Annotated in this window: 42 protein-coding genes and 2 pseudogenes; 20 read left to right on the forward strand and 24 right to left on the reverse strand. The window is 67.7% G+C overall.

Translation table 11 applies throughout. From position 1 onward, the window contains the following. Nucleotides 1-266: 266 nt before the first annotated feature. The gene (locus tag B9H04_RS08615) at nt 267-2,927 is read left to right on the forward strand and encodes a PAS domain S-box protein (protein WP_085682616.1); all 2,661 of its coding nucleotides are present in this window, start codon (nt 267-269) and stop codon (nt 2,925-2,927) included. Nucleotides 2,928-2,984: 57 nt separating this feature from the next. Here the strand turns inward: B9H04_RS08615 and B9H04_RS08620 are convergent, their stop codons facing one another. The 7 genes from B9H04_RS08620 to B9H04_RS08650 all read right to left on the reverse strand — a co-directional run bounded on the left by B9H04_RS08620 (nt 2,985) and on the right by B9H04_RS08650 (nt 8,806). After that, nucleotides 2,985-3,410 (reverse strand): universal stress protein, encoded by a 426-nt coding sequence (locus tag B9H04_RS08620; RefSeq protein WP_049931046.1) that lies wholly within the window; start codon nt 3,408-3,410, stop codon nt 2,985-2,987. Between the two features lie 93 nt (nt 3,411-3,503). Beyond that, a complete protein-coding gene (locus B9H04_RS08625; protein ID WP_049931060.1) occupies nt 3,504-3,950 on the reverse strand; it encodes an FKBP-type peptidyl-prolyl cis-trans isomerase in 447 nt (148 codons plus the stop codon). A gap of 143 nt (nt 3,951-4,093) precedes the next feature. Beyond that, complete coding sequence (locus B9H04_RS08630) at nt 4,094-5,770, reverse strand: hypothetical protein (RefSeq protein WP_049931044.1); 1,677 nt, start codon at nt 5,768-5,770, stop codon at nt 4,094-4,096. A 116-nt stretch (nt 5,771-5,886) separates the two neighbouring features. Then, nucleotides 5,887-6,705, reverse strand: coding sequence for a hypothetical protein (locus B9H04_RS08635; RefSeq protein WP_049931043.1), 819 nt, complete (start codon nt 6,703-6,705; stop codon nt 5,887-5,889). A gap of 6 nt (nt 6,706-6,711) precedes the next feature. Next, nucleotides 6,712-6,894, reverse strand: coding sequence for a hypothetical protein (locus B9H04_RS08640; RefSeq protein ID WP_049931041.1), 183 nt, complete (start codon nt 6,892-6,894; stop codon nt 6,712-6,714). A 120-nt stretch (nt 6,895-7,014) separates the two neighbouring features. Continuing rightward, a complete protein-coding gene (locus B9H04_RS08645) occupies nt 7,015-7,839 on the reverse strand; it encodes an IS5 family transposase (RefSeq protein ID WP_049931039.1) in 825 nt (274 codons plus the stop codon). Between the two features lie 64 nt (nt 7,840-7,903). Continuing rightward, entirely contained in the window at nt 7,904-8,806 is a 903-nt protein-coding gene (locus tag B9H04_RS08650; RefSeq protein ID WP_139835072.1) for a protein kinase family protein, read from the reverse strand. Nucleotides 8,807-9,106: 300 nt separating this feature from the next. On the opposite strand from B9H04_RS08650, the gene B9H04_RS08655 reads away from it, so the two are divergent. After that, complete coding sequence (locus B9H04_RS08655) at nt 9,107-9,964, forward strand: metallophosphoesterase (protein WP_049931036.1); 858 nt, start codon at nt 9,107-9,109, stop codon at nt 9,962-9,964. 188 nt (nt 9,965-10,152) lie between these two features. Here the strand turns inward: B9H04_RS08655 and B9H04_RS08660 are convergent, their stop codons facing one another. Then, a complete protein-coding gene (locus B9H04_RS08660) occupies nt 10,153-11,631 on the reverse strand; it encodes an MATE family efflux transporter (protein WP_049931034.1) in 1,479 nt (492 codons plus the stop codon). Further along, nucleotides 11,628-12,218 (reverse strand): TetR/AcrR family transcriptional regulator, encoded by a 591-nt coding sequence (locus B9H04_RS08665; protein WP_049931032.1) that lies wholly within the window; start codon nt 12,216-12,218, stop codon nt 11,628-11,630. The genes B9H04_RS08660 and B9H04_RS08665 overlap by 4 nt, the downstream gene beginning before the upstream one ends. An 836-nt stretch (nt 12,219-13,054) precedes the next feature. On the opposite strand from B9H04_RS08665, the gene B9H04_RS19730 reads away from it, so the two are divergent. Further along, nucleotides 13,055-13,207 (forward strand): DUF7837 family putative zinc-binding protein, encoded by a 153-nt coding sequence (locus tag B9H04_RS19730; RefSeq protein WP_176450708.1) that lies wholly within the window; start codon nt 13,055-13,057, stop codon nt 13,205-13,207. Between the two features lie 442 nt (nt 13,208-13,649). On the opposite strand, the gene B9H04_RS08670 is transcribed toward B9H04_RS19730, so the two are convergent. Both B9H04_RS08670 and B9H04_RS08675 read right to left on the reverse strand, forming a co-directional pair. After that, nucleotides 13,650-14,891: a chemotaxis protein CheC gene (locus B9H04_RS08670; RefSeq protein WP_049931030.1), complete on the reverse strand. Its 1,242-nt coding sequence runs from the start codon at nt 14,889-14,891 to the stop codon at nt 13,650-13,652. 233 nt (nt 14,892-15,124) lie between these two features. Continuing rightward, nucleotides 15,125-15,337: a hypothetical protein gene (locus tag B9H04_RS08675; protein WP_049931028.1), complete on the reverse strand. Its 213-nt coding sequence runs from the start codon at nt 15,335-15,337 to the stop codon at nt 15,125-15,127. A 203-nt stretch (nt 15,338-15,540) separates the two neighbouring features. Here B9H04_RS08675 and B9H04_RS08680 point away from each other — a divergent pair, with 203 nt between their 5' ends. Then, the gene (locus tag B9H04_RS08680; RefSeq protein WP_049931026.1) at nt 15,541-16,449 is read left to right on the forward strand and encodes an ADP-ribosylglycohydrolase family protein; all 909 of its coding nucleotides are present in this window, start codon (nt 15,541-15,543) and stop codon (nt 16,447-16,449) included. A gap of 187 nt (nt 16,450-16,636) precedes the next feature. Continuing rightward, nucleotides 16,637-18,517: a cation:proton antiporter domain-containing protein gene (locus B9H04_RS08685; RefSeq protein ID WP_085682617.1), complete on the forward strand. Its 1,881-nt coding sequence runs from the start codon at nt 16,637-16,639 to the stop codon at nt 18,515-18,517. Nucleotides 18,518-18,557: 40 nt separating this feature from the next. Here the strand turns inward: B9H04_RS08685 and B9H04_RS08690 are convergent, their stop codons facing one another. The 3 genes from B9H04_RS08690 to B9H04_RS08700 all read right to left on the reverse strand — a co-directional run bounded on the left by B9H04_RS08690 (nt 18,558) and on the right by B9H04_RS08700 (nt 20,418). Then, complete coding sequence (locus tag B9H04_RS08690; RefSeq protein ID WP_049931023.1) at nt 18,558-19,292, reverse strand: CBS domain-containing protein; 735 nt, start codon at nt 19,290-19,292, stop codon at nt 18,558-18,560. 62 nt (nt 19,293-19,354) lie between these two features. Continuing rightward, nucleotides 19,355-19,963, reverse strand: coding sequence for a TetR/AcrR family transcriptional regulator (locus tag B9H04_RS08695; RefSeq protein ID WP_049931021.1), 609 nt, complete (start codon nt 19,961-19,963; stop codon nt 19,355-19,357). A gap of 2 nt (nt 19,964-19,965) precedes the next feature. Next, entirely contained in the window at nt 19,966-20,418 is a 453-nt protein-coding gene (locus B9H04_RS08700) for a zinc ribbon domain-containing protein (RefSeq protein WP_049931018.1), read from the reverse strand. Between the two features lie 240 nt (nt 20,419-20,658). Between B9H04_RS08700 and B9H04_RS08705 the strand changes: the two genes are divergently transcribed. Next, complete coding sequence (locus B9H04_RS08705) at nt 20,659-20,982, forward strand: HalOD1 output domain-containing protein (protein ID WP_049931016.1); 324 nt, start codon at nt 20,659-20,661, stop codon at nt 20,980-20,982. A gap of 173 nt (nt 20,983-21,155) precedes the next feature. After that, nucleotides 21,156-21,275, forward strand: a pseudogene (locus tag B9H04_RS19170) (short chain dehydrogenase); the annotation flags it as partial. An 82-nt stretch (nt 21,276-21,357) separates the two neighbouring features. Here the strand turns inward: B9H04_RS19170 and B9H04_RS08710 are convergent. Beyond that, nucleotides 21,358-22,098, reverse strand: coding sequence for a competence/damage-inducible protein A (locus tag B9H04_RS08710; protein ID WP_049931015.1), 741 nt, complete (start codon nt 22,096-22,098; stop codon nt 21,358-21,360). A 115-nt stretch (nt 22,099-22,213) separates the two neighbouring features. Here B9H04_RS08710 and B9H04_RS08715 point away from each other — a divergent pair, with 115 nt between their 5' ends. Next, nucleotides 22,214-23,197: a DUF7544 domain-containing protein gene (locus B9H04_RS08715; RefSeq protein ID WP_049931013.1), complete on the forward strand. Its 984-nt coding sequence runs from the start codon at nt 22,214-22,216 to the stop codon at nt 23,195-23,197. A 210-nt stretch (nt 23,198-23,407) separates the two neighbouring features. Here B9H04_RS08715 and B9H04_RS08720 read toward each other — a convergent pair whose 3' ends face one another. The 4 genes from B9H04_RS08720 to B9H04_RS08735 all read right to left on the reverse strand — a co-directional run bounded on the left by B9H04_RS08720 (nt 23,408) and on the right by B9H04_RS08735 (nt 25,999). Further along, nucleotides 23,408-24,580, reverse strand: coding sequence for a tubulin/FtsZ family protein (locus B9H04_RS08720; protein WP_080508569.1), 1,173 nt, complete (start codon nt 24,578-24,580; stop codon nt 23,408-23,410). A 121-nt stretch (nt 24,581-24,701) separates the two neighbouring features. Then, nucleotides 24,702-25,052: a hypothetical protein gene (locus B9H04_RS08725; protein WP_049931010.1), complete on the reverse strand. Its 351-nt coding sequence runs from the start codon at nt 25,050-25,052 to the stop codon at nt 24,702-24,704. A 2-nt stretch (nt 25,053-25,054) separates the two neighbouring features. Then, complete coding sequence (locus B9H04_RS08730) at nt 25,055-25,819, reverse strand: Rho termination factor N-terminal domain-containing protein (protein WP_085682618.1); 765 nt, start codon at nt 25,817-25,819, stop codon at nt 25,055-25,057. 3 nt (nt 25,820-25,822) lie between these two features. Further along, nucleotides 25,823-25,999: a zf-TFIIB domain-containing protein gene (locus tag B9H04_RS08735; RefSeq protein WP_080508566.1), complete on the reverse strand. Its 177-nt coding sequence runs from the start codon at nt 25,997-25,999 to the stop codon at nt 25,823-25,825. An 87-nt stretch (nt 26,000-26,086) separates the two neighbouring features. Between B9H04_RS08735 and B9H04_RS08740 the strand changes: the two genes are divergently transcribed. The 4 genes from B9H04_RS08740 to B9H04_RS08755 all read left to right on the forward strand — a co-directional run bounded on the left by B9H04_RS08740 (nt 26,087) and on the right by B9H04_RS08755 (nt 31,037). Continuing rightward, the gene (locus B9H04_RS08740) at nt 26,087-26,977 is read left to right on the forward strand and encodes a DUF7139 domain-containing protein (protein ID WP_049931007.1); all 891 of its coding nucleotides are present in this window, start codon (nt 26,087-26,089) and stop codon (nt 26,975-26,977) included. 51 nt (nt 26,978-27,028) lie between these two features. Continuing rightward, nucleotides 27,029-28,054, forward strand: a complete 1,026-nt coding sequence (locus B9H04_RS08745; RefSeq protein WP_049931005.1) for a cell division protein FtsA — start codon at nt 27,029-27,031, stop codon at nt 28,052-28,054. Nucleotides 28,055-28,212: 158 nt separating this feature from the next. Beyond that, entirely contained in the window at nt 28,213-30,666 is a 2,454-nt protein-coding gene (locus B9H04_RS08750) for a penicillin acylase family protein (protein ID WP_049931003.1), read from the forward strand. Next, nucleotides 30,663-31,037: a hypothetical protein gene (locus tag B9H04_RS08755; protein WP_049931000.1), complete on the forward strand. Its 375-nt coding sequence runs from the start codon at nt 30,663-30,665 to the stop codon at nt 31,035-31,037. Before B9H04_RS08750 ends, B9H04_RS08755 begins: the two co-directional genes overlap by 4 nt. A 1-nt stretch (nt 31,038) precedes the next feature. Here the strand turns inward: B9H04_RS08755 and B9H04_RS08760 are convergent, their stop codons facing one another. Beyond that, a complete protein-coding gene (locus tag B9H04_RS08760; RefSeq protein ID WP_049930998.1) occupies nt 31,039-31,404 on the reverse strand; it encodes a cupin domain-containing protein in 366 nt (121 codons plus the stop codon). A 131-nt stretch (nt 31,405-31,535) separates the two neighbouring features. On the opposite strand from B9H04_RS08760, the gene B9H04_RS08765 reads away from it, so the two are divergent. The 6 genes from B9H04_RS08765 (at nt 31,536) to B9H04_RS08790 (ending at nt 36,750) form a co-directional block, all read left to right on the forward strand. Then, on the forward strand, nt 31,536-32,396 hold the full coding sequence (locus tag B9H04_RS08765) for a DUF7260 family protein (protein WP_049930997.1): 861 nt from the start codon (nt 31,536-31,538) through the stop codon (nt 32,394-32,396). Nucleotides 32,397-32,484: 88 nt separating this feature from the next. Then, nucleotides 32,485-33,513: a VOC family protein gene (locus B9H04_RS08770; protein WP_049930996.1), complete on the forward strand. Its 1,029-nt coding sequence runs from the start codon at nt 32,485-32,487 to the stop codon at nt 33,511-33,513. Between the two features lie 92 nt (nt 33,514-33,605). After that, nucleotides 33,606-34,463: a TatD family hydrolase gene (locus B9H04_RS08775; protein ID WP_085682619.1), complete on the forward strand. Its 858-nt coding sequence runs from the start codon at nt 33,606-33,608 to the stop codon at nt 34,461-34,463. Between the two features lie 85 nt (nt 34,464-34,548). Further along, complete coding sequence (locus tag B9H04_RS08780; RefSeq protein WP_049930992.1) at nt 34,549-35,130, forward strand: DUF2150 family protein; 582 nt, start codon at nt 34,549-34,551, stop codon at nt 35,128-35,130. Between the two features lie 366 nt (nt 35,131-35,496). Further along, nucleotides 35,497-36,207: a class I SAM-dependent methyltransferase gene (locus B9H04_RS08785; RefSeq protein WP_049930991.1), complete on the forward strand. Its 711-nt coding sequence runs from the start codon at nt 35,497-35,499 to the stop codon at nt 36,205-36,207. A 60-nt stretch (nt 36,208-36,267) separates the two neighbouring features. Continuing rightward, entirely contained in the window at nt 36,268-36,750 is a 483-nt protein-coding gene (locus B9H04_RS08790; RefSeq protein ID WP_049930989.1) for a DUF456 domain-containing protein, read from the forward strand. A gap of 24 nt (nt 36,751-36,774) precedes the next feature. Here the strand turns inward: B9H04_RS08790 and B9H04_RS08795 are convergent, their stop codons facing one another. The 3 genes from B9H04_RS08795 to B9H04_RS08805 all read right to left on the reverse strand — a co-directional run bounded on the left by B9H04_RS08795 (nt 36,775) and on the right by B9H04_RS08805 (nt 38,853). Beyond that, nucleotides 36,775-37,584: a DUF63 family protein gene (locus B9H04_RS08795; protein WP_049930986.1), complete on the reverse strand. Its 810-nt coding sequence runs from the start codon at nt 37,582-37,584 to the stop codon at nt 36,775-36,777. Next, nucleotides 37,584-38,033 carry a universal stress protein gene (locus B9H04_RS08800; RefSeq protein WP_049930984.1) on the reverse strand — a complete coding sequence of 150 codons (450 nt, stop codon included), beginning with the start codon at nt 38,031-38,033 and terminating at the stop codon, nt 37,584-37,586. The genes B9H04_RS08795 and B9H04_RS08800 overlap by 1 nt, the downstream gene beginning before the upstream one ends. A 70-nt stretch (nt 38,034-38,103) precedes the next feature. Next, nucleotides 38,104-38,853, reverse strand: coding sequence for a DUF547 domain-containing protein (locus B9H04_RS08805; RefSeq protein ID WP_049930982.1), 750 nt, complete (start codon nt 38,851-38,853; stop codon nt 38,104-38,106). Between the two features lie 101 nt (nt 38,854-38,954). Here B9H04_RS08805 and B9H04_RS08810 point away from each other — a divergent pair, with 101 nt between their 5' ends. Continuing rightward, nucleotides 38,955-39,473: a peroxiredoxin family protein gene (locus B9H04_RS08810; RefSeq protein WP_049930981.1), complete on the forward strand. Its 519-nt coding sequence runs from the start codon at nt 38,955-38,957 to the stop codon at nt 39,471-39,473. Nucleotides 39,474-39,476: 3 nt separating this feature from the next. After that, on the forward strand, nt 39,477-40,412 hold the full coding sequence (locus B9H04_RS08815; RefSeq protein WP_049930979.1) for a prenyltransferase: 936 nt from the start codon (nt 39,477-39,479) through the stop codon (nt 40,410-40,412). A gap of 57 nt (nt 40,413-40,469) precedes the next feature. Here the strand turns inward: B9H04_RS08815 and B9H04_RS08820 are convergent. Beyond that, a pseudogene (locus tag B9H04_RS08820) lies at nt 40,470-41,006 on the reverse strand (DNA adenine methylase); the annotation flags it as partial. Between the last annotated feature and the right edge of the window lie 39 nt (nt 41,007-41,045).

Genomic DNA, 41,045 nt, shown 5'->3' on the forward strand with positions numbered 1-41,045 from the left:
AGTCCACCACATCGACGCTGTGGGACTACCCGTGCCCGAAAGGTGTGGTAGTCCGGTGATCGGACTGGAAACCTGAAACTCCCACCGCTCGGGATTCCTCCGCGTTTACGCGGAGGAGGATGTCAATACCACGGTCGAGACCGGAGGCGCGAGGCCGACATTCGCTCATAAACACTACCCGAGTGCTGCGTCTTGGTTCACGTTCAGTTACATTTCTATAGGGGACTTATTACTGCGTAATTATATATCTAACAGTAAGGCGTCACATGAGCGAGAAAGTGAACTCAATCCGCATTTTACATGTCGACGATGATCCCGACCTTGCGGAATTGGTCAGTACCTATCTTCGAAGAGAGGACAGTCATTTCGAGGTCGTATCCGCGGGGAGCGCGAGTGACGGACTCGACACACTCGCTGAAACGGACATCGACTGCGTTGTTTCCGACTACGACATGCCGGAGCGGAACGGGATCGAACTTCTCGAAGCCGTTCGCGAGCGGGACGCCGATCTTCCATTTATACTGTTCACGGCGAAAGGAAGCGAGGACATCGCGAGCGATGCGATTTCGGCGGGCGTTACGGATTATTTACAGAAGGGAGTCGGCACCGATCAGTACGCCGTTCTGGCCAATCGGATCCGAAACGTCGTCGACAAGTGGCGAGCCGAGCGGGAGGCCGAACGGACCAAGCGGCGCCTCGCTGCGATCGCCGAAAACTCAAGCGACGCCATCCTCACCGTCGACTCCACGAACACGATCCAGTTCGTAAACCAAGCGACCGAAGACCTGTTCGGGTACGACCCGGAGACCCTCAGAGGCGACTCGCTGTTCACCTTGATACCGGAGCGGTATCGAGACGGCCACCGGCAGGGAATGGAGCGGTTCCTGGAGACGAACGACCGGTCGCTGGACTGGACGGCGATCGAATTCTCCGCCCAGCATCGAGAGGGACACGAGGTGCCGGTCTCGATATCGTTCAGCACGTTCAAGGAGGGCGGCGAACGCAAGTTCGTCGGCGTTCTCCGAGACATCTCGGAGCGTGTTCGGATGGAAGACGAACTCCGAGAGCGAGAACGGCGGTTCCGGCAGATGACCGAGAACATCCAGGAAATGGTCTGGATGACCGACCCGACGAAGGGTGAAGTACTCTACGTCAACCCCGCGTACGAGGAGATTTGGGGCCGGTCGCCCGACGCGCTGTACGAGGACCCGCAGTCATTTGCGGACGCCATCCATCCGGAGGACCGAGACCGAGTCGAAGAGATCCTCGATCCGCAGTCGACTGGCTCCTACGAGGAGGAGTACCGCATCGTCCGGCCGAACGGAGAGACGCGATGGGTGTACGACCGGGCCGTTCCGGTGAAAAACGAGGCCGGAGAAGTGTATCGGACCGTCGGTATCGCCTCGGATATAACTGAGCGGCGAGAACGCGAGCGTGAGTTTGATCGCGTCGTCGAACTCCTCGATCACACGGAACGGGTCGCCGATGTCGGCGGCTGGGAGGTCGACCCGAAGACGGGGGACGCGTTCTGGTCCGACCACCTGTTCGAGCTCATCGGCTGGGAGGGCGACCGAGCGCCCTCACTGGAGGACGTCGTCGACATCTACGTCGAGGAAGACCGGCCGAGGGTTGAAGCCGCGGTCGAAAACGCACTTACTCACGGGGAATCGTTCGCGATAGAGGCCCGCCTCCAGCGGTCTAACGGCGAGGATCGGTGGATGGAGATCCGCGGCGACCCTCACGTCGAAAACGGTGAAGTCACGACGCTCCGAGGGGCCGTTCACGACATTACTGAGCGGAAGCAACGAGAGCGGGCGCTTCACGAACTGTACGACGTCACTTCGGACCCGGATCTGTCGTTCGACGAGAAGGTACAAGCGCTTCTGCGGCTCGGTCGGAGGGAGTTAGGAACCGAGTACGGGACCCTCTCGAGCATTCACGACGACGAATACGTCTTCGAGTTCGTCGACACGGACCGTGAGACGATCCAGCCCGGCGACGTAGTTCCGGTCTCGGCGACGAACTGTGAACTAGTAGCAAGCACCAGACAGACGGTCGTGATCGGCGACGTCGAACGGGATGCGCCCGAGGAGACCGGCCGGGCGGGATTCACCGAGTGGGGGATTTCGTCGTACATCGGAGCCCCGGTGTTCGACACCGGTGACGTGTACGGGACGTTCTGTTTCTACGACACTGCGGCCCGGGCCGATCGGTTCACGGACTGGGAGGAGACGCTGGTTGACCTGATGAGCAACTGGGTGACGGTGGAACTCCAGCGAAAGCGGACGACGGAACAGCTCCGAGATCAGAACGAGCAGTTGAACCAGTTCGCGTCGATAGTTTCGCACGACCTACGGAACCCCCTGAACGTCGCGAAGGGCCGACTGGAGTTGGTACGAGAGGAGTACGACGGTGAGCATATCGACGCGGTGCGCCGGTCTCACGAGCGGATGCAGGACTTGATCGACGATCTGCTTGCGCTCGCTCGCGTCGGAGAACAGATGGGCGAGTTAGAGCGAGTGAACCCGGCGGATGTAGCCAGCGATTGCTGGCGGACGGTCGCTACCACTGAGGCGACGCTCAAAACGGCTATCAGCCGGAGTGTTCGTGCCGATGAAAGTCGGTTTCGCCAGTTGTTCGAAAATCTCATCAGTAACGCGATCGAGCACGGCGGCGAGGACGTGACGGTTACCGTCGGGGAACTGGACGACGGGTTCTACGTCGAAGACACCGGTGTGGGGATTCCGGAAGAGAACCGTGACAGCGTGTTCGAACCGGGCTACTCCACCACGCGAAACGGGACCGGCTTCGGACTACACATCGTGAATCAGGTGGTGAAAGCACACGGATGGGACATCCGGGTGACTACCGGAGCTCGGGACGGCGCCCGGTTCGAAGTCACGGGCGTCGAGTTCAGTTCGGAGTGACCTGTCGCGGGTTCAGCTCCCGAGGCGTCGCCCCGCGACGCGGAGCGGCACGGCCTCTCAGGACTGCTGGTTGGGGAAGACCATCACCGGCACGGCCGCCTCCCGGATGAGTCGGTTCCCGGGGTCGCCCGCCAGCGTCTGCTTCCACGTGTCCATGTCGCGCGGCGTGAAGGCGACCACCGTCGCCGCGGTCATCTCGACCGCGTCGACGAGCGCCTCCGTGACCTCGCGCGCTTCGAGCGTCACCCACTCGAACTCGAGGTCGCGGCGATAGAGGATGTCCGAGAACGTTTCGTAGGTCGCCCCGGCGAACTGGTCTCGACCGGTCTTGATCGTCGTCTCGGCGTCGGTCCCCCGCGTGACGTGTGTCACGATGAGCGTGGTCCCCGCGTCGAGATGCGGCCGGATCGCACGCGCCGTCGCCTCCGCGTCTTCGGGACTCGCAATCGGGACGAGAATGCGTTCGAAGAGCTCGTCGTTCACAACGGAACTGTCTCCCAGACGAACATAACTCGTGGGGGACGTTCCCGAGGTGCGGCTCTCCGTGTGCGGCGGCCACCGACACCCCAGTCGGACTCAGTTGACCTCGATGATCTCCACGTCGAACGTCAGCGTTTCGCCGGCGAGGCGGGGGTTGAAGTCCACCCGAACGATCTCCTCGTCGACGTGAACGACCTCTCCCTGACTCCCGTTCTGAGCCTCGAGATACGAGCCCTCCTCCGGCGTCTGTCCGCCGAGCATCTCTCTGAGCTCCGCGGTCTCGAACTCCTGGACGTGTTCCTCGCTGGGTTCGCCGTAGGCCTTCTCCGGCGGGATCGTCAGCGTCTCCGTGTCTCCCGCCTCTAAGCCGATCAGTCCCTCCTCCATCCCCTCGATGACCTGCTCGGCCCCGATTTCGACCGTCAACGGCGTGTACTCTCTGTCGGGTTGCGCTTCGGCGAGCCCCGCCTCCTCGGCGACGGACTGCCGGGTGGTGTCGAACACTGTTTCGTCGTCGAGTCGGCCCGTATACTCGATCGTCACGGAATCGCCGGTATCGATCGTCATACGCGTTCGAACAGCGCCGCACGGAAAGTCTGTGGCATTGCGCGACAGGAGCCGGTGCGGCACAGTGCGGCGTCGCCGTGTCGGCGGTCAGGGCGGGCGCCGACGGGTGGCTCGCTTCGTCACTGCGATCCGACCGACCGCCGGAGCGCGCGCTGTGCGCGGTACAGCGTGTACGCAACGGAGACCCCGACGAAGACTACCGCCGCACCGACGGCAGCGAGCACCGGACCGGACGCCGGCTCCTTCAGGTCGTCGCCCGTGCCGCAGTTTCCGCAGCCGTCGTCGCCGCAGTTCCCACACCCCGGCGCGTCCGTCGAGTCGTCGTCCGCCGAGTCGCCCGTCGATCCGCCCCGGTCGGCCGCGGTGGCCTCGTCTGCGTCGGGGGTGGCACTCGTCTCGTCCGGTTCGCGAGAGGCGCCGTCCGGCCGCGTCTCGCTCGGCGTTTCGTCCGGGCCGTCGTCCGTGGCGACCGGCCCGGCGGTCACTTCGACCGAGTCCGTGGCCTCGCCACCCGAGTCGTCGGGCTCGTCGAACAGGTGCGGCGCGTGCGAGCGGAGCGCCTCCAGCCCAGCCTCGATCTCTTCGCGGTCCTGGTGGCCCACCGCGAACTCGGACAGCTCGTCGACCATCTCGCGGGCGCGCTCGGATCGGTCGTTCTCGACGTAACTCCGGGCGGCGTCGAACATTGCCCGGCCGAGCCAGTGTGCGAACACCGGGTTCTCGTACCGGTCTTCGAGCGCTTCGAGGCGTTCGAGCTTCGTCTCGCCCGCGTCGATGTCGCCGTCGAAGAACGACGCCCGCGCGGAGAAGAACGCCGCCACCGCCGCCCACGTCGCACTCGACGGCGTCGAGAGTCGCTCGTGGTGCGCGGCCGTCTCGCTCGCCCAGTGTTCGACCCGACTGATGTCGGCCGCCTCGAAGCCGGCGCGCGCGGCGTTCGCCGTCGCGACCGGGAGCCAGCGGGTGATCGACTCCTCCCGGGCCGGGTACCGGTCGGCGAGCGCTTCGATCCGACCGATCCGGGCCTCGATCGCTTCGACGTCCGTCCGCTTGGCGTCGGCGTTCGTTCGGCCGGCGAGGACGCCGGCCAGGCCGGCGGCGACGTCGCCGTCCGGGTGGGTTCGAAACAGCTCCTCCGCGCGGGCGACGCGGTCACCTTCGACCGCCGAATCGGGATGGTCGTCGCCCGTGTCGGCGCCGGCGTTGCGGCCCAGCGGCACGTCAGCGGTCTCCTCGCTCTCGGGTTCCTCGCCGAGGTACAGTTCCGCGTGAGCGTACGCCCGCAACAGCGCGGCCGCGACGTCCGGCTCGGGATGCGCGTCGTACAGCGTTTCGAGACGGTCAACCAGGGGTTCGATCCGATCGCGGCGATCCCCCTTCCCGTTCGCGTGGATCGTCTCGGCGGTCGCCCGAGCCAGCGGCGCCGCGATCGCCGGCTCGGGGCGGCGGTCGTACAGCGTTTGGATTCGGTCTCGGTACGCCTCGATGCGGCCGGGGTCGATCGCGGTCTCGTAGAGGTCGTCACGGTCACGCACGCTCGTCGCGTTCGCGAGGGCGTTCGCGAGGTGGACCGCCGTGTCGTTGGCTCCGCCGTGGCCGCGGAGCCGGTCCAGCCGCGCGATCGTCTCGGCCTCAGCGTCGAACGCTCCGCGTTCGCCGTAGGCGTCGGCGAGCGCGACGAGGGCGTCGGTCAATCGCGCGTGATCGTCCGGGCTCCTCTCGGCCGGTTCCGTCGCGGCGATCGCCTCGACGCGTCGCTCTAGCTCGTCGACAGACCGTGTGTCGCTGGCTACCATATGTGTTGACTTACCCTTGGCGTCTTCCGACGTAAACGCTCGCCTTCGAGCGTGGCGTCACCTGCTGTCGTTTTCCCCGCGCGTCCCGCTCCGTGCTGCCGAGCAGTTTCCGGTCGTCAGGCACTAGCGCTGGCTGCGTCGGCGCTCCGCTTGAGCCTGATAATGAGACTAATCAGGAAGGTCCCTATCATCACCAAGAGCACGTTGACGGCCCCTCGGATTGCCGGCGCCGGGAGCGAAGTGGCGGTGGCGCCCTGTATAACGCTCACCGTCCCCACACAGATCAGCACGGCGATCACGTAGGTGACGGTGGCATCGAGGACGGTCCCGTGCGTCAGCCGACGCGCCCGAATCGCCTGTCCGAACGAGACCCCGTAAACGGTGAACGCACCGGACGCGGTCGCGACGATCACCTCCGCGACCACCGTCGGCCCGAGCCAGACAACGAGCGGGAACTGGATTAAGGCGAGCAGCATGAATCCAGTCTCGATCCGTCGGGCCGTCGACAGCGAGATCCGGGTTCCCTCGGTCGATGTCGCGGGCTGAGCGTAGTACAGTTCTCGGAGTGACAAGGCGAGGAAGACGGCAAAGAACAACTGTGAAAGGAGTCTGAACGCGACGAGAACCGTTCCAACTGCCGGGCGAGTCGTCTCGGCCAGCAACAGCGCCGAGAACACCCCTCCGACGGCCGTCGACAACGCGACGTACCGCCACACGAGCGTGTCATGCGGTTCGTGTCGCGCTGTTACCAGCGCGTACCGCGCCGTTCCGAGGCACGCGGCCAGCACGAGGACGAGGGCGACGAACCGAGTGACGCCGACCCCGAGTACCGGTGACGAGGTACTAACGACCGCTGGTCCCGGCTCTAACGCGCTCGACCCGAGAGTCGCCGTCATCAGTTCGTTCCCGCCACGTTCGACGACGCGGTCACGCATTGCTGGTCACGATAACAAGTCTCGTTTGAACGCTGCCACAGAGGCGTATCGCTCCATCTTCGCTGTTCTCAGCGACTTCAGCAGGACTGTGGACAGTCCTTCGGGGATACCGGTCACGACGTCTCGCGTGTGAACGGTCCCGTCGTCGCGGGTCGGCGCGGCGCCCGTCAGTAGCTCGTGCCCGATCATACCGAGCCCGTAGATGTCGGTCGCAGTGTCGACCCCGCCGAATCGGTCGGGAGCGACGTGTTCCGGTGCCGCGTACGAGTCGGGTATCTCGTGCTGTGTTGAATAGATGCTGAGTCACGGTTAAAGCGGCTCACACAGTGGTTCTATGTTGGTGATGGCGAACATCAAGACGATTTCACGGAACTGCCGATACCAGCCCAGCGCTCGCACGGCGTCGCCGAGCGAGCGCTTCGTTGTCGAATACGATGTTTCGGCCATCCACCGCTGAGAGTAGCCCTTCGCTCGGTTGAGTGCGTTATTCGCAGCTGCGTTCGCTGACGAGCCGCGGTAATGAACGAGGTACTTAACGTCATATGCGGCGATTTCGTACTCGGTATGCCAGTCTTGGAAGCCGTTGTCGGCGGCGACGGACTGCAGGTCGTCCGCGTTTCGGCGGACGACCTGCGGTCCAGTCTTCGTATCATGCTTCCACCGAGCTGCGATGTGAAGATCAAGAACAGCCAGCGATTCCACATCTGTCAATGTCGTCACTTTCAGCGTCTGTATCGTTCGTCCTGCCCGCTGGCGAAAGTACGATGACGCACGTCGGCGATCGAAGAACGTGCTGTCGAGAGCGGCGTGGCCAGACTGCGGGTGCTGCTGCGCGGAAACGCGCAGCAGCGCCCGCCATACCCACATTTTCAGCCGATCAAACGACTTGTAGATCGTCGTGTGATCAGGGAGGTCGTCCCGAGCTAAGTCGAGAGCGTCACGAACTTCGTCCATGTACTTCAGCCCATTCGGTGTTTCACGGTAGCTGTGGGTCTCTTCGACCCGAAAACAGTGGAGAACGACATGAACCCAGCGGGCGAACCCGCCGCTGGCGGGCTCGCCCGCATGCTTCCCCAACGCTTGTTTAGCTAGGTGACGACACTGCTCGATGAAGTCGAGGATATCGATCTCCATGTCAGGTTCGATTTCCTCGGCTTCACCCTTCTAAACCCGTGATATCGGCTGATAAGATCGCTCTTCAACAGAGCAGTATCTCGGAGAACGTAGTCTCCGGCCCGAACACTTCCCGCAGTCCCCAGTCGCTGACCCGCGGAAAGGCCCACGCGTCAGGGTCTTCGACGGCGTTGACCGCAGTAATCACGCCCGGCCACATCGCACCGTGAAGCACGCCCGCAGCGTGTGCGTACTGAACCGCGTCGGCGATCTGTAACAGAATCCACCTGGCTTCAGCCGGTGAGACCGGCGTCTCTCTCTCGGTGAGGAGCCCCAGTGCGCCCCGCTCAGAGACGAGCCACGGTACGGGGCGCGTTCCGGCGTCGACGACGCGTGCGACAGCGTCATGATCGTCGATCCGACGCCACCGCTCGATCGCGTCCCGAAAGGCGTCGTCATGCATACCGCTGGCGATCACACCCCGGCGGCACGTCGCTGTGAATTCGCGCCCGCTCGTCGCGAATTGGATGCGCTCGGCGTCTGAATCGCCGGCTGCTTCAGCAGCCTCTCTTGACCTGTGTTCGGTCAGCGATCGGTCGAGTCGGGGTGGCTTCGCAGGGGGCTCGTTTGGGGGATGTCCGGGCGTCGGCGACGCGTCCTCGCCGTCCGCGGAGCCGGTCGACTCCTCCCGGCCCGCCGCGACGGCGGGTTCGGTCGGTGAGATCGCTTCGTCCCCTTCGTCCGCGATCACTGACCCGCCGGATTCGAACTCGGGGGGTTGATAGCCGGCGACAGTCCGGATGGCAAGTGACTCGTCAATCAACCCGGCTTCGACCGCCCCGTCGATGATCTCGGCGACCGCCTCCTGGTTGTGGTCATCGAGCACCGCGAGAGTTCGAAGCGCGACCGACCGGGCCGCTGGATCGCGAAGCGCTCGTCGGAACCGTCCGGCACAGGCGTTGACGAGTTCGGGCGTCTCCGCGGACACGAATCGAAGTGCCCACGACGCGGCTCGTTGAACTTCCTCGTCGTCGTGCTCGAGCTGCGCCACGACCCGCGCGGTCCGCGCGGCGTCGAACGATTCGGGATCTGTGAGCGCCGCCTCGAGCAGCTCGTTCGGGTCCGGCGTCAAGTCCGTTCGGTCCATGATGATACTCTACCCAACAGCACGTCGTCACGTGGTCTGCTCAACCTGAGAGAGTCACGCTAATAAATCACGCTACATCACCCACGGTCCGCTCGATCTCCACCAAACGACTTCGGGGGTCGAAGACCAAGGTGTACCGAGATGAGTGTTCCGCCCGCTACTGTCGAACGAACCTCCGGCGACCCGTTGATCGTACACGTCAGTGATATCCACGGCTACCTCACGGACGCTCGAAGCGCGCTGCTCGCCGTCGGTGACTCCGGGCAGTATCCGGACCTCGTACGGGCCGATGAGTCTGACCGGCTCCACTGGGCGGACAACGATTACGTACTCGTGGTCAACGGCGACGTGATCGACCGGGGGCCGGCGAACGAGGAGTGTCTCGAGATGGTCTGGCGACTCCAAGAGGAAGCCCCGCCCGGGCGGGTCCGATACCAGTTAGGGAATCACGAGTTGGCTATTCTGCTCCCGTCGTTCGTCCGGTGGCCGGGTGCGTATTCCACCGGCCTCGACGCGGCGGACCGGCGCGAGTTTCTCCGGCGAGCCAGCGAGGGGGCTGTCACGGCCGCCTTCGAGGGATATCAGTATCGCTACAGTCACGCCGGACAGAACGAGCCGTTCGACGTGACGAGGGTAAACGACGTAGTCCGGAACGCCGCGAGCGAGCTGTTGGCCGTCGACGGCGACGACAGAACGGTACAGAAGCGGCTCGAACGACGACACGGCCGCGTGTTCGCCCTCGGCAGCGACGGCGGCCGCGGCCCCGATGCCGGGCTCTGCTGGCTGGACTTCACGCACCTGGACCCGTCGGCCCCAGCACAGATCGTCGGCCACACGAAGCGAGTTGACCCCGTTCGGAACGGCAACGTGGTCTGCGGGAACATCATCCGGATGAACCACCGCTCGGCAGGGGGCGAGGGCGTCCTGATCGAGAGCGCTGATTCGCTGGAGGTCGTCCGCCGAAAACCCGACGGGTCCGTCTCCGTCTCATCGGTCTGACCGGCGCGCGCCGCGCTGTAGCGAGCGATCGGCGCAGGTGGACCCGCTCCGCGTCTGTGCGTGACAACGCCCGCTGCGGCGACTGCCCAGTTCTACCGGTGTACGGGGCGAGCGCCGCGACGCGCGGCCCCGAGACCGTCCACGGGGCCGAAAGCGTCGACGGTGCGTTTCGGATACGGCTGAAGTGATCAGTCGTCCCCGATGGTGGCCTCAGCGTCGTCCGGTTCAGGTCCCGGTTCGGAGCCGCTGGGGTCCGGCGTCCCGCGAACGTCGCCCGCACGCCACGTCCCGCGTCGGAACCACAGCCACGCGATGACCGCCCCGGCGACGTTCGAGGCGAAGAACGCGATCCAGATGCCCCGGACGTCGGGCTGGCCGAGGAACCACAGGTCGGTCGGGAGTATGCCCTGCGAGGCCACGTAGGAAACGGGCAGCCGGATGACGGCGAGCGCCGTGATAGAGATGGCGGCGGCGATCAGGGTCTTCCCGGCGCCGCGGAAGCCGCCCGTGAACGCCCGCTGGATCCCGATGAACCCGAACGAGAGCGCGACGTACCGGAGGAACTGCGCACCGACATCGAGCACGGCCGGGTCGTCGGTGAACACCGAGACGATTGGTGTCGGGACGAAGAAGATGGCGACGCCGACGACGCCGAGGATCCCGAACAGTCCCTTCGCGGCCATGTAGTTGGCCTCCTGTGCGCGGTCGTACTTGCCGGCCCCGACGTTCTGCCCGGTCATCGTCTCGACGCCGCGCGCGACGGCGATCGCGGGGAGGAAGATGACGGAGAACACCCGCGTTCCGATACCGAACGCGGCGACGACCGAGGTCGAGAACAGCCCCACGACAATCAGCAGGGCGTTGATCGAGAGCGCCCGACCGGTCCCCTCGATCGACGCCGGGACGCCGATTCGGAGGATCTTCCGGAGATACTGGAGGTCGGGCTTCATATCGGCGACGTTGATCTGAATCCCCCGCGTTCCCGACAGCATGATGTAGAGGCCGACGAGCATCGCCAGCGCCCGCGAGAAGATTGTGGCGATAGCGGCGCCCTGAATTCCGAGTTCCGGGAACGCGATCGGGCCAACCGCCCAACCGTTGATCAGGAACGGGTCGAGGATCACGTTGATGACGACCGTCCCGAACATGACGAGCATCGGCGTGATCGTGTCGCCCGCGCCGCGCATCAGCGAGATGAACACGAAGAATCCGAACATGAACGGCAAGCCCAGCGCGACCACCTGCATGTACGCCGTCGCGCCGGGGAGGACTTCGGGCGAGGCGCCGAGGAACGCGAGGAACTCCTCGACGAACGGATACCCGATCGCTCCGAAGATGACCGAGGCGATGAACGCGAACGAGACCGTCTGCGAGGCCGCATACTCGGCTTTTTCCGTCTCCTCGGCGCCAGTGTGCTGGGCGACGAGGACGCTCCCGGCGACCGAGAGCCCCATCCCGAGCGAGATGAGCAGGAACACCATCGGGAACGCGAAGGAGATGGCCGCCAGCGCCTCCGTCGAGTACTGGCCGAGCCAGAACGTGTCCGCCAGGTTGTAGGCGGTCTGCATCAGGTTCGTAATGACGATGGGAAGCGAGAGGAAAAACAGCGGTTTGACGATGCCGCCCTCCGTCAGGTTGAGCTCCTCTTGGCCTTTGAAGAAGCTCACGCGACCACCTCCGATCGGGGCTGCCAGCCGAGGTGGAGTTCCAGCGTGTTTTCGAGCATCCGACGCGTGTCGTCAAGCGGCTCACCGAGCGCCACGTGTCGGGCGTGTGCGCCGTTGATCGTCGTCGTGACGAGCCTGGCGACTTCGTCCGGGTCAGTCTCGGCGAAGTGTCCGCCGTCGATACCGTCGGCGACGATCTCCCTGACGACCTCGCACACGATGTCGTCGAGTTCGAGGAACCGTTCCCGGTACAGTTCCTGGAAGGGTGCTTGGGCTTTCAGCTCCATCATCGCCACGGGGAAGCCGTCGGCGGCGGGATCCGACGGTGTGAAGGCGTGGTCGAGGAACGCTGTGAGCCGGTCGCGCGGGTCGGTCGCCTCGAACGTGAGTTTCGTCTTGAACCGCTCGATCAGGTCGTCGAGGAACGCGTTCAGCAACTCCGCTTTCGTGTCGAAGTGGTAGTGGATCGCGGCGGTGGTCATCGACGCCTCGTCGGCGATTTTCTGTACCGTGAGGCCGGCGTACCCGTGCTCACACAGCACCGAATTCGTCGCGTCGATGATCTCGGATTTTGTCTCCGATCCCATTTCGTTCTGTCTCAACTTACTAACTGATTAGTTAAGGGCCTTCTGATGCGACGGCGGAGCCGAGGAGTCGGTCGCTGCGACTGCGAGAGTCGAGTGGATCGGTGTCGTGTGCGGTATCACATCGCCGAGGCCGACCTTCGGTGTGATCCAGGACCCGGCGCCGACCGGCGGAGTGGCTAGAAGCGTGTCCGGTACGCTGTCGCCGTTGAACTCCGACGGCGCTCGACAGACCGGACCGCGTCGTACGCGTTTCCCGTCGATCGCGTTCCGCGCGTCACCCAGGCCACTCACCGGCGGCGTGACAGAAACCGTGTCAAACTTCACGTCGTGTCGCCGCAATCGTTCGCTCGACATGAATCCGGAGCTGATGGGGGTGGGGGTCGCACTGAGTCTCGTCGGCGTCGCGCCGGTGGGGACCTGAGCCTCTCCGGGCCGAGGCCCCCGACCACCCCGCTGGGGCCGGTGGGACGGGCGCTCCTCTTGGCCGGCCTCGCCGGGATACGACTCAGTCTCGGCCCCGATCGGTGAGTCCCGCCGGTCGTCTCTGGACCGGCGTGAGACGGGCCGCCCGGTCGTCGGGAGGTATGTGTCGAGAGCGGACGGACTACGCACCCGGCGAACGCCCCTAATGGCGAAGTGACTCACTGTTCAGCGGGGACCCACCGGTGAAGTCTCGGCCGACGGTCGCGTGGGCCCTCGGAGTTGTCGGGCAATAGATCGAAGCGAGAACCGAACGAGTGCTTGTGTGTCTACAACACATTTCTGCCGAATGTTTAATCCAGCTAACCGCGAATGGGTGGACGGAAAGAGAGTCGCACGCTCCCTTTCCCCCCCTAATGACCGACAGCTCGGCGCCGCTCGGACAGTGCCCGAGCTGCGACCGCGAGATCCCCGCGGCGTGGAAGATCATTGAGTACGACCACGGGGACGGGAATACGGGTGTCTTCGCGGAGTGTCCGGACTGCGATGCGGTCGTGAAACCACGGTAGGCCGGTCCGCTCCCTCGACGTAGTCGGGGAGTTCCGGTCTCGGAGACGGCTTGGTCTCAGATCGCGACCTCACAGACGCGTCTCAGAGAAATGGAGTGGCCCCCTCGCCCGTGTGTGCGTGAACGATGAAAATCGGCACGTCGTTCATAACTGGTCCCGTTAGCTTATGTACAATTCGCACAATACAGTCTCGACGCCGGCGAGACGACCGGCAGAGATGACCTCACCGTGCGACGATCGACGCCGCGGGACCTCGCCGTGACGGAGACGAATCTCGCCAACGACGAGAAGAGCCGCCGGCGCACGGGATGAACGGGCCTGTTCAAGCCGGTGGTTCCAGTCGCCCTCCGTTCCAGCGCACCGGCGGATTCGTGACTTCCGGGTCGACCGTTAGCCGCTGGGCGACGCGATGACTTCGGACGACATCACCGCACCCAAAGCGCTACTCGACGTGCTCTTGGAACAGGGACTCGGGGTCGGCCTCCATTTCTGCCTCGACGTCAGCGGACAGTTCGCCGACCGAGAGTTCGTCGAGCGCCTCCTTGAGCTCCTCGGCCCGTGGGAGGGCGAGTATTTTGCAACTCACGGCGTCCCCAGCCGTTTTAATGAGGGTGTCGAACCCGAACACGTACTCCTGTGTCGTCGCGAGATCCAGCATTATCGGATCGACGATAGCCGACGCGAAGTCGTGGACGAACTCCGGAGGGGTATGCTGGTTCGACGTGCCGAGCACGTTCGCCCACCCGTCGACGAATCCGCTGATCATGATATTGCTGATCTCTTCGATCGCGCTCTCGTGAATTCCGTCGAATCCGTCGGTGACCGCTCCGGTACCCATCGCCTCTGCGATTGTTTCGGCGGAGGGCTCGTCGAACAGGACAAGGACGTAGCCGGTGGGGAGGCCGGTTAGCTTCGCAACGACGCCCACCTGCTGCTCGTCACCGAGTCGCGGTCCGATCTGTTCGACCTGAAGGAAGCTCATGCGGCTGACCGTGACCGACGTGTCGATCCCGGTCATCATCGTTATGCTGTCGCCTGCGGTGTCGCCGCCCTTCGCGGCCATTCGGCTGAACACCTGGAGCTTGTCCAGCGGTATCGGCGTCGACTCGCTGGTGAGCCGGGTATCGAGAATATGCCTGAACGACGCCTCCTCGAGGAATACGTACGCCGTCGTTTCGACGACTGCGCTCGACGTTTCGAACGTAGTGTTCACCGTCAGCACCTGATTCGACGCCTGATCGATCGGCGTCGCGTCCGGGATGATGTCCGTCCCGCCTCCCGTCAGGTACGTCGGTGGGCGCTGATCGATAGCCTGGTTCAGATAGTCCGCCCACCCGTCGATGAACCCGCTAAGCATGATGTTTCCGAGTTCCGTGAGCCGCGATTCGAGACCGATCGCCTCGGCGCCGTCACCGGGAAGGCTCTTCGCGAGCGTCCTCGCGCCCGCCTCGTTGAAGACGAGCAGTGCTGTCCCAGCGATACCCCCGGAGAATTCGCTCGAAATGCCGATGAGATCCTGATTGTGAAGGTCAGCGATGATATCTCGACGCCGGAGGAGATCGATGCTCGTCGCTTCGACCGTCGGCCGGACACCGGTCAACTGTCCGAGTGAGTTCGCGGCCTGTTTCGACCCGTCATGAGCGAGGCGATTAAACTCTCCGAGGGCGTTAACCTCAATCTTCATATATGGTATGTTAATTGACAAGGCAGCATTTTAACACTTACCCCGGCGTTCCGCACCGCGGAAGCGAACCCTGAGAGCTCCTCGAACGGTGACGCGTTATACGGGCGCCGAGTGAAGGCAGCATCGGCAACCGCAGCATCGATGAACGCGAAGCGGCCACCCTCGGCAGTTCGTTCGGAGTGACGCGTCGTCCGCTGCGGAGATTCACTGTGCGTCGGAGAATCCGTAGGCTTTCACTCTCTGAACTCCACCGTGTAGCCGTTGTCGCGGAGCGCCTCGACGAGTTCGTCTCCGCGCTCGATCGTGAACTCGTGGAACGAGTTGTCCGGGCTGTCCGCCGAGTACAGCTCCGAGTCGATGTTGTCCGGGACCTCGTTCTGATGGGTGTCCTCCTGGACGACGACCGGCTGACTGGGAACCCGGGTAGAACTGCTTTCCTCTGTCATTTGAACATATCTTGTTACAGGTGTTCGGATATTTGAATTTCGATCCGGGTTCGGATCGGGACCGGCGTCCCCACGAACGAATACGGCCGGGTCGGTGCCGACGGCGGACGGGTCGACCAGAACCGTCGACTGCGAGAGCGAGAGCTGCCGGAGCCGGTGCGCGTCACCCGACACTTTTCGTGGGGGCTCGTGTCGTGTGACGTATGGACGTTGATCGGGCCCGCGGTGTCCTCTGTGGGATCGCCTGTGGAGACGCGCTCGGTCGGCCGGTCGAGTTCATGTCCGCGTCCGGGATCCGTACCGGTCACGGGCGACTCGACGAGATGGTCGGCCACGGAACGTGGAACCAGCCCGCCGGGACGATCACGGACGACACCGAGCAGGCGCTGTGTATCGCGCGGAGCCTCGTCGAGCGGGGAGAGTTCGATCCGGCGGACATCGCGGAGCGGTTCGTCGCGTGGTACGACAGCGACCCGTTCGACATCGGCCGGATGACGATGAAGTCGTTGAGCCGACTCAAGCACGGCGGCGAGTGGGACGAGGCGGGCCGGCACGTCTGGGAACACAGCCCGGAGGGGCAGAACGCCGGGAACGGGAGCGTGATGCGGTGCGCGCCGCTCGCAGTTCCGTACGCGGCGGACCGAGAGCGACTCGTCGAGGTGAGCCGGGATTCGTCGCGGATCACGCACGCCGATCCGCGGTGTACGTACGGGTGCGGGATCCTGAACCTCACGGTGGCTGGGCTCCTCGACGACGCGGACGCGCCGTTACGGGATGCGCTCGACTACGTGGGTACGGACGCACCCGCTGAACTCGTCACGGCGCTTCGGCCGCTCGCTCGGGGAGACTCGCTCGACGACCTGGAGACGTCGGGCTACGTCGTTCATTCGCTACGGACGGCGCTCCACGACGGGTTGTCCGCCGAGAGCGCCGAGGAGGCAATCGTGACCGCGGTCAATCGCGGCGGAGACGCCGATACGATCGGGGCGATCGCGGGTGCGGTCGCGGGTGCGCGGTTCGGCGCATCGACGCTTCCCGATCGGTGGCTCGACGCCGTCGGCGAGGCTGACGAACTCGAACGGATAGCGGACCGGCTCGTGGAGACGGCGTAATCCCTCTCTTGGCGTTCGACAGGGATCGGACGGTGAACCGGCGGCTCACACGTCGCCAGCGGAACGGAACGTCCGGGGGCAGGTCGTCGCGCAACGGGCGGCGAATCGGCGCCGAGTCGGCGGCCGAGGGACGCACCAACTGACTTATAATCCAGCAAAAAGTGAGTCAGGGCACGGAGGACCGAGTGTGTCACAGGAGTTTCTGATCCCGCTCGTCGCCGGCATCATCGGACTCGGCGTCCTCGCGCAGATCCTCGCCGCTCGGCTCCGCGTCCCGAGTATCATCTTCTTTCTGCTCGTCGGAGTGACGATCGGTCGACCGGGGCTCGGGATCGTGACGAGCGAGAGCTTCGGCGACTCGCTCCCGGCGATCGTCGGGCTCGCGGTCGCGATCATCGTCTTCGAGGGGGCGTTCCACCTCGAGTTCGAGCGCATTCGGCAGGCGCCCCGGGCGGCGGTCCGACTCGTCACGGTCGGGGCCGGCATCGCACTGGTCGGGACCGCGGTGGCCGTCCGAGTCCTCGAAGGGCTCCCGTGGGAGCTCTCGTTCGTGATCGGGGCGCTGCTCGTCGCCACCGGCCCGACGGTCATCTCCCCGATCCTCGAGGTGGTCCCCGTCCGCGATCAGGTCGCAGCCGTCCTGGAGACGGAGGGGATCGTCAACGACGTGACGGCGGCGATCACGGCGGTCGTGCTCTTCGAGACGGTGAACCCGACTGTCGCGGGCGAGGGACTGATTCAGGGGTTCGCGCTCCGCCTCGGAGAGGGGCTGCTCGTCGGCCTCATCGTCGCGGGCGTCCTCTACTACCTGCGCCGGTACGTCGACCTGTCGCCCGGGGCCGCGCCGCGGAACGCACGGCTGCTCGCCCTCGCCGGCGCGCTCGCCGCGTACGCGGGGGCGAACCAGCTGGCGAGCGAGGCCGGCGTCGCCGCCGCCGCCACCGCCGGACTGGCGCTCGGGAACGTGGACATCCCATACAAGGAGGAGATAACCGACTTCAAGGGCGACATCACGCTGCTCGTGCTGGCGTTCGTGTTCATCGCGCTTGCCGCGCAGCTCCCCCCCGCGGCGATATTCGACGTGGGGCTCGCGGGGCTCGGCGTGGTCGTCGTGGTCGCGGTGGTGATCCGGCCGCTGCTCGTGTTCGTCTCGACCGTCGGCGACCGGTTCACCTTCTCCGAGCGGCTGTTCATCAGCGCGATCGGGCCGCGCGGGATCATCCCCGCGTCGGTCGCGACGCTGTTCGCCACCGAGCTTCGGGCGGCCGCCACGGAGCTCAACGACCCCGCGCTGGCGCAGCAGGCGGACCTGCTGATCGGGACGGTGTTCCTCGTCATCTTCGTGACCGCCCTCGTCCAGGGCGGGCTGGCGCGGTACATCGCGCAGTACCTCAACGTGATACCCATGAGAGTCATCATCGTCGGAGGCGGACAGGTGGGCCGCGCGCTCGCTGAGCGCCTCGAAGACCGCGGCGAAAACGTCGTCATCATCGAGGAAGATGAGGCGACGGTCGAATCGCTCCGCAACGACGGCTTCGCCGCCGTAATCGGCGACGGGACGGACACGGAGGTGTTGCGCAAGTCCGGCGCGGAGAACGCCAAGATCCTCGTCGCGGCCACCGGAGACGACGACACGAACCTGCTCGTCGCGCAGCTCTCGAAGACGAACTTCGGCGTCGAGAAGATCCTCGCGAAGGCGAACAACTCCGACAACGTCGACGCGTTCGAAGACCTAGGCGTGAGTACGATCTCGGCCGCGATGTCGGCCGCGTGGGCCATCGACAATCAGATCGAGCGACCGGACCTCGCCCACTGGATGACCGACATCGGGGAGACCGGCGATGTCCAACAGATCGAGGTCACCAACGAGGAACTGATCGGTAAGGCCGTCCGCGAGGTGGGTCCGATGCTCCCCGACGGCTGCCTCATCGCCGTTCTCAGCGACGGCGACAGCGAGTCGGTCGCGGTGCCGAGCGCGGACACGGTGGTAAACCGCGGCGACCACATCACGCTGCTCGGTCGACGCGAGGCCGTCCGAGAGGGAATGGAGTTGGTTCAGCCCGACTGAGCCGGGCTGGGAGACGATGCGCCTCCGCGCTCGGCGAGACTCACACGGAAGAGAAGTACGACTGGCCGAACCGGAGGAGATCGCGGTCGAACTCCTCCGGGTCGTCGACCCGGAAGTGAAAGAGTCGGTTCCGCATGTCGCCGATTTCGAGCACGAGCTCGCGGATCACGTCCTGCTGGTCGTCGAAGATCGGCTCGAACTCCGCCCAGTGGATGGAGATGAACTGGGCGTAGTGCGCGTAGCTACAGTGGTCGACTGACGCCGGCGTCGGCAGCGGGTGGTCCTCGTCGAACGTCGCGGCCAGCTCGTCTGACAGCGCGTCGCCGAACGCCCGCGCGAGGAGCTCGCGAAGCCGCATCTCGATCGACTCGATCAGCAGGAACGGTTCGAGCATCCGCTTCAGCCGCGTCAGGAGGTCGTAGTCGGTCAGGATCTGCCACGCCTCGCCCCCGTCGACGACGATGTACGTGTGCTCCGCGAGCGCGTCGAACACCGCGAGGACGGTCTCGTCCTCGCTGACCGTGTGCGCGTCCTCGACGGCCGCCCCGACCGATATCTTGTCCAGCGTCTTGTGGCCCACGTCCAGCTGGTGGAACGCGAGCAGCGTCCGGACGACGGATCGGTAGGTGACAATCCCGACGAGCTCGCCGTCGCGTTCGACGCCGACCTGCGTGTATTCGTTCTCGAACATCCGGCGGAGGGCCGTTTCGAGCTCGAGGTCGTACTGGACGGTCCGGAGTCGGTTGTCGATCGGGAGGTCTGCGATAGTGTACATGATGCTGTCGTGTCGTCGCGGGGAGAGCTACGCGTCTCCGCGCGGTCGTGTCACCGCTCCGCTCACGGGTGACGCCGGAGTTCGGAGTCGATGTACGAGGCGAGCGAGACCCGGGTCGCCGCCGCGGCGCTCTCGCGGTCGGTCGTCGCGCGGGCGTACATCGCGCCGTTGACAGTCGCCAAGACGTGCTCCGCGACCCGCGACGGGTCGACGTCGCGGAACGTCCCCTCGTCGATGCCGCGCTCGACGATGTCCCGGATGGCGGCCGCTAACCGGTCGTCGATCCGCGTGAACTGCTCGCGGAACACCTCGTTCGTCACGGCCTGCGACCGGAGCTCGACCAAGACGGCCTGGAGCTGGCGCTGCTCCTCGTCCGGTTGGAGCGGCAGGAGCTTCTCAATGACGTGTTCGAGGTCGGCCGTCGGCTCGTCGCCGGTCTCGGTCGCGACGGTCGCTTCGAACCTGTCGACGGCAAACTCGAGAAACGTTGCCAGGAGCTCGTCTTTGGCGTCGTAGTGGTAGTAGATGGCGGCCTTGGACTTGCCGAGTTCGGCGGCGATCCGCGAGATCGACAGCCCGGCGTAGCCGTGTTCGAGCAGCGCTCGGTAGGTCGCCTCCATGATCTCCGCTTCGGCGGCGCTCCAGTCCCGCTTGGGTGCGTCGGCGGCCATCGTCACTCGTCTCCCCGCTCGTCGACCCGTCCGGTGCCGGCGTCGTCGAGGGCTTCGAACTCGGTCGTACACCAGTGACAGAACCCGATGTCCGGGTCGACAGGCTTCCCGCAGGCGGGACAGGTCGGCGATTCGTCCGCCTCCGTCGCTCTCGCCGCATCGCTCGCCCGAGCGTCGTCGGACCGACGCTCGGCGTTCGCGACGAGGTACGCGTCGAGGACGCTGATACCGGTGACGAGGACGAGCGGGAGCAGCGAGAACGGGTCCACGAGCGTCCCCGAACTCACGGCGGACAGTGTCGATTCGGGGACGAACAGGACCGTCGCGGCGAAGCTGGCCGAGAGCCACCCGAGGGCGCGGACCCAACGCCGGAGGTACAGGTGGCCGAGCCCGGTGGCCAACGTCCCCAACAGGGCGGCGAGCAGCGGATTCTTTCGGAGCGAAACGCGTGCCATACTAAATACTGAACGTTCGGTAGGTAAAAGTGCTTCGTCCGCGTCTCTGGGTGTGTGCCGAGAGCGCTTTCCGCGGTCTCAAAGTCGTCTACCTGCCAGAATCCCCGTCATACAGCGCTAGAGGCGACTTCCGAACACCGACGGGGAGTCGCCCCCTTCGACGCCAAACGCGGACGAAAGGTTGATACTTACCGAACGTTCAGTAGAAGTTACGGGCGAACTGACGCCCGCGTTCGACCAATGACCCGCAACCCCCGATCCGCCGACGAATCGACGAAACCGTGGCACGACCGCCAGCTCGCTCACTGGGACGAGTCGGCCCTCTACGAGGCCGTCACCGACGCCGTCTCGAACGCCACCGGGACGGCCCGCTCGACGGTCGCGTCCCGGTACGACCGCGCGCACGCGGCGGCCCTCAGCCGACTGTTCGGCGAGGGCGACGGGGAGGCGACGCCCTCGACCGGGGTGGTCAAGTTCGTTCTCTCGGAGTGTGTCGTCTCGGTCCACAGCAGCGGACGGATCTCGGCCAGCCCCGCCGACGAGACGCCCGCCGCGGACGGCTGAGACGTCGCGGAGCAGCCGTGGCACCGAGTCGCTCGCGCCAATACGCTCTTTTCGCTGGTCACCCACCGGTCCGGACGGGCGACCGGAGGCGATGGTCGGCCGTTACCGCTCGACGCTGTCGGTCCCTGTTCCTGAAGGGATTTGAGGCGCCGGCGGGACCGAGACATCGAATCGTGAGCGGAGTCGGCGGGAAGACGGCGCCGGTCACCGGTGCGGGCTCGGGCATCGGCCGCGCCTCGGCGCTGCGCTTCGCCGAGGAGGCGGCGAGCGTCATGGTGGCGGACATCGTGGCGACCGAGAGGCCTGACCGACTCCGTCGACGGCGGACAGCCCGCGGACTGAGTCGTCTCGCCCGCGTTGCCCGCGTCGCCCGCGTCACCAGTCGCGAGACACCGGCGTCTCGCTCGCGTCGACGTTCGACAGCAGCCACGCCGCGGCCGCCGAGAGCGCGTCGTCGTCGGTGGCGGTCACCTTCAGCCGGTTGTGCTCCGCCTCGCGGTCGGGGTAACAGCCGACGGCGACGTCGAACCGGTCCATCGCCTCCCGCAGCGCGGGCACGATGTTCGACTCCGGTTCGACGGTGTACAGGAACCGGGAGCGGCGGTCCCCGGCGAACTCGTCGGCGACCGTCTCGAAGGTCGCCTTCAGCTCGTCCGGGATGCCGGGCAGGACGTAGACGTTCTCGACCACGCAGCCGGGCGCGAGCCCCGCGTCAGTCACCAGCGGGCGGCTCCCCTCGGGGACCGCCGCTTCGGCCTCGACGTCGACGTCGAACTCGCGGTCGGGGACCCGCTCGCGGATCGCCGCCAGCCGGCGCTCGACGGACTCGCGCGTGAGGTCGGTGACGGCCATTTCGCGGTCGAACGCGTCCGCGACCGCCTCCATCGTCACGTCGTCGGGGGTGCTGCCGATGCCGCCGGTGACGATTACGGCGTCGAAGTCCGCGGCGTACTCCCGGACTCGGTCGGCGATCTCCCCCCTGTCGTCGGGGATCGAGAGGATCCGTGCCACGGCGACGCCGCGCTCGCTCAGTTCGGCGGCGAGCCAGTTGGCGTTCGTGTTCACCGTGTCGCCCGAGAGCAGTTCGTCACCCACCGTGATCAGCGCGACCTCCATCAGTATCTCGTACGGTCGGGCGACGGATGTAGGTTTCCCGCACCTGAAGGTGCCGCGGTAAGTCCCGACGGAAGCCACCAGAAGGGCTAACTACGCGATCCGTGTACCTCGACGCATGGCCCTCCACGCAGTCGAAAACGTCGAGGAAGCGCTCGGTGTCACTCGAGCGTTTCTGACGCCCGTCACCGTGCGCCGCTGGCTGAAGCTCGCGGTCGTCGTGTTCTTCGTCGGCGGTGGCGTGAGCTTCCCGACGACACAGTTCAGCACGTCGGCTCCGACGGGAGAGGTTTCTCCCGGCGAAATTCCCTCCGGGCTCCCGGTCGAGCTGCTGACGCTCGCAGCCGCGGTCGTCGCTGTCGGCCTCCTGCTCCTCGGGCTGTTCGGCCTGGTCGGAGCGGTCATGGAGTTCGTGTTGATCGAGTCGCTCCGCACCGGCGAGGTGTCGCTCCGAGGCCACTGGCGCCGACGCTGGCGGCAGGGGATCCCCCTGTTCGGGTTCCGAGTCGCGATCGGACTCCCGGTGCTCGCGCTGTTCGGCGGCTGGGTCGCACTGCTCGCCGTTCCCGTCCTGACCGGGCGCGACCCCGCGCGCTCCGCCACGGCGTTCCTCGTCGGGATCCCGGTGCTGGCTCTCATCAGCGCCGGGTACGCGTTGGTCTCGGGGTTCACGACCGCGTTCGTCGTGCCGCTCATGATTCAGTCGGACTCGGGCGTCGTCGCGGCGTGGCGTCGCCTCTGGCCGTCGGTCAGGGCGGCGTGGAAACAGTACCTGGCGTACGTCGCGGTCGCGTTCCTGTTGACGGTCGCCACCGGGGTCGTCGTCTCGATCGCGGTCGCGCTCGTCGCGTTCGCGCTCCTGGTCCCCGTCCTCGTCGCGGTCGCGATCGTACACGCGACCGTCTCGGTGACGTCGCCGCTCGGACTCGCCCTCCTCGTCCCGCTCGCGGTGCTGTTCGGCGTCGCGTTGCTCGTCGTCGGGACGCTCTCACAGGTCCCCGTCGTGACGTACCTCCGGTACTACGCGCTGCTCGTGCTCGGCGACATCGAGGAGTCGTTCGACATCCTCGCCGACGGGCGGCCGTCGACCGAGGATCGGTGACGAGGTCGCTCTCCCGGCACCGAGCGTCGAGCGACTCCGCTTCGGGGCCGCTCGCATGCGAGAGCCCCGGGTCGGTGGAACGGATCGAGCACTTCGCCGACCGCGTCCGCGTGATCGCCGCCGCGCGTGCGTCTCACGCTCTCGGGCCGGGTGCCGGAGCGGGCCCCGCCCGAGGCGCCTCGGAGGACGGCTCCGAGTAGGCGATGACGGTCAGAACAGCGACTCCAGCTCCCCGTCGCTATCCATCAGCTCGGTGAAGCGGTCCTCGCTCTCGTCGGTGATCTCGCCCAGATTCTGTTGCGCCTCGACCGCGACCTGCTGAAGCTCCTTCACTCGCGGGACGTTCGTCACGCCGCCGAGCAGGACGAGCCCCGCGACGGTTCCCTCGCCGCGTCGCGGGTAGTCGCCGCCGCGGACCTCCATCGACCCGGTCTGTTCCTCGAGCCACTTGCGACCGTGCTCGATGCCCTTCCGGTTGAGATACTCCGGCGGCCCGGCGACGACGAGCAGCGCCCGCTCCGTCCCGCTCACCTCACACGGCAGAGTGAGCCGACCGAGCGTCGCCTTCCGGACGAGGCTCGTGATCCGATTGGTGGCCTCCGTGCTGTCGATCCCCTCGTTCGAATCGTTGCCGAACCGCGAGAGCAACCCCGACCGCTTCGGTTCGTCGACCTCGACGTCGGCGTACCCCAGCGACGAGATGCCGCCGCCCTTGAGCGTGTTGATGATCTCGGAGGAGTCGACCACGCTCTCGGCGACGTCGCTCCCCTCGGTGATTTCGCCGGCGCTGAAGAGCACGCCGAACCGCTGGACCAACTCCCTGTTGATCGCGTCGAACCCTTCTCCGACGGACTCGCCCGAACTGCGCCACGCGTCGTTGTCGAACAGCATGAGGTTGTCCACCTCGTCGACGAACGTCTTGAGCGAGCGGGCGGCGTTCAGCGTGTAGATCCCGCCCTCGTCGCTGCCGGGGAGGATGCCGAGCCCGTAGACGGGTTCGGTGTAGATCCGTTTGAGGTTCTTCGCGATCACGGGTGCGCCACCCGATCCCGTCCCGCCGCCCAGCCCCGCAACGACGAGGAACGCGTCGATCTCGTGGACCGGCACCGAGTCGAGCGCCCCCTGGATCTCGTCGATGTCCTCCTCGGCCACTTCCGCGCCCAGTTCGTTGTCCGCGCCCACCCCGTGGCCCTTGACCCGCGATTGCCCGATCAGGATCCGGCGGTCCTCCGGAAGGCGGTCGATCCCGTTGAGGTCCGCCTTCGCCGTGTTGACGGCGATCGCTCCCCGAACGATGTCTGCGCCCGTCTGTGCGTCGTAGGCCAGGAACTCGTCGACTACCTTCCCACCTGCCTGTCCGACCCCGATCAATGCGAGTTTCACGTGAACACACCGCATGTATCTACGCGGGTCGGACTGATAAAGGTTAGAAGCCGCCTCAGCGTAGCGTGAACGACTGCTTCCCCGGTACAGGAAGCCGCGGTGTTCACAGGCGGGAGTGGCGTCACGAGTCGTCGTCCGCGGACGCGTCGGAGTCGCGCCGTTCGGTCGACGGATCGGCACCGACGCTCGGACCGTCGGCAGGAGTCGCCCCGGTGTCGTCGTCGCCGCCTTCGTTACGAGCCTGCTTGAGTGCGTCGACGGCGCTGTCCGTCGATTCGACCCGGGTTTCGGTCACGCCGCTCGGATCGAGTTTCGGCTCCGCTGCGGCCTCGGTGCCAGTTTCGTCGGCGGCCGAGCCGTCGGTCTCGTCGGCGGCCGGGGTATCGACCTCGGCGTTCGCGTGTGGGTCCCCGTCTCCGTCGGCGTCGCCGCCGAGGCCGAGCCACGATCTGAGTGTGTCAAGAAGTCCCATCGTTAGTAGTGTTTAAACAGGGCCGCGCGAACGTCGTCTTTGGTGCGCGCGGTCTCGACGCTCCCGTCCGGCAGTTCGACCTCGTAGCGGGCGTCGCCGTCGGCCGAGTCCCACTTGTCGCTGTGCGTTTCGAGCAGGCTCAACATCGCGTTGAGCTGACCGTCGTCTCCGGCTTGGTCGTCGGCGTCGGACTCGGCGGCGGTATCGCTCTCGTCGCCGCCGTCCTCGGCGTTGTCGTGGTCCGCTTCGGGACTACCGTCGTCGTCGTCGTGGTCCGCTTCGGAACCGCCCTCGGCGGAGTCGGTGTCTGCTCCGGAGCCACCGTCGTGGTCGGCGTCGGGTAACTCGACGTCGACCGGCGCGAACGGGGCCGTGTAGCGCCGTTCGGCGACGTCGAGGATCGCCGTCACGAGCTCTCCCTTGGTCATGCTGCTGCGGCCCGAGACGTCGTACTCCGCAGCGATGCTGTACAGGTCCATCGGGTCGTCCGGGTTTGCGTCGCTGTGGCGGCGATTACGCTCGCGAAGCCGCGCTTCGAGCCGCTCCCGCGGAAACCCGCCGTCGTCGTCGTCGTCGGCCTCCGATCGGTTGGTATCGACCGCCGCCCGGCGGTCGGGGTCGTCGACGGCGTCGGCGAGGTCGAGGAGGGAGGCCACGGTGTCGCGCAGTGTGACCGAGGTGTATCTGTCGGCGTGCGCGTCGGTGAGCTCTTCGCGCAGCGCGGCGATGCGGTCGCGTTGGTCGTCGGTGATGTCGATCGATGGCATGGGTCAGGACTCCTCGTGGAACCGCCGGAGCGCGTCGTCCCAGCTCTCGACGACCGTCCGATCGCCGGAGTGATCGGCCTCGACGCCGACGTAGCCGCACGCCTCGCACGCGAGCGCCTCGACGCCCGCCAGCGTGAACGCGGTCAGGCTGTCGCCACACCGTGGACAGTCCGGCTCCACTGTTGATCAGTTGAACCTCAGTCGCGGAGTTGTTAAGGACTAGGGTCGGGGGGAACAATGATTACAGTCGGGGCGGAACGCTCCCGTATGAGCGAGGCGACCGACTCGAACCAACTCCTCCGGTACTACCGACGATACATCGGCGACCCCGACCGGACCGTCGACGTGTACGCCGGGTTCGGCCTCTTCTTCGTCGGACTGGTCGCGGGTGCCGTCAGCGTCGTGGTGTTCCTCTACAGCGCGACGTTGCCGGCGGCCTCGTCGTCCTCGTACGCGATCCGCGAGGTCGCCGGCGTCGCCAGCGCGGTCGGATTCCCGGCGCTGCTGCTCGGAATCGTTGTCCTGCTGCCGGTCGACAAGCGGATGCTGTACGTCGCCGCCGCGGGCTCGGTGATCGACCTCGTCGCGGTCGGCCTCTTCGTGTGGGCCTACCCGCAGGACTGGAACGTGACCGTGCCGCCGGACTACAGCGCGCAGGTCATCGCCCTCTACAGCGTCGGTATCGCGCTCGTGGTCGCCGCGACCGGCGCGGCCCTCGTCGCCCACCGGGTCGAGCGCGCGGTCGACGAGACGGGCGAGGCCGAGGCGACCGAGGCGGACGCGGAGGAGACGGAGACCGTCAGCGACGAGCAGGTACGGTCCGACATCGACAGCGCGCTCGACGACGCGGAGCTCTCCTGGGGCGGCGTCAGCCGCACGGAGACGCGACGGCTGAACCTCGACACGAGCGCCATCGACGACATCGACAGCGAGAATCTGCCGGACTCCGGGATCGAGACCCGGACCAGCGACGGCAACGTCTCCGACGCGGTCTCACAGCTACAGGGCCTCCAGGGCGGGGAGGTCGAGACCGCGAGCGGCGAGGGGACCGACGACCAGGCGGCCGCGCTCCGGGAGCTCCGCGAACAGCAGCGCGAGGAGGAGGAGACCGATGCGACCGGCGAGGGGCTCATCGACCGGATCCGCGGGCTGTTCTAAGCATCCTGTCTTCCTACGAAAACTTATGTGGATTCGCTTTGAGGTTAGCGTATGGCCAAGGGACTTGACGTTGGCACGATGAATATTCTCTCCGCGCGTCAGGAAGGCGCAGAAACCGTCTTCGTGCAACAGCGGAACTCGTTCGTCGAGATCGAGTACAGCGACATGGCCGAGCAGATGCTCTCCCGGAGCGAGGTCCTCCACATCCGAAAAGACGATCAGGTGTACGTCGTCGGGGACGACGCGCTCAACTTCGCGAACATCTTCAACCAAGAGACCCGTCGCCCGATGCAACACGGGATCCTCTCGAGCGACGAGTCCTCGGCGATCCCGATGATCAAGCTCATCACGGAGCAGGTCGTCGGCGAGCCGTCGCGGCACAACGAGCGGCTCTACTACTCCAGTCCGGCTGACCCCATCGACTCGGACCTCTCGACGCTGTATCACGAGAAAACGCTGGAGTCGATGCTCGGCGACATGGGGTACGACCCGGAGCCGATCAACGAGGGCATGGCGGTCATCTACTCCGAGCTGGCCGACAACAACTTCACCGGGCTGGGGATCAGCTTCGGCGCGGGGATGACCAACGTCTGTCTGGCGTACTACGCGGTTCCGGTCATGAAGTTCTCTATCGCCCGCGGCGGCGACTGGGTGGACGAGCAGACCGCGCAGGCGACCGGGACGCCGGTCGACAAGGTGACCTCCATCAAAGAGGACGACTTCGAGCTGGACTTCCGGACAGACGTGGGGGGCGTCGAGGGGGCGCTCGCCATCTACTACGAGAACCTGCTCGACTACGTGATAGAGAACATCACCAGCGAGGTCGACGAGGAGGACATCGAGGAGGGCCTCGACGTTCCGGTCGTCGTCACGGGCGGGACCTCGAGCCCCAACGGCTTCGAAGATCTGTTCGCCGACCACCTCGAAGACGCGAACATCCCGTTCTCCATCAGCGGCGTCCACTCGCCGGACGAGCCGATGTACAGCGTCGCCAGCGGGGCCCTCGTGGCCGCCCGCTCCGAAGAGGAAGAGGAAGCCGAAGAACAGGAGGTCGAAGAGCCCGCCGCCGAGGAGTAGCGCCGCCGCGGCTTTTTTTTTTACGCGTGTCCGAGAGCGCGCAGACTGGAGTCCGCGCGTACTGACGGCTTCGCCGTCGTGTACTGCTCACGCTCGGATACGTGAACCTCCCCGATCCGATCCAAATTATAATGAGGAATCGGGTCATCGGTCGTGAGGTGACACGCGACACCACGCGCCGCGCGGTCCTCGCGAGCGTCCTCGCGGCCGGCAGCGCCGGACTGGCGGCGAGCGACGCGGCCGACCTCCTCGACTCGTTCGCCCCGCTGTCGGGCGAGGCGTGGGACGCCGCCGACCGGTCCCTCCCGGAGACCGTCGAGAGCCCGCACGGGGCGGCGACGGTCGCCCGCGACGAGTTCGGCGTCCCGCAGATCGAGGCGGACGAGGAGCCCGCGGCGTACTTCGCGGTCGGCTACTGTCAGGCGTTCGACCGGCTGTTCGCGATGGATCTCCAGCGGCGGGTGATGCGCGGCCGGCTCTCGGAGGTGATCGGGGAGGCGACGCTCGACAGCGACGAGTTCAACGTCGCGATGGGGTTCGCCGACGCCGCCGCGGCCACGTGGGACGCGGTCGCCGAGACGCGCGCCGGGCCCCTCGTCGAGGCGTTCGCAGACGGCGTCAACGCCGCGATTGAGGACCTACCGCTCCCGCTGGAGTTCGAGCTGATCGGCTACGAGCCCGAGCCGTGGACCCCCGTCGACTCGATGCTGATGGAAAAGCAGATCTCGTGGACGCTCACGGGGAGCTTCGCCGAACTACGGCGCGCGCTCGTCGCCGACCGCCTCGGATCCGAGCGCGCCGAGACGCTGTTTCCGACGCGGTACGACCACGACGACCCGATCCTCGACGGGACCGAGACGCGGCTCTCCGAGGGGACGGGCGCCGAGAGCCTTCGCGGGGCGGGTGAGCGCGCGCCGAACCTAGAGGCGACCTCGAACGTTGGGGGCGGCGCCGACCCCGTCGACCCCGAACTGACCGACTGGCTCTCCGGCTTCGAGTCGCCGACGGGGGTCGGCTCGAACAGCTGGGTCGTCTCCGGAGAGCACGCCGCGAGCGGGAGCCCGATCGTCGCGTACGACCCGCACCTCTCGCTTCAGGCGCCCCCGCTGTGGTACGAGCAGTCGGTCGACACCCCCGAGCGGTCGGTGCGGGGCGCGACGTTCTCGGGCGTCCCGTTCGTCATCGCGGGCGCGAACGACCGCGGCACGTGGTCGTTCACCAACCTCGGCGCCGACGTGCTGGACTGCTACCGGTACGATATCGACGAGGCGGGCGACCGCTACGAGTACGACGGGGAGTGGCGCCCCTTCGAAGTCGACGAGCGCGAGACGATCCCGGTCGCCGGGGGCGAGGACCGGGAGGTCCGGGTGCGCCGAACCGTCCACGGCCCCCTGATCGAACGCGAGGATCAGACGGTCGGCGTCGCGTGGACCGGCCACACCGCGACGCGCACCACCGTCGCCATCGAGGCGTACGGACGCAGCGAGGGGATCGACGACCTGCTCGACGCGACGCGCAACTTCGATCTCCCCACGCAGAACCTCGTGTACGCCGACGCCGACGGCCGCACGCTCTACTTCGCGACCGGGAAACTCCCGATCCGCCGCACCGACGGCGAGGTCGTCGACGGCGACCGGGTGTTCGACGGCTCCGCCGGCGAGGGGGAGTGGGCGGGGTTCGAGCCGTTCGGTGAGTCGTCGTGGGAGGGGTTCGTCCCCTTCGCGGAGAAGCCGCACGCGATCGACCCCGACGCGCTGTCGACCGCCAACCAGCGCCCGATCGACGACCCGATCCACTACGTCGGCGTCGACTACGCGACCCCGTACCGCGGCGCCCGGATCGCCGACCGTCTCGAGGGGACGATCGACGGGGGGGAGGGGTCGACCGACCCCGACTTCCACCGCGCCCTCCAGAACGACGTGCGCGACGGGCGCAGCCCGGAACTCGTCCCCGAACTGGTCGCCGCGGTCCGCGACCGCGACGACCCCGATCCGCCGCTCGTCGACGCCGCGGACGCCCTCGACGAGTGGAACTACCGAATGCGACGGGACTCCCGGGCCGCGCTGCTGTTCGCCCGGTACCTGCCGAAGTTCCGCGAGCGCATCTTCGAGCCCGCCTTCTCCGACGGCGGCCTCGGCGAGTCCTACTACCCGAGCGACTGGACGCTCGCGCGGCTCCCCGACGACGACCCACTGTTCGAGGGGGGCTCGCGCGGCGACCTCGCGGCCGCGGCCCTCCGCGACGCGCTCGACGAGATCGGCGAGGAGGGTTGGGAGACGTACGGCGACTACAACACCACGCGGGCGATGACCCACCCCCTCGGCGGCGAGGCGGCGTTCTTGAACTACGACGAACTGTCCGCTGACGGCTCGCCCGCGACGGTGAAGAACTACCGCGTCGAGTCCGCGGTCGGGTCGAGCTGGCGGATGGTGGTGCGCCCGGGGACCGACGCGACCGCGGTCCTCCCGGGCGGGAACTCCGGGGACTACTTCTCGGAACACTACGACGACCAGCTCCGGCGCTGGCTGGGTAACGACCAGCGCCCGATGCCGCTCGGCGCGGGCGGCGAACCGGCGGTTCGGTTCGAGCCCCCGACGGAGGGGTCGCAGTGAGCGACGCGCCGTCCCCGAACGACGCGCCGGCCCCCGACGACTCCTTGCCTCTCTTCGGACGCGTCCGGACGGAGCCGCGCTCTCACGCGGTCGCGCTCGTCGCCGCGCTGGGAGTCGGCGTCGCGCTCGCGACGGTCCACTGGCTCGGGCTGATCGCCGCCGGCGCGCTCGCGTCGCTCGTCTCGCCGACGGTCCGGCGGGGCGTCGCGTACGCGCTCGGTGCGGGTATCGTCGCGCTCGCGGCGTTCGCGGTCGGTCTCGGTTCCGCGGCCGCCGCGGTGCCGGGGATGCGTCCGGTCGTCTACCTCACGGTCGGCGCGGGACTGGCGCTCCCCCTGTTCGGGTCGCTCGCGCGCGCCGTCGTCTCGTGACTCAGTCCAGCCGCTCCACGTCGGTCACGGTCTCGTCGGTCTCGACGTCGCCCGTGTTGCGCGTCTCGGTGGGTTCGAACAGCAGGATCTCGGCCTCCGGCTCGGCGACGGGGCGGTGGTCCGTCCCGCGCGGGACGACCGTGAGCTCGCCTTCCTCCAGCACGACATTGTCCGCCTCGCGGAACTCGATCCGGAGCCGCCCGGAGTGAACGAAGAACAGCTCGTCGGCGTCCGCGTGGCTGTGCCAGACGAACTCGCCGTCCGCCTTCGCGAGCTTGACCGCCTGTCCGTTGAGTTCGCCCGCGAGCCGCGGGGACCACGTCTCCTCGAACGAGCCGAACGCCTCGGCGAGGGCCACCTTCTCCATGCCGCCGATCGGCGGCGGAGCGGGAAAGTCGCTGTCCCCGGCCCGAGAGCTATATACCCCTCCGGAGCCGTCCGGTGTGGCGGATACGTCTCATATAAGCGTTTACGGGAGGTGTCGCCGTGCCGCGACACATGGCAGCGATTCACGCGGACGAGGGGAGCGATCCGATCCGGGCGGCGCGGGCCGCGCTCCGCGTCGAGCGGCGCCGGGTCGTCGATGAGCGCGAGGCGTTCCGGGCGTTCCGGAGCCGCGTGTCGTCGATTCCGGGCGAGAGTGGGGGCACCGGTCCCGCGGACGCCTCCGCGCCCGGCGGGTTCGCCGGCGTCGCCGACGCGATGCGCAGTGCGGTCGGCGACGGGGCGGGCGGTCGCGGCGACGCGGCCGCGGCCCCCGGCTCTCGGCTCGTTACGGTCAGGGACGCGTATCGCGCCACGGTGATGTCGGTCCCGCACTACGCCGAGGAGTACGACGACACCTACGAGCGGAGCGTCGCCGAGGAGTTCGGCCCCGAGCTGGCGTACGCGCTCACCCGGACGGACTGCTTCCGCGAGGAGTACAAGCGGTCGGTGCTGAGCGCCGCCGAGACCGCGGTCCAGGAGCGCGAGGCGTTCCTCGACGCCGTGGAGTCGGAGCTGGAGTCGATCGATCGCGCGGCGTCCCGCCTCGACCCGATCCGGTCCGAGATCGCGGCGATCGACGATGAACTCGGCGACGAGGGGAACGACGCGGCGGCCGGGTTCGGCGCGCTCGACGCCTGCCGGACCCGGACCGCGGCGCTCCGCGACGACTGCGACCGGATCGCCGCGCGCCGCCAGCGCGTGCTCGCCGAGCACACGCGCCGGCTCGCGCTCAACGGCGACCTCGACCTCCCGGGGTACTGCTACCAGGACCTCGACGTCACGTATCCGGTGTTGGCGGCGGTCGGCGCCGTGGGCGACCGGCTCGAGGCGCTCAGAGAGCGGATCGAGCGGGCGATGGCGCTGGCTCGGTGACCGGTCGCCCCGCCGGCTCACCGCCGCCGGGACCCGGTAACATCCGTGTCCGCGCCGATTCAAGTCGGTCCGGGACCTACGGGGTAACATGACCGACGGACCCGACTCGACAGACGGCGAAACCGGCGACGGCCCCGCGCCGACGCCCGGAATCCACCACGTAACTTGCGTGGCCGGCGACCCGCAGCGGAACCTCGACTTCTGGGCCGAGACGCTCGGCCTCCGGCTCGTGAAGCGCTCGATCAATCAGGACGACCCCGGGACGTACCACTTCTTCTACGGCGACGCGGAGGGGACGCCCGGCACCAGCATGACCTTCTTCCCGTGGACGGAGCTCCCGGAGGGCGAGGTCGGCGCCGGTCAGGTCTCGCGCACCGCGTTCCGGGTGCCCGAGGGGAGCCTCGACTACTGGGAGGACCGGTTCGACGAGCGCGGCGTCGACTACGACGCCCGCGAGGAGCGGTTCGGCGAGGCGGTCCTCCCCTTCCGCGACCCCGACGGGCTCCCCGTCGAGCTGGTCGCGGTCGAGGTTCCCGACGACGATCCGACGACGGCGTGGACCGCGTTCGTCCCCGAGTCGGCCGCGATCCGCGGGTTCCACTCCGTGACGCTGTGGCTCGGCGACGCCGAGCGGACCGAACGGCTCCTCCGAACGATGGGGCTGACGGCGGCCGAGACGGAGGCGGACGACGCGGCCGGGAACGAGCGGACTCGCTTCGCGGCTGGCGGCCCGGTCGGGAAGTACGTCGACGTCGTCGAGACGGACCGACAGGTGAGCTCCGGCCGCGGCACGGTCCACCACGTCGCGTTCCAGACACCGACCGACGCCGACCAGTCCGGGATGCGCGACGCGGTCGCGTCGATGGGGCTGCGCCCAACTCAGCAGATCGACCGCCACTGGTTCCGCTCGGTCTACTTCCGGGAGTTCGCGGGCGTCCTCTTCGAGCTCGCCACCGCCGACCCCGGCTACGCGAGCGACGAGCCGCTCGACGCGCTCGGCAAGCGGCTGGTGTTGCCCGGGGAGTTCGAGGGGCGGCGCGAGGCCATCGAGGCCGAGCTCCCCGCCGTGACCGTCCCCCGGCCCGACGGGAAGTTCGCGGCGAACCGCGCTGACTGAGCGGGCGCGGCGAGTCCGTCGCCCTCTCGGCCCCCGTGCCCCCGACCGCCGCGGACCGATCCTTCTAATCGCGCGCGGCCGAACGGTCGCCCATGAGCGAGGACCTCGGCACGCCGGTGTTGGACGACCACCTCCACCTCGACCCCCGACACGGCCGCGGGATCGAGGCCGTCGAGGAGTTCGTCCGGCTCGGCGGCACCCACCTGCTCGTGGTGAACAAGCCCTCGTGGCTGCTGGGCGTCGAGCCGGACGAACCGGACGACTTCCGGGCCGTCTTCGAGGAGACGCTGGAGACGGTCGCGGCCGCGACGGAGGTCTTACCAGGGCGCGCGTGGCCCGTCCTCGGCGTCCACCCCGGGCTGACCAGCCGGCTCGTCGACGAGCGCGCCTTCTCCCCCGAGGCGGCCCGCGACCTCATGCGGGGCGGGTTGGAGGTCGCGAGCGAGTACGTCGCGGAGGGCGACGCGCTCGCGTTGAAGTCCGGCCGCCCACACTACGACGTGAGCGACGCGGTCTGGGAGGCGTCGAACGCGGTCACGCGGCGGGCGTTCGAACTCGGCGCGGAGGTCGACTGCGCGGTCCAGCTCCACACCGAGGCCACGGAGGACCTGACCGACCTCGCCGCAGTCGCCGAGGAGTCGGGGCTGGACCCGTCACGCGTCGTCAAACACTACGCAGCGGGCGAACTCGCCGGCGTCACGCCGAGCGTGATGAGCGACAAGGATCGCCTGGAGCGCGCGGCCGAGGCGGGCGAGCCGTTCCTGATGGAGACCGACTTCGTCGACGACCCGGACCGTCCGGGCATGGTCCTCGGGCCGAAGACCGTCCCGCGCCGGGTGCGCTGGCTGCTGGAGGCGGGACACGACGAGGCGGTCCGCCGGGCGCACGTCGAGACTCCCCGGGCCGTGTACGGGATCGACACCGAAGCGACGCTGGAACGCGAGTCCTGAATCCGAGGATTCACGCGAGTGAGACGGTCTCTCGGGCGGCGATCGATAGGAAAGGCATTTGAGTTGGCCGGGCGACGTACGGGACATGACCGACGACGACGCCGTTGAAACGTTCTATACCGACGAACGCTGGCAGAACTGGCTCGACAGGCTGGCCGAAGAGGAGATCGACCCCGAGAACGAGGACTCCGCGCGGCTCCTCCTGAACCTTCAGGACGACGCCGCGATCGCCGTGGTGAAGGTGCTGGCCGCGTTCGACGAGGACCGCATCGACGAGGACCGCGCCGTCGAGGAGGTCCGCGACATCCGCGACATCGTCCTCGCTGACGTCGAGTTCGACGACGAGGACAAGGTGATGCTGATCGACGGCGTCCAGACCTCGCTCGTCCCCGTCTTCTACGCGGCCGAGGAGTATCTCGTCGGCGGCGTCGTCGACGGCGACGTGAGCGAGTTCGTCCGCGCGGCCGCCGAGGCCGAGGAGGGCGACGACCTCGACGCCGCGCTCGGCTACGTCGTTCAGGCCGGGACGCGCGTCATCGACGGCGAGACGCTCGACATCGAACTCGTCGAGGACTTGGAGTACGGCCTCGTCTCCGAGTGGGTCAACGGGCTCGACTCCCTCCAGTCGGCCATCGAGGACCCGGAAGTCGTCGAGGAAGAGGACTGACGGCGTCGAACCGGACCGGCATCGACGGCGTCAGAACGGGTTTACGCACACTCCTGCGGGCCACGCGGATCGGGCCAGAACACTGCCCGAGCGGGCTGTAACTGTTCGGAGAGGGTCGCCCTCGTTCGAACGGGCGTCGACGCGTGGTCGGACAGTGGTTTCGACGGGTTCTACGGACGAGTCCGACGGAACGCGGCTACGGGACCCCAAAATATAATTCTCTCCGTCTCGAAATAGTAATCAAACAGTAAAGTAAATATTTTTGGTAAGTTTTTTGCTCGTCGATTCCTTTTCTATTCTCGGACTGAGGCCGAAACAACCGACCGAAAGGTCAGGGAACGCCAAAAATATCACTTCCACGAAACGATGACCGAGACCCAATACGCGGGGACTATCGACTGGGGCGAGTACTGGGACGGAGCCGATGAGGCGGTGCGCGAGGACACGGGGCCGAGCGCGGACCTCGTCGCGGAGCCGTTCGTCGAGTTTCTGGACGCCAATTTCCGCGACGGCCCGGACGCGTACGCCGATGTCGGATGCGGGCCCGGCGACCTCGCGTTCGAGGTCGCGGAGCGCTACCCGGACACGACCGTCGTCGGGTACGACGCCGCCGAGGCGGTCCTCGCGGCGAACCGCGAACGCGCACGCGAAGCCGACCGCGAGGTCGCCTTCGAGCGGGCGGTCCTTCCGGAGTTCGACCCTGACCGCCGGTTCGACGTGGTCTCCTGTCTGTTCACGCTGTGTTACGTGGCGGACATCGCACGGGCGATAGAACGCCTCTACGGCGCGGTGGAACCCGGTGGGTGTCTCGTCTTCAACTACCACAACCGGCTCGCGCGGGCCCATTACAACCGGATCGCGGAAGCGCCGCACGAACACCTCGGCGAGGACGCCGTGTGGGACCCCGAGCGCTTCACCGATCGGTTCGAACTCGTTCTCGCGGGCGAGAACTTGCTTTCGTACGAACGCATCCACGAGGTGTTGGGGGCGTGGCCGCAGAGCGTGTTCTCGCTGGCCGACGACGCCGAGCCATACGCCGCCCACCGGTACGAACCCCTCGTGTACGTCCCGAAGTGACGGGACCCGAGACGGTGCGACGGTAGACGCGTTTTTGAACGCGCGACGCGTCTGCCTCGTATGGTCTCTCCCGCGGCCGGACTTGCGATCGCGCTGCTCGTCGTCTGGACGGCCAGCGCCTTCGCTCCGTTCGTGCCCAGCGGCGTCCTCGCGGCGCTGACCGTCCTCGCTTATGCGTACACCACCGGCTTCGCCGAGCCGGGGCTCGCCGTCCTGGTCGCGCTCGTCGCCGTCTCGCTGCTCGCCTCCGCCGTCGACCTGCTGTCCGGCATGGTCTCCGGGCGGCTCGGCGGCGCGTCGACCCGGACCGTCGTTGCCGGGACGCTGGTCGGCATCGCGTTGCTGATCCCGCTGGGACCGATCGGACTCGTCGTCGGGCTGGCCGGGACCGTCTTCGTCGTCGCCCTCTACGGGAACGGTGACGACCCCGAGGCGGCCGCCCGGCAGGCGGCGTACGCGGCCGTCGGCGTCCTCGCCAGCGCGTTCGTCCAAGCCGTCATGCTGGCGAGCGTCGCGGTCGTGTTCGCGCTCGCCGTATGGTGAGGCGTTACGACCCGCAGCCCCCGGTCAGGCGGCGACGGAGAACAACAGCAGGTTGTGCGCCGCGGGGCCGAGCCCCATCGCGGCGACGAACCCGAGGAGGAGGTAGCCCTCTCCCGGAGTCTCCCGGACGTATGCGGCGAACAGCCAGACCACGGCGCTCGCGACCGCGAGCTTCACGAGGAGGAACAGCCACCCGTCGCCGATCACCGGAAGCGAGGGCAGTCCGCCGATCTCTAAGAGGATCCGCGACACCGGCGTGCGCTCGCCGAAGCCGAGCTGCGTCGTCCCGACCGCGGTCGAGACGCCGTCGAGCGCGTGCCCGAACACGGCGAGCGCGCCGACGCCGCCGGTGACCGCGACCTCCGGCCGGAAGCGGGTCAGCCCGAGCCAAGCGCCCCCGGCGATCGGAACGGTGAGCCCGAGCGCGACGGCCGACCAGCGCGCGCCGACGGGGGAGAGTCCGGCCCCGACCGCGGCCGCGACGACGGGGACGAGGAGGGCGACGCCGGTGGTCGCGAGCGTGCCCCCGACCCGTTCGGGACGGGCGGCGTCGGCGGCGAGCCACGCCGCGCCCGCCAGCGACCCGACGGTGAGGTAGACGGTCGGCGAGCCCGCAAGCGGCGCGATCAGGGGCGGGAGCGCGTCGACGACGTAGAGGACGTGCGCGGCGGAGCCGAGCGCCATCCACGGCGCGAGCGCGAGCACCCGGCGACCGGTGACGGCGGGGCGGCGGCGGCGAAGCGCGGCGACGACCCCGCCGGTCGCGAGCAGGACGGCGAGGAGGTGCGGGAGGGGCGGCAGGGTCGTGCCGGCCGGGAGGAGGCCGCCGACCATCAGACGGACAGCACGGGCTGGCTCGCGTACAGGAGGACATACTCCGCCGCCTTCCCCAGCACCTCGCCGGGGTCGCCGGAGACCGGCTCGCGCGGGACCACGATGAAGTCCGACTCCAACTCCTCCGCGGTGTCGAGGACGACGCTTCCCGGGTGGACGGTCTTCACCGACGTGGAGAAGCCGTAGGCGATCGAGTTGCTGTGGGGGACCCCGGCCGTCTCCGCGCGGCGGGCGACGGAGTCGGTGAACGCCTCGGAGTCGTCGGCCACCTCGCTCTCGTCGACCACGCCGTGGTCGATGGCGCGGACGACCTCCTCGTCGAGGACGTACAGCGCGTGGACGCTCGCGTCGTACTCCGCCGCGAGTGCGATGGCGTAATCGACCGCCTCGTGAGACTCCTCGCTGCCGTCGACGGGCACGAGGACGAGGTCGATGTCGAGATCGGTCATACCCGGGTCGTCGGCGGGGGAGGTCAAAAAGCCCGCCCCAACGGCCTCGGCGGCCGCGAGTGAGCGAGAGTCACTCCCCGCCGCGGAACGGCTCCAGCGACGGCGTCCAGTCGTACTCGCGGTAGCGGATCTTGGGCCTCGCGTCCGCGTCGATCACCCCGTACCGCCGGAGCCGCTCTCGGATCCCGCTCCTCCCGCCGAAGTCCCCGCGGTACCACAGCATGAGCCGCGGGACGCGGGCGGTGCCGTCCGCGACGACCGTCTCGCCTCGCAGGTACGTCTCGGCGGCGTGGTCGAGCGCCTCGTCGACGGTCGCCGGGTCGTAGGCGAAGACGGCCGGACAGGCGGTGGCGCCGCAGTTGACCGCGAAGTGGATCCGCGGGTCGAGATCGGCGACGCGGTGCCGGCGGACGAACGCCGAGGGGAACGGGTCCGGCAGGTATCCCAGCCCGTACTTCCACTTCGAGCGGCGTAAGATTCCGTGTTCGATCTCGTCGAGGCTCAGGTCGGCGCCGGCGACGGAGACGACGGACGCGGCGAAGAAGCGGCGCCGGTTCGACAGCCGCGTCGGGTCGTCGAGGAGGGCGTCCCCGGTGGCGGCGTTGTAGACGTTGATCCAGAACGCCAGCTGCTCCGCGGCGTCGAGGGCGTCCAGCGCGGCCGGCGGCAGCGCGTCGAGCCGTCGTCGGGCCGCGTCGACGTCGCCGTCCGTTCGGACGGCCCGGAGGAACTCCCGCGCGGCGTCGACCGGAGCGGGCTCCGCGGCCGCGCCGCTCGCAGCTTCGACGGGCGAGCCGGCGGTCCCGCTCCGTTCGGTCATACTGCGTGAACGAGTGTCATTGACCTATATTTGGCCCGGTTCCGCGCGCGGTGCGCCACACCGACTCCCCGTTTATGCGGCGAGAGCGCGTAGCGGGCGCCATGAGCGACACTCGGACGTCCGCCGAGGCGGTCCCCGACTTCGAGTTGCCGAACGCGGGAGCGGGTCCCGACCGATTTTCACTGTCGGCCGCGGCCGCGGACCCCGACACCGACGCGATCGTCCTCCTGTTCCAGCGCGACTACCACTGCGGGAACTGCCGGAAGCAGGTCCAAGCGATCGCCGACCGGTACGACGAGTTCGAGGCACTGAACGCGACGGTCGTCTCCGTGCTCCCCGAGCCGGTGGGCCGAGCGCGGTCGTGGCAGGACTCGTACGACCTCCCGTTCCCGCTGCTCGCCGACCCCGAGACCGACGTGAGCGACGCGTACGACCAGCCCGTGCGGTTCGGGGTCCTCGGCTCGCTCCACGACCTCGTCGGGCGGATGCCGGTGGCGATGATTCTCGACGCTCGCGGCGGCGAACCGGTCGTCGCGTACGCGTACGAGGGTCGGATGCCCGCCGACCGCCCCGAGATCGACGACCTGCTGGCCGAGGTCCGCGGGCTGGGCGACGACTGACCGATGGACCGGCGCGTCCCGGCCGCCCTCTGGCGGCTCTCGCGGCCGTCGCAGGTCGCGCTGATCGGCTTAGTGTACGCGCTCGGCGTCGTGATGGCGTACGGCCGGGGGTACGGCGAGACGGGGGGCGCAGCGCGGCTCGGACTCGGGCTCGCGGCGCTGATACCGGTCGCCGCGAGCGTCCACTACGCTAACGAATACGCCGACGTCGAAACGGACGCGCTCACCGACCGCACCCCGTTCTCGGGCGGGAGCGGCGCGCTGGTCGAGACCGACCTCCCGCGGAGGATCGCGCTGCGCGGTGCGGTCGCCGCCGGTGGGCTCGGCGTGACCCTGACCGGCCTCGGGGTCGCGAGCGAGGCGACCGGGCTCGCCGAGGCGGCGCTCCTGCCGCCGACAGCGGCCGCCCTCCTCGCGGGAATCCTCGTCGTCGGCTGGCAGTACTCCGTCGGTCCGCTCCGGCTCGCGTGGAACGGGCTGGGCGCGCCAGCGAACGCGCTCCTCGGCGGCGTCGCGCTCCCGCTGTACGGGTTCGCGGTCGTCGCCGGGGAGGTCACCGCCGCCGCCGCGCTCGCGACGCTTCCGTTCGGCGCCACGGTGTTCGTGAACCTCCTGGAGACGACGTGGCCCGACCGCCGGGCGGACGCCGCGGTCGGGAAGCGGACGCTCGCGACGCGCTGGTCGCCCCGGCGGCTCCGGGCCGCGTACGCGCTCGGGGGCGCGACGGCGGCCGTCGCGACCGTCGCCCTCGTCGGGCGAGCGCTCCCGCCGGTCGTGGCCGCGGCGACGCTGCTCCCGCTCGTCGGGCTCGTCCCCGGCTACCGACAGTTCACGCGGCGCGAGGAGCCGCTGCCCGCGGTGGCGACGATGGTCGCGATGGCGGCGACGACGACGGTCGCGTGGGGGTTCGTCGCGCTCTGGGTCCGGCCGGGCGCGTAGGGGGCTCGGAGTCGGAGCGGACGCGTGGCGGAGTCAGGGGAATCGGTCGCGCCGTTCTCAGTATCTTGAGAGCTCTCGCTGGCCGGCCTCGCAACGCTCGGCCGGCGGGACGTTGGTCGCGACGATCTCGTCGACGGCGCCGCGGCTCTCGGCGTCGCTGTTAATCGCGCGGGTTGCGTCCTCGCGGTCGACGCGGAACCCCGCGTCGACGTAGGCGTCGTACATCACGCCGCTGTTCGAGAGCACGACCCACACGCCGGCGTCGTCGAGGTCGGCGGCCACGTCGAGCAGGCGCCGCTGGTCCTCGCGGTCGAACCCGGACGCGCTGTACTCGTTGAAGTTCGCGGTCGCGCTCATCGGCTCGTAGGGGGGATCGAAGTAGACGAGGTCGCCCGGCTCGGCGGCGTCGAGGACGTACGCGAAGTCGCCCTGCCGGACCTCGACGTCGGCGAGCAGGTCGCTCGCGCGCCGGATCCGGTCGCGCTGGACCCAGTCGGGGTCGGCGTACCGACCGATCGGGACGTTGAACCCGCCGTCGGCGTTCTCGCGGTAGAGGCCGTTGTAACAGGTCCGGTTAAGGTACAAGAGCCGGGCCTGTCTATTATCCACATCCGACGCTGCCGACGAACCCTA

Origin of the sequence: Halorubrum ezzemoulense DSM 17463, assembly GCF_002114285.1 — an archaeon.
Taxonomy (GTDB): Archaea; Halobacteriota; Halobacteria; order Halobacteriales; family Haloferacaceae; genus Halorubrum; species Halorubrum ezzemoulense.

Bases quoted from the DNA above. Each gene is read 5' to 3' on its own strand.
- B9H04_RS08790 (WP_049930989.1), top strand. From the start codon at position 36,268: ATGGTCTCTCCCGCGGCCGGACTTGCGATCGCGCTGCTCGTCGTCTGG.
- B9H04_RS08645 (WP_049931039.1), bottom strand. From the start codon at position 7,839: ATGGAGATCGATATCCTCGACTTCATCGAGCAGTGTCGTCACCTAGCT.
- B9H04_RS08635 (WP_049931043.1), bottom strand. From the start codon at position 6,705: ATGCGTGACCGCGTCGTCGAACGTGGCGGGAACGAACTGATGACGGCG.
- B9H04_RS08680 (WP_049931026.1), top strand. From the start codon at position 15,541: ATGGACGTTGATCGGGCCCGCGGTGTCCTCTGTGGGATCGCCTGTGGA.
- B9H04_RS08760 (WP_049930998.1), bottom strand. From the start codon at position 31,404: ATGGAGAAGGTGGCCCTCGCCGAGGCGTTCGGCTCGTTCGAGGAGACG.
- B9H04_RS08705 (WP_049931016.1), top strand. From the start codon at position 20,659: ATGACCCGCAACCCCCGATCCGCCGACGAATCGACGAAACCGTGGCAC.
- B9H04_RS08745 (WP_049931005.1), top strand. From the start codon at position 27,029: ATGGCCAAGGGACTTGACGTTGGCACGATGAATATTCTCTCCGCGCGT.
- B9H04_RS08655 (WP_049931036.1), top strand. From the start codon at position 9,107: ATGAGTGTTCCGCCCGCTACTGTCGAACGAACCTCCGGCGACCCGTTG.
- B9H04_RS08800 (WP_049930984.1), bottom strand. From the start codon at position 38,033: ATGACCGATCTCGACATCGACCTCGTCCTCGTGCCCGTCGACGGCAGC.
- B9H04_RS08740 (WP_049931007.1), top strand. From the start codon at position 26,087: ATGAGCGAGGCGACCGACTCGAACCAACTCCTCCGGTACTACCGACGA.
- B9H04_RS08775 (WP_085682619.1), top strand. From the start codon at position 33,606: ATGAGCGAGGACCTCGGCACGCCGGTGTTGGACGACCACCTCCACCTC.
- B9H04_RS08770 (WP_049930996.1), top strand. From the start codon at position 32,485: ATGACCGACGGACCCGACTCGACAGACGGCGAAACCGGCGACGGCCCC.
- B9H04_RS08780 (WP_049930992.1), top strand. From the start codon at position 34,549: ATGACCGACGACGACGCCGTTGAAACGTTCTATACCGACGAACGCTGG.
- B9H04_RS08675 (WP_049931028.1), bottom strand. From the start codon at position 15,337: ATGACAGAGGAAAGCAGTTCTACCCGGGTTCCCAGTCAGCCGGTCGTC.
- B9H04_RS08815 (WP_049930979.1), top strand. From the start codon at position 39,477: ATGGACCGGCGCGTCCCGGCCGCCCTCTGGCGGCTCTCGCGGCCGTCG.
- B9H04_RS08810 (WP_049930981.1), top strand. From the start codon at position 38,955: ATGAGCGACACTCGGACGTCCGCCGAGGCGGTCCCCGACTTCGAGTTG.
- B9H04_RS08690 (WP_049931023.1), bottom strand. From the start codon at position 19,292: ATGTACACTATCGCAGACCTCCCGATCGACAACCGACTCCGGACCGTC.
- B9H04_RS08630 (WP_049931044.1), bottom strand. From the start codon at position 5,770: ATGGTAGCCAGCGACACACGGTCTGTCGACGAGCTAGAGCGACGCGTC.
- B9H04_RS19730 (WP_176450708.1), top strand. From the start codon at position 13,055: ATGACCGACAGCTCGGCGCCGCTCGGACAGTGCCCGAGCTGCGACCGC.
- B9H04_RS08710 (WP_049931015.1), bottom strand. From the start codon at position 22,098: ATGGAGGTCGCGCTGATCACGGTGGGTGACGAACTGCTCTCGGGCGAC.
- B9H04_RS08795 (WP_049930986.1), bottom strand. From the start codon at position 37,584: ATGGTCGGCGGCCTCCTCCCGGCCGGCACGACCCTGCCGCCCCTCCCG.
- B9H04_RS08615 (WP_085682616.1), top strand. From the start codon at position 267: ATGAGCGAGAAAGTGAACTCAATCCGCATTTTACATGTCGACGATGAT.
- B9H04_RS08765 (WP_049930997.1), top strand. From the start codon at position 31,536: ATGGCAGCGATTCACGCGGACGAGGGGAGCGATCCGATCCGGGCGGCG.
- B9H04_RS08730 (WP_085682618.1), bottom strand. From the start codon at position 25,819: ATGCCATCGATCGACATCACCGACGACCAACGCGACCGCATCGCCGCG.
- B9H04_RS08715 (WP_049931013.1), top strand. From the start codon at position 22,214: ATGGCCCTCCACGCAGTCGAAAACGTCGAGGAAGCGCTCGGTGTCACT.
- B9H04_RS08805 (WP_049930982.1), bottom strand. From the start codon at position 38,853: ATGACCGAACGGAGCGGGACCGCCGGCTCGCCCGTCGAAGCTGCGAGC.
- B9H04_RS08785 (WP_049930991.1), top strand. From the start codon at position 35,497: ATGACCGAGACCCAATACGCGGGGACTATCGACTGGGGCGAGTACTGG.
- B9H04_RS08670 (WP_049931030.1), bottom strand. From the start codon at position 14,891: ATGAAGATTGAGGTTAACGCCCTCGGAGAGTTTAATCGCCTCGCTCAT.
- B9H04_RS08700 (WP_049931018.1), bottom strand. From the start codon at position 20,418: ATGGCACGCGTTTCGCTCCGAAAGAATCCGCTGCTCGCCGCCCTGTTG.
- B9H04_RS08725 (WP_049931010.1), bottom strand. From the start codon at position 25,052: ATGGGACTTCTTGACACACTCAGATCGTGGCTCGGCCTCGGCGGCGAC.
- B9H04_RS08640 (WP_049931041.1), bottom strand. From the start codon at position 6,894: ATGATCGGGCACGAGCTACTGACGGGCGCCGCGCCGACCCGCGACGAC.
- B9H04_RS08695 (WP_049931021.1), bottom strand. From the start codon at position 19,963: ATGGCCGCCGACGCACCCAAGCGGGACTGGAGCGCCGCCGAAGCGGAG.
- B9H04_RS08665 (WP_049931032.1), bottom strand. From the start codon at position 12,218: ATGGGATCGGAGACAAAATCCGAGATCATCGACGCGACGAATTCGGTG.